The sequence below is a fragment of the Campylobacter sp. CH186 genome, assembly GCF_004378925.1.
GTDB lineage: Bacteria > Campylobacterota > Campylobacteria > Campylobacterales > Campylobacteraceae > Campylobacter_D > Campylobacter_D jejuni.
On the sequence record NZ_RYYB01000010.1, the window covers coordinates 1 to 45,491 of the forward strand.

Consider the following 45,491-nt stretch of genomic DNA (forward strand, 5'->3'; position numbering starts at 1 on the left):
GAATAGTGTAAAATAAAGATTTACTGTGTGCTTAGGGTTATATTAGAGAATAGGGTGTTTTTAGGGGTTTGGAAGGTAATAGAGGATAAAATTTAAAATTTTCTAAGTTAAAATTACATAGAATATATTAGCAATATTTTTGAAAAGATGTCGAAAATTTGAAGGCATCAAAATGGATTTTATAAAATTTCTTAATCATTTTCAACCCATATCTAAATCTTCTCAGCAAGCTAGTGTATATAAATCTTTTAAGTTGAATTTAAAACCAAAGATTCTTAATGAAAAAGACGAAAATTCCTCTTCATTTCAAGATCAAAAAACAGATGTAGCTCAAACTATGCTTCAAAGATTAGAAGATGAAAAAGTTTTCAATCAAAAGGTAAGTGATAAAGTGAAAAAAGCTGAAAGAGGTATGACTACTATATATTTTAGAGATCCTATTACAAATAAACTCGTTCGTAGTGCTTTAAGTTCAACAGCTATCAATAAAATGGGGATTGAATTTGATAAAGAAGATATGACTAAAAGACTTGATGGATCATATATATTAAGTGGAAAAGCTGAAAATTTCGTGGCTGGATGGTATGCTGATATAGCATATACTAGAGCTTATATGGTTAGCGATAGAAATAATGATGGATATTTAGAAGATTACGAGCTTGAAGATACGAAAAGTGGTTTTGTAGCACAGGAAACAAATTTAGGACTTTTTGTGCAATCTTATACACAATTAAATGGTAGTGTAGATACTCTATTTGGTTTTGAAAAAGATTTTAGAGAAATGCGTCCAGATGATACCAAAGATACAGATTATGCTGGTAGAACTATAGGTTTAGAGCTTGATAAAATGATAAGAAAAGATGGAGATTTTGATGGAGAGCTTAGTTTTAGCGAAACTGGCATGCAAGCAGTAAAAACCAAAGCTCCAAATTCTAGATGGACTGAAAGTGTAGGTATATTAACTTTAACTAAATTTGATCAAACTAATACAATGGAAATTAAAGATATCTTGGATAAATTAGGTAAAGGTGTAAAATATGATGATTTAAGTGAAGATGAAAAATCTCTACTTAAAATGCAATTATCTGATAAAATTTTTGATGAAGTTGAAGATAAAGAAACTGGTAATAAAAAACTTGTTTTTAATCTGGATAAATTTAAAATTTTCTATGAAGCTTTTGTGGATTTATTCAAACAAAGAAGTGCAAAAATGCTAGGTTTAAAACCTGAAGATGCAACTAAACTTAATTATGACAATCTTGGTGAAATTGTCAACGAAATGAAGCAAACTTATTTTGATACAAATTCTACAAGTTATGGAAAAATAGCTGATTTAATTAAAATTTGGGCTTAGTTTTTATAATTATCTTGTAAAGTGTATTGTTATTTTTATTTTGATATATTGATATATTGTATTCTTATAAAAAAGTAACTAATAAAAGTTTAGTCATATAGACTAAATAAAATTAAGTATATTTTTTTATATTTATACTTGACAAAATAACACTCAATGTTGTATAATACTTCTAGCAATCAAAAAATAGAGTGCTAAAAATTTAAGGAAAGAGCTATGAAAAGCCGAGATAAAAAGGATTTGATTTTAGATTCTATCATCCAAACTTATCTTTTAGATAATGTTCCTATTGGTTCAAATGAATTGAATTTAAATCTTTGCATCCCTGCTTCAACTATACGCGTCTATCTTAAAAGGCTTAGCGACGAGGGTTTGATCACTCAGCTTCATATAAGTAGTGGTAGAATTCCTACTATTTTGACAATGCAAAATTACTGGCAAAGTTTTTGGAAAAAAGAACAAGATCAAGATATCAATATCAAAAGTGAGAATTTTTTAAAAGAGTTGAGTAAAGAATTTGAAATTTACTGTCTTGTTTATGGTGGTAGAAGCTTAGTGCTTAAAGAAGTGCTTGATCTAAATGCTAAGTTTATAGTGCTTGATTTTAAAGAAGAAGAGCTCGTTTTAAAATATGAAAAAGAAGCATGGAATTTTTTACAAAGTCTTATAGGATTGGATCTTTTTAGTATAGAAAAAATAGCTTTAAGGGTTCATTTTATGGATCTTGTAGAAAAAATAGCTAGCTTAAGGCAAAATTTGATTTGCTATAGAAGCAATGAAGAAAGAGCTTATCAAATTTATCAAAATGATGAATTTGTTAAGCTCTTAGATTGTGGAGTTCATCGTTATTTTAAAGAAAGTCTTGAATTTGAACCTTTATTTAAAGAAGGTTTTATGGGGCTTAAGGTGGATGCGCAGTTTTTGGGCGAAGATGTAAATATTATCTTAGCAGGTAGTGTTTATACGGATTATAAAAAAATATTACAATACATAAAGGAGGCGGCGTGAGCGAGCAAAAGCAAGAATTTGAAAACGAAAACGCAGAAAATTCTGAACATTTGCAAGATGAGAATTTGCAAAATATCGAAGATGTTGAGCAAAACAGATTGCAAAAAGACTATGATGAATTAAAAGACAAATATATGCGTGCAAACGCTGAATTTGAAAATATTAAAAAAAGAATGGAAAAAGAAAAGCTAAGTGCTATGGCTTATGCAAATGAAAGCTTTGCAAAGGATTTGCTTGATGTTTTAGATGCTTTAGAAGCAGCTATCAATGTCGAATGCCATGATGAAATTAGCTTAAAAATCAAAGAAGGAGTGCAAAACACTTTAGATTTGTTTCTTAAAAAACTTGAAAAGCATGGAGTGGCTCTTATTAAAGAAGAAAAAGAGTTCGATCCAAATTTACATGAGGCAATGTTTCATGTAGATAGTGAAAATCATCAAAGTGGTGAAGTGGTTACCGTGCTTCAAAAAGGCTATAAAATAGCCGATCGCGTAATCCGCCCAACTAAAGTTAGTGTAGCAAAATAAATTTTAATAAAAAGGATAAAAAATGAGTAAAGTTATAGGTATAGATTTAGGAACAACCAATTCTTGTGTTGCTGTGTATGAACGCGGCGAAAGTAAAGTAATCCCAAACAAAGAAGGTAAAAATACAACTCCTTCTGTGGTAGCTTTTACAGATAAAGGCGAGGTTTTAGTAGGAGATAGTGCAAAACGCCAAGCGGTAACTAACCCTGAAAAAACTATTTATTCTATTAAAAGAATTATGGGTTTGATGATCAATGAAGACGCGGCTAAAGAAGCTAAAAACAGACTTCCTTATCATATCACTGAAAGAAATGGTGCTTGTGCGATTGAAATCGCAGGTAAAATTTATACTCCGCAAGAAATTTCAGCAAAAGTTTTAATGAAACTAAAAGAAGATGCTGAGGCTTTCTTAGGCGAGAGTGTTGTAGATGCGGTTATTACTGTACCTGCATATTTTAACGATGCACAAAGAAAAGCAACAAAAGAAGCAGGAACGATAGCAGGACTTAATGTATTAAGAATTATCAATGAACCTACTTCAGCAGCTCTAGCTTATGGACTTGATAAAAAAGATAGTGAAAAAATCGTGGTTTATGATTTAGGTGGGGGAACTTTTGACGTTACCGTGCTTGAAACCGGCGATAATGTAGTAGAAGTTTTAGCAACAGGTGGTAATGCTTTCTTAGGGGGTGATGATTTTGATAATAAACTTATAGATTTTCTAGCTAATGAATTTAAAGATGAAACAGGCATAGATCTTAAAAATGATGTTATGGCTTTACAACGCTTGAAAGAAGCAGCAGAAAACGCTAAAAAAGAATTAAGTTCAGCTAATGAAACTGAAATTAATTTACCATTTATCACAGCAGATGCAAGTGGGCCAAAACATTTGGTTAAAAAACTTACTAGAGCTAAATTTGAAGGTATGATTGATTCTTTAGTAGCTGAAACCATCACTAAAATCAATGAAGTAGTAAGCGATGCAGGGCTTAAAAAAGATGAGATCAAAGAAATTGTTATGGTAGGGGGTTCTACTCGTGTTCCTTTAGTGCAAGAAGAAGTGAAAAAAGCTTTTAATAAAGATCTTAATAAGTCTGTAAATCCTGATGAAGTTGTGGCTATTGGTGCGGCGATTCAAGGTGCGGTTATAAAAGGTGATGTAAAAGATGTGCTTTTACTTGATGTTACTCCGCTCTCTTTGGGTATAGAAACTCTAGGCGGGGTAATGACTAAGATTATCGAAAAAGGCACAACTATCCCAACTAAAAAAGAGCAAGTTTTCTCAACCGCTGAAGATAATCAAAGTGCTGTAACTATCAATGTTTTACAAGGGGAAAGAGAATTTAGTCGTGATAATAAATCTTTAGGAAATTTCAATCTTGAAGGAATTCCACCAGCACCACGCGGTATGCCACAAATCGAAGTTACTTTTGATATCGATGCAAATGGTATTTTAACTGTTAGCGCAAAAGATAAAGCAACAGGTAAGGCTCAAGAGATCAAAATCACAGGTTCAAGCGGACTTAGCGAAGAAGAAATTAACAACATGGTAAAAGATGCTGAACTTCACAAAGAAGAAGATAAAAAACGCAAAGAAGCTGTAGATGCTAGAAATGCAGCTGATAGCTTGGCACATCAAGTAGAAAAATCTTTAAGTGAGTTGGGTGAAAAAGTTGCCACTGCTGATAAAGAAAACATCCAAAAAGCTCTTGATGATTTGCGCGAGACTTTGAAAAATCAAAATGCAAGCAAAGAAGAGATTGAAAGCAAAATGAAAGCTTTAAGCGAAGTTTCTCATAAATTAGCTGAAAACATGTATAAAAAAGATGAGCCAAATGCAGCGAACGATAAAAAGAAAAAAGATGACGATGTAATCGACGCTGAAGTTGAGTAATCTTCCAAAATCTCCATTCAAGCCTTTTTAAAAGGCTTGAACTCAATTCTATTTTATCTTATTTAATTTTTAAAAATTTTTTAGTAGTGATTTTATATAATATATTATTAATAAAAATATAAGGAACACATCATGGAACAAAGCCAATTCCAGCCCATTGTCAACTTTATATGGAGTGTGGCAGATGATTTGCTTCGTGATGTTTATGTAAAGGGCAAATACCGCGATGTTATCTTACCCATGACAATCATAAGAAGAATTGATGCGGTTTTAGAGCCTACAAAAGATAAAGTTCTTAAAACCTACAATACCTATAAAGATGAATTTGAAAATTTAGAATCTTTGCTAGGTGGAAAACAAGGGAATAAACTAGGCTTTTTTAATTATTCTAAATTTAACCTACAAACCCTTCTAAACGATCCAAAAAACATAAGAATAAATTTTGAAAATTATCTTGATTGTTTTAGTGAAAATATCAAAGATATCATTTTAAAATTTAAATTCAAAAACCAACTCGATACCCTAGAAGAATCCAATATACTTTTTGGTGTTATAGAAAGATTTTGCTCGCCTAAGGTAAATTTCGGTATAGAAGATATTTTAGATGAAAAAGGTAATGTTATCCATAAAGGCTTGAGTAATCTTGGCATGGGGTATGTTTTTGAAGAGCTTATCCGTAAATTTAACGAAGAAAATAATGAAGAAGCCGGAGAGCACTTTACCCCAAGAGAGATTATAGAGCTTATGACTCATCTTGTATTTTTGCCTGTAAAAGAGCAGATCAAGCAAGGAACATGGCTTATTTATGATAATGCTTGTGGAAGTGGTGGTATGCTCACAGAATCAAAAGAATTCATCACAGATCCTGAAGGACTTATACAGTCAAAAGCAAATATTTATCTTTACGGGCAAGAAATCAACCCTGAAACTTATGCTATATGCAAAGCAGATATGCTGATAAAAGGCGAAGATCCAGATCATATAAAATTTGGCTCTACTTTAAGCAATGATCAACAAAACTTACAATTTGATTTCATGCTTAGCAATCCACCCTATGGTAAGTCTTGGGAAAATGATCAAAAAATTTTAGGCGTAGAAAAGAAAGGCTCAAATTCAACTTGCAATGACCCAAGATTTAGCGTAGGTATCACAAGCAAAAGCGATGGGCAAATGATGTTTTTACTCAATATGCTTAGCAAGATGAAGTTTGACACCCCTTTGGGTTCTCGTATCGCAAGCGTGCATAATGGAAGCTCACTTTTTAACTCAGATAGCGGTATGGTAGCTATAAGAAAGCATATCATAGAAAACGACTATCTTGAAGCTATAGTCGCCCTACCTACTAATATGTTTTATAACACCGGCATTCCCACTTTTATATGGATTATCACCAACAAAAAGCCAGAACACAAAAAAGGCAAAGTCCAGCTTATAAACGCTACAAATGAAGAGTATTTTTCAAAAATGAAAAAGTCTTTAGGCTCTAAACAAAATGAAATGACTAAAGAACATATAGAAAAAATCACTAAATTATTTTTAGAAAATGCAAGTAATAAAGATTGCAAAATTTTGGATAATGAAGACTTTGGCTATACTAAAATCATCATAGAAAAACCAAAAAGCATAGAAGCTTTAAAAGATGATGAAAAATTTGCAAAACTAAAAGACAAAGATAAAATTTTAGAAAAATTACAAGAATTAGAACAAAATCCACAAGACTTTAAAAACAGAGAAGAATTTATCAAATTTTTAGGTGTAAAGCTTAAAAAAAGCGAAGAAAATCTCATCATTGATAGCGATAAAACTAACAATACTGAAAAAATTCCACTCAAAACAGACATACAAAACTACTATGACACAGAAGTAAAGCCTTATGTAGCAAACTCTTGGATAGCGTGGGAGAGTGCAAGTGTGGGCTATGAAATACTTTTTAACAAATACTTTTATATCTATACTCCACCAAGAAAACTAGAAGAAATAAACAGCGAATTAGAAAAGCTAGAAAAAGAAGTGCAAGATCTTTTAAAAGAGATCATGCAATGAAAAATTTCAAAGAGAGTGGCATAGAATGGCTTGGAGAAATTCCAGAGCATTGGGAAGTAGTAACGCTGAAATATCTTGTAGAAAAAATTATTGGAGGAGGTACACCTGATACCTCAAATTTAGATTATTGGACAAATAATAAAAAAGATGGGTATTTATGGGTATCTATTGAAGATATAACAAAATCAAGTTTTATAACAGATACCAAAAGATATATTACACAAGATGGTTTAGAATCTTCATCTGCAAAATTAATTCCACCATTTTCTATTCTTTATTCTATTTATGCATCTTTAGGAAAAATTGCTTATTCCGATCAAATATTGACAACAAATCAAGCAATTTTAGGTATTCAATCAAATCATAAATTAGTATTTTATAAGTTTTTATTTTATTGTTTATGTAATACCACAAATTATGTAACAATCCTTTCTAGTATGACTACTCAAAACAATATTAGCTTATCAGTGGTAGCAAATCTTAAAATCCCTGTCCCACCACTAAAAGAGCAAGAGCAAATTGCAAATTTTTTAGATGAAAAATGCGAGCAGATAGCAAATTTCATAGAGAAAAAAGAAAAACTCATCACACTTTTAAAAGAGCAAAAACAAGCCTTGATAAATGAAACCATCACAAAAGGACTTGATAAAAATGTAAATTTTAAAGATAGTGGCATAGAATGGCTTGGAGAAATTCCACAGCATTGGGAAATAAAAAAGCTTAAAATGCTTTTTATACTTGGCAACGGATTAAATATAACTAAAGCAGATTTTGTTTCTTATGGAATACCTTGTGTTAGTTATGGCGAAATTCATTCTAAATACCCTTGTCGTCTTAATACTACTATCCATACATTGCCATTTGTAAGCAAAACATATCTTGCAGATAAACCACAATCACTTTTGCAAAAAGGAGATTTTGTCTTTGCAGATACTTCTGAAGATATAGAAGGTTCAGGAAATTTTACAAGCATTCAATCCGATACACCGATTTTTGCAGGATATCACACAATAATTTTGAAATATAAAGGCAAGATCAATTCTTTGTATTTTTCATTTTTATTTGATTCTATATTTACAAGAAATCAAATAAGAAAAGAAGTTTGTGGAGTAAAGGTTTTTAGTATCACAAAATCTATTTTAAAAGAAGTGCAGTGTCTTATCCCTTCATTAAAAGAACAAGAACAAATCGCAAATTTTTTAGATGAAAAATGCGGAAAAATAGATTTATTAATAGAAAAAACCGAAAAACAAATAAAACTCATAAAAGAATACAAAACCACACTCATAAACCAAGCCGTTTGTGGTAGGATTAATAATTAATGAAATTCAAATTGTGTTTTATATTTAAGATGTTCCAATTTAACATATGTGAGCATTTTTTATAAAATGATTTATCGAGTTTAAATCTATCCAACATTGGTTGCTTATAAAAGTTAATTAAAATATTTTTTTCTTCACTTTTTAAATTATTCCACCATGAAAGTTGGAAATATAAATTTTCAACAGAAGAAAAAAACCAATGTAAAATGGCACCGGATTTTTCATCATTTGGTATTTTATTTAAGCTAGAAATAAATTTCATGCAATATTGTTCGTTATAGAAATCTTTTAGCCAAGAAAAAATAATCAAACTCTTGTTATCTATATTAATAATAGAAGCTGAAATAGGATTAAATATTTCTTCTATATTTTCCAAGTCAGCTAATTTTGTATTATCAAAATCAACGATTGGAAACCATGTGCAACTTCCTATGAATTGAGATATAGAACTAATCTCTATTGAATAATATCTAATGCAATCGAATTCTCTATTAGTTAAAAATGAATCAAATTTTTCTTTCAAAAGTTTTAAATCCCTAATTCCAACATTTAATGCATCATCGTAAAATTTAAAGTGTGCTTGTATTGATAATTGTTCTACTATTGGTTTTCCTCTATCAAAGCATCTTCTTTCTTTACTAGTGTCTAATATGCTTTCTTTAAGATAGAGCTCATAACATAAATTACGGTATGCAAGCATAAAAATTTGGATATTTTCAAATTCAAAGTTTTTATTTTCTAAGACAGAAAATAATTCTACATCATGTTTGGAGCAAAATATTTGATATGTAGAAGCTTTATTTATTCCTATAATTGATAATTCACATATTGGATTTTCTGCCTTTTCAATATTTAAATTAGAAAGTTTTAAAGTTGCTAAATTGTTTTTTTCATCCGCAATACTTTTTAGGTTACAATTTTTAGAAATAGTATGCGCTTTAATAATTTTTTTTGAGCAATCACATTTAATTTCTTCTGGAGCCATGCATATTTTTTTATTTTTTACTTTTTTATTAATCTCAATAAAATCCGATTGTCTTATAGGACTTTGATTTTCTCTATCTATATGACATTTTTTAAATTTTTTACCACTTCCACACCAACATAATTTGTTTCTATCTTTTCCCTTCATAAAAAACCTTTTTATAAAAATAAGATTATATTTAGCTTTCTTGGATTTTAAAAATAAAAATTATATAATACTTTTATTTTTTTAGGAAGCTAACAATGACTAACTACAAAGAAAAAGATTTAGAAAATTTCATAGAATCATATTTATTAGAAAATAATGACTATATCAAAAGGACAAATGAAAATTACGATAAAAATTTATGTTTAGATGTAGAGCTTTTTGAGAATTTTTTACAAGCTACGCAAAGTGTAGCATTAGAAGAGCTTAAAAAGCGTTGTGGACAAAACTATAAAAAAGAACTTTTTGATCGTATTTTCTCGCAGATCAAAACTAAAGGTATAGTCAAAGCTTTGCAAGGCTATGTAGAGATCAAAGGCGTCAAAATTTACCTAGCCTTTGCCAAGCCAAATACCAATGCAAACGAAGAAAGTGTGAAAAAATACGAGCAAAACACCCTTTCTATCATACGCCAGCTTCACTATAGTATGCAAAATAAAAACTCCCTTGATATGGTGATCTTTTTAAATGGCTTGCCTCTTATCACCATAGAGCTTAAAAACCATTTCACCGGACAAAATGTCTTTCATGCTATAGAGCAATACAAAAAAGATAGAAACCCAAAAGAAGCTATATTTAACTATACGATAGTGCATTTTGCACTAGATCATGACCTTTGTTACATGAGTACGAAATTAGATCAAGATGCGACTATATTTTTACCTTTTAATCTTGGTTTAAACAATGGTAGTGGCAAAATAGGCTTAGCAAATGGAGCAGGTAATCCGCCAAGTGATGGTATAAAAACAGCTTATTTGTGGGAGAAAATCTTTAAAAAAGATACTTTGCTAAATTTATTTTTTAATTTTGTGCAAGTTGTAAAAAAGAAAAATGAAGAAATCATCATATTTCCTAGATACCATCAATTCGATGTAGTAGAAAAGCTACTCGCCCATGCAAAAGAAAACGGCACAGGGCAACGCTACTTGATCCAGCATAGTGCAGGAAGTGGCAAGAGTAATTCTATATCTTGGCTTGCGCATAATCTCGTAAGCTTGCATAGACTTGAAAAAAATATCTTTGATTCTATCATCGTAGTAACCGATAGAAAAGTGCTTGATAGCCAAATAAGAGAAAATGTAAAATCCTTTTCACAGACAAAAAATTTAGTAGAAGCCATCACTCATGGAAGCAAACAGCTTAAAAACGCTTTAGAAGAAGGTAAGAAAATCATCATCACAACCATACAAAAATTTCCTTTCATTTTAGATGAGATCAAAACTTTAAAAAGCAAAACTTTTGCTATCATCATCGATGAAGCACACTCTAGCCAAAACGGAAGCAATGCTCAAAAAATGGCAGAAGCCATAAGGGATAAAAGCGGCGATGAAAGTCAAAATTTAGATGATGAAATTTTAGAAATCATAAAAAATAAAAAACTCCAAAGCAATGCTTCTTATTTTGCATTTACCGCTACGCCTAAGCCAAAAACCTTAGAAATGTTTGGTATGCCTTGTGATGTTAATGGAGAACAAATGTTTATCCCTTTTCATCTTTACTCGATGAAACAAGCCATAGAAGAAGGATTTATACTTGATGTATTAAAAGGCTATACAACCTATAAAAGTTACTATAAAATCATATCTTGTACAAATGATAATCCAAAATACGATAAAAAAAGAGCAAGTGTAAAACTAAAAGCCTATGTCCAAAACAATATCAAAACAATCGAACAAAAATCACAAATCATGTGTGAGCATTTTTTCCAAAATAGCTTTAAAAAGATAAATGGTAAAGCAAAAGCTATGATTGTAACAAGCTCAAGAGAAAATGCTGTAAAGTATTATCTTGTTTTTAGGGAATATTTAAGAAAAAATTATCCACATTTTAAAGCCATTGTAGCTTTTTCAGGTGAAGTAAATTTAGAAGGTGAAATTTATAGCGAAAGTGGTTTAAATGGTTTTGCGGAAAATGTTTTAAAAGATGAGTTTAAAAAAGATGAGTATCGTTTTTTAATCGTTGCGGAAAAATACCAAACCGGATTTGATGAGCCATTATTACATACTATGTATGTGGATAAAGCATTAAGTGGGGTAAGTGCAGTACAAACTCTATCAAGACTAAACCGAACTTGCAAAAACAAAGAAAACACTTTTGTGCTAGATTTTGTAAATACTCATGAAGATATAGCAAAATCTTTTAGTGTGTTTTATGAGCAAACTTATTTAAGTGAAGCCACAGATGATAATAGAATTTTTGATTTAAAGGCAAATCTAAATGAGTATGAAATTTATACCCAAGAAGAAATAGATGATTTTGCAAATGCTATTTTAAGAAAAGAAAAAGAAAATATCATTCATGCAAAATTGGACATAATGCTAGATAGATTTAATCAAAAAAGTGATGATGAAAAATTAGATTTTTATAATAAAGCAAAAACTTATCTTAAAGAGTATTCTTTTCTTGCACAAATATTGCCTTATGAAGACATAGAGCTTGAAAAACTCTATATATTGCTTAAAAAACTTGCTAGTAAGATCATCTTGCCTAAATCAGAGGATTTAGCTAAAGGAATTTTAGATAATGTGGATTTTGATAGTTATCGCTTACAACTTGATAAAACACAAGACATCGTTTTACAAGGAAATGGAGAGCTAAAGCCTTCGTTCGCAGATGGTTCGAGCAAAAGTGTTGAAGCTGAATTAGAAGAACTTTCAAACATCATCAAAGATTTTAATAACAAATACGCAAATATAGACTTTAATGAAAGCGATAAAATCGCTAAAATCTTATACGATATAAAAGATGATATAGCAAAAAATGAAAGAATACGTGAAACTTTTAGCAAATCCGATATACAAAATTCTCGTATCGAGTTTGATGCGCTTTTAAAAGATAAAATTCAAGATATCTTGGAGTTAAATTTAGAACTTTTTAAACAATTTAATCAAAATATAGAATTTAAAGACAAGATAGCAAATACCATGTTTAATATGGTTTGTAATGATTTTTAAAGTATAAAATTGTCAAAAAAGGATAAATGTTTGTGAGTGTAGATTTTTTTAAAACCTTTGATATTTCAAATAGTGAAAGATTAAAAGCTAAAAAAGTGCAGGGTAAAAAATATGAAATTTTTCTTAATGAAAATGAGCAAAGTCTTATAACTCCTAAAGTGTCTTTTAAAGAAATTTTGAGGTATTATTATCTTTATCCAAAAAATGCCATTCCTTCTTTTAAATTACCTTTTTTCAAGCCTGATTTGAGTGATTTTAATACTCCGCATATTACTTGGCTTGGACATTCTTCGCTTTTTATAAGTTTTAAAGAATATAAAATTTTGATTGATCCTGTTTTTAACACTCATGCTTCGCCCATTTCTTTTATCAACAAGGCTTTTAAAAATGCTCCTGTTTATAATATAAATGATTTTAATGAAATTTTTGCTGTGATTATCACGCATTCGCATTTTGATCATTTAGATGCTAAGAGTATAAAAGCTTTAAAAGAAAAAGCACGATTTTTTATCACACCTTTAAAAGTGGGAAATTATCTAAAAAGCTATGGGGTGAGTGAGAAAAAAATCATAGAGCTTGATTGGTGGAGTGGAGTAGAATTTGATGATTTAAAAATCATTGCAACACCTGCACAGCACAGTTCAAGTAGGGGAGATGGTAAAAACAAAACCCTTTGGGCTTCTTTTGTGATGGAATTTTTAAGTGTAGATAAGAGAGTGTTTTTTAGTGCAGATGGAGGATATTTTACACATTTTAAAAAAATAGGTGAATATTTTGGAAGTTTTGATCTAGCTTGTCTTGAAAGCGGACAGTTTAATATCGCTTGGCCATATTCACATTCTTTTCCTGAACAAATTTTAAAAGAAACAAAGGATCTTAATGCAAAAGCTGTCATGCCTATACATTGGGGGAGATTTTTAGCAGGAACTCATGCGTGGAATGAGGTAGTAAAATTTCTTTATGAAAATTTAGATTTACCCCTTATCACACCAAAAATGGGCGAGGCTTATGAAATAGGGGCTAAATTTAAACAGGATTTTTGGTGGAAAGAAGGATAAATTAACACAAGTTTATAATTTATATTTTGGTTTTTGCTATAGTTTTATAAAACTAAAAAAGGAGATTTTGTGAAAATCATTCAATGGAGTAGGGCGGAATTTAGCCCAAAAGAAGTGAAAATCAATGTTTTAATTGACAATGAAAAAGGTAAAGAAATTCAAATTTTATTAGCTAAAGATAGTGTGATGAAAGAGCATAAAGCTCCTTTTGCTATACATATTCAAGTTTTAAGCGGTAAAATTTGGTTTGAAGTGGAAAAGGAAAAATTTGAATTAAATGCTTTAGATATGATAAGCCTAGAGGCAAATGTAGCGCATTCTTTAGGTGGATTAGAAAATTCTATAATAAGATTGAGTTTAAATAAATCAGATAGTATTCAAAGAGTAAATGCTGTGCTTAAAAAGCCTTGATTTTATAAGGTTTTAATTTGCCTAAATAATTCTAGGCTTTAACCTAGAATTATTTATAGTTTTTAATGAAATTTGCTATTCTTTCTAAACCTTTTTTGATAAGCTCATCGCTTGTGGCATAAGAAAGTCTGAAGTATCCATCCATTCCAAAACCTATACCTGGGACAACGGCAACTTTTTCTTGTTCAAGCAATTTTTGGCAAAATTTCATAGAATCTTTTTCTATTTTTTGTATATTTACAAAAAGATAAAAAGCACCTTCTGGTTTATAAACACTGATATTTGGGATTTGTTTAAGCATATCTAAGGCTAAGTTACGGCGTTTTTCAAAGGCTTGACGCATTTTTTCTATATCTTTATCACATTCTCCATTTAAAGCAGGAATGGCCGCATGTTGAGTAATGGAGCAAATATTTGAAGTGCTTTGTCCTTGAAGTCTTTTAACGGCTGAAATTAGGGCTTTATTTTTGCTTGCCATATAGCCAAAACGCCATCCTGGCATAGCTCCACATTTGCTAAGTCCGTTAATGGTCGTAGTGCGTTTTAAAGCATCTTCGCTTACACTTGCAAAAGCTACAAAATCAAAACCATCATAGCGAAGTTTTTCATACATTTCATCACTTAAAACAGTGATTTGCGTTCCTTCTAAAACTTTAGCAATTTGAGTTAATTCTTCTTTGGAATAAATCGATCCCACGGGATTTGAAGGAGAATTTAACATCAAAACCTTGGTTTTAGCTGTGATAGCTTTTTTTAATTGTTCAGCGGTAATTTTAAAGCCATTTTCTTCTAAGCCTTCTACAAATACAGGTTTTCCACCTGCAAATTTTGCCATTTCAGGGTAGCTTACCCAGTAAGGACTAGGGATAATCACTTCATCATCTTTTTCTACTAAACATTCTATACATTCAAAAAGAGAGTGTTTTGCGCCTACATTGGTGATAATTTCGCTTGTTTCATAATCAAGATTATTATCTTTTTTAAATTTGATTTGAATAGCTTTTAATACTTCAGGAATTCCCGCAACGGCAGTGTATTTTCCACATCCTTTTTCAATAGCACTTATAGCGGCATTTTTGATAGTTTGTGGTGTGTCAAAATCAGGTTCGCCTGCTGAAAAACTAATGATATCTTCGCCTTTGGCTTTAAGTTCATTGGCAAGTGCAGTGATGGCTAAAGTGATAGATTCTTCTAAAACTTGAGATCTTTTTGTAAGCATTTTTCAATCCTTAATAATTTTTGTTTAATTTTAGCAGAAAATTGCATTTTTACAATAAATTTAATTTAAAAATGAGTTATAAATTTCAATAAATGTGAAAATTTGTATTAATTTTTAGGAAAAATTAATACGCATAATAATACATATAATTTTATGTATTATAAAAAATTATTATTTTTGTGATTCAGGTTGTTTTAATATAAGATTTTCAAGTTCTAAAATTTTCTTTTCTAACTTTTCTAGTTTGTCATCGCAATTTGCATCTATGGCTCTAATGTTTTTATTTTTACGCTCTTCGATAATATAAGCAGGAATTCCAACGGCAGTTAAATTTGCACCTACATCTTTAACCACTACAGCATTTGAGCCTATTTTGGCATTTTCTCCTATGGTGATATTGCCAAGTACTTTTGCGCCTGAGCCTATGATCACTCCTTTTTTTATGGTTGGATGGCGTTTAGTACCTTTTTCTAGGCTTGTTCCACCTAAAGTAACGCCTTGATAAATTAAAACATCATCTTCTATGATCGCTGTTTGACCTATAACTACTCCATTGGCATGATCTATAAAAATACGTCTTCCAAGTTCTGCTCCAGGGTGTAAATCTACCCCAGTTAAGAATTGTGAAATTCCACTAATCATTCTTGCAATACGTTTAAAATTTCTTATATAAAAAAAATGTGCAAAGCGGTAATTTACTACAGCCCACACTCCAGGGTAATTAAAAAAAAGTTCTATACAAGAATTAAAAGCTGGATCTTGTGCCTTTGGCTGAGAAAAATCTTCTTTTATAATACCCCAAAAATTCATCTAAACTCCTATGCTTTTTAAATAACCATTATCATTTAAGAAAAGATAAAGTTCCCCTAAAATATGCTTTTTTTGCTTGTCATTTACAAGCTTAGAATTACTTATGCGTTCATTAAGTATATCCATGATAGCGTGTATATCATAGTCTAAATCTTCTAAGGCATCAAGTATGGATTGTGCTTCTATAACCCCCTCAACTTCATAGCCTTTTTCATTGATACTTATAATAGCTTCAGTAGGATGAGTAAAAAGATTGTGTTTCATTCCAAGTACTTCTTGATAGGCACCTACAAGAAAAAACCCTAGAAAATAATTTTCTTTTTCTACATCTACATCGTGTAAAAATAAAGGTTTATCTTTAGAGTATGAAATTTCTCCATCACTATCGCAGGTTATATCCCAAATACTTGCACTTCGAGTCGGTTCTTCATCTAAGCGATCAAGTGGCATAATGGGGAAATTTTGTTCTAAGCCCCAAAAATCGGGTATGCTTTGAAAGAGTGAAAAATTTACCAAATACCTTTCTTGTACTTCATCTTGTATAGCAAGCAAATCCGCAGGATTTTGCTTATCACCTAAAAGCAAGATGGCTTTTTTTGTAATCAAATGAGTTAAAATTTCAGCATTGGAACGATCTTGTAAATCCACATAGCCCAAATCAAAAAGAGTTAAAATACTCTCTAAATGATCTATGCTATCATGCAAGTATTCTAAAGCATTGGAAGGTTTTATGCTTTTATAAAGATCGTAAAGCTCATCGATAAGTTTTGGATTTTGTTTTTTAAGTATGAGTTTGTTTTCTGCGTATTCTTGAGAAAAAAGTTCTAATACAGGAGCAATTAAAACAGCGTGATTAGCTGCTACAAAACGTCCACTTTCTATGAAAATATCAGGCTCTAAATCTTTTTTTTGTTCAGCTATATTTTTTAGGATAAAAACTACATCGTTAGCGTATTCTCTTAAGGTATAATTTCTACTTTTTTCATTTTTAAATTGTGAGTATTCCACAGCTAAACCGCCACCAAGATTGATAGCTTTTAGATTTTTAGCTCCCATTTTTCTAAGTTCTGTGTAAATATTTCCTGCTTCATTTAAGGCTTTTTTCAAGGGATGAATTTCGGTAATTTGTGAGCCTAGATGAAAGTGAATCATGGTAAATTGTTCTAAAAGTTTGTTTTCTTTGAGTAAATTTACCGCTTCTATGAGTTCAGTGGATGTAAGTCCAAATTTAGAATTAATCCCACCACTTTTTGCCCAAATTCCAACTCCAGCAGAATGCAAACGCACGCGTAAGCCTATATTTGGTTTAGGTTTAAAGCGTTCTTTGGCTATGTCTATGATAGCTTCAAGTTCATTAAGTCCTTCTATGGTTAAAGTGATATTATGTCCCATTTCAGCTGCGATAAAGCCTATATTGATAAGTTCTCTATCTTTAAAGCCGTTTACTGTAATAGGTGCGCCTTCATTATTATAAGCCATAGCGAGTAAAAGCTCTGCCTTAGAACCTGCTTCAAGTCCGTAGTTATAGTCTTTTCCAAGCTTTACAAGATTTTTTACAAAACCAGGGTATTGATTGACCTTTAAAGGATAAACAGCGTTAAATCCTCCTTTATAGCCAAATTCTTTTCTTGCTTTATTGAAATTTCCGTAAATATTTTCAATTTGTTTTTGAATAAGATGAGGAAATCTTAAAAGTAAAGGCCCCTTGTATCCATCATCTCTTAATTCTTTAACTATATCAATAATAGCAGGTTTTTTCTCATGATTGATACAAACTTTACCATTTTTGATAATAAAATTTTCATTTCCCCAAATATCAATACCATAATCCATCATAAAACCTTCTTTAAGTCTGAAATTTTAATCATTTTTTCTTCTTTTTTTGCTAAATTTTTATAAAACAAACTTTCATTTTGTGCTTCATTTTCTCCCATACAAAGAAAAATTTCAGCATTATTTTTATCCGCGTTTTCGAGATGTTTAGCTAGTTTTCTTGCCTCATAGCTTAAAAACACTTTATATTCTTTTCTTAAATTTGTAGCGATATGCAAAAGTTTTTGGATATAAATTTCATCCATAGCGCAAAGATAAATTCCTTCTCTTTGAACCTTTTCTTCTTTTTGTTCTAAAATGGCTATAATTCTTTCTATACCCATGGCAAAACCTACGCCAAAACCACTTTTTCCATCAAGGTATTCAATGAGTCTATCATATCTTCCGCCCCCAGCAATAGCAGCTTTTGCACCAATTTCATCGCTAATGAATTCAAAAGCCGTTTTAGAGTAGTAATCAAGCCCTCTAACAAGTTTAGAATCTACTTCAAAATCCACTCCATTTTCTTTTAAAACGCTTTGTAAAATTTCAAAATCTTTTTGACAAGATGAGCATAAATTTTGATTTAAAAGTGGAGCATCGTTAAGTAAGCTTTGGCAATGCTCATTTTTACAGTCTAAAACACGAATGGGATTTAAGTTTTTTCTACGCAAACAATCCTCGCAAAAACCTTTTTTGCTATCTAAAAAATGTATTAAATTTTCACGATATTTTGGCATACATTCTAAACAACCTAAAGAGTTAATCAGTAGTTTAAATTTAATATCTAAGCGTGAAAAAATTTCTACTAACATTAAAATAATACTTGCATCTTCATAAACGCTTGCGTTTCCAAAACTTTCAACGCCAAATTGATGAAATTCTCTTAAGCGTCCTTTTTGGGGTCTTTCATAGCGGAACATAGAGCCATGATAAAACCATCTTTTCACACTAGTGTTTTTATCGAGTTTTTTTTCTATATAGGCACGCACTACCCCAGCAGTTCCTTCAGGACGCATGCAAACATGATTTTCGCCTTTATCGATAAATTCATACATTTCTTTACCTACTATATCAGAACTTTCTCCTACGCTTCTTTTAAAAAGGGTGCAAAGTTCTAAATGCGGTGTATTGATAAAAGTAAAGCCATAGTTTTTAGCTACTTCTTCGCAGGTTTTAATCACTTTTTCATAATAATATGCATCTTTATCTAATAAATCTTTCATTCCTTTTAAAGCGTTAATCATTGTAAAAATTCCTTTATTTGTTGGTGTAATTTTTCTTTACTTTCTTTTGCGTCAAGTGTTAAAATTTCTACAGAAATTTTTTCTTTTAAAAAATGAAGCACTTTTTCGAGTTTATCTTGCACACTTAAAAAATACTCAATGCCACGTTTTTCTATGCTATCTAGTTCTTTTTGACTGAGGCGTTCTTGGATAAGGCTTGCATCTCCTTTTAAAAAGATAATTTTTTGTGGAAAAAAATCTTCTAAAGCAAAACTATTTAAAGCAAAAAGTAAATCGTTTTCAAAATCTTTGGCATAAGCCATGCCTGAAATAAAACTTCTATCGCTAATAATGAGTTTGTTTTGATTGGTTTTTAAGATTTCTTCAAAATGTTGAGCACGATCAGCTAAAAAAAGCAAGAGTTCAGCTCTTTTGCTAATAGGATGAGTTTTATTAAGTAAAATTTCTCTTAAATGTTTTCCAAGTTCTGTTCCGCCAGGTTCGAGTGTAAAAATGGCGTCTTTGTAAATTTCTTTTAAAAGTGAAATTTGCGTACTTTTTCCTACGCAGTCAATACCTTCAAAAACTACATACAAGATTGATCCTTTAAAAAAGGTAGAATTTCTTTTGGAACAAGAGAACTTACATCGCCCCCATGTGCTACTATAGAGCGAACAATAGAACTTGAAATAAAAGCATGTTTTAGACTTGGCATAAGATAAATGGTTTCCATATCTTCCCAAAGTGCGTGATTTGCATAGCCAATTTGCAATTCGTATTCAAAATCACTCACCGCTCTAAGTCCACGGATTATAGTATTAACTTTTAATTCTTTGGCTAAATCTACAAGCAAATTATCAAAAGCAATGATTTTAACATTTTTTAAATTTTGTGTTGCGAGCAGGGCTAGTTCTTTGCGTTTTTCTAAATCATAGCAAGGTTTTTTATGTTCACTTTTTGCTATGGCAACGATGACTTCATCAAAAATTTTTAAAGCCCGTTTTATAACATCTAAATGCCCGTTGGTAATAGGATCAAAAGTCCCAGGATATAAACAAGTCATTTTTGCTCCAATTTTTTTTAAAAATATAACAAATTTAAACTAAAAATTTTGCCATTTTTCATATAAATTGTGTTTTATTTCTAAAAGATCTAACCATTTACCTACGATAAAATTTTCCATTTGCTCTAGATTGTTTGCTCTAGAATAACTTGCGATAATAGGAGGTGCGATGATAGCTCCCATTTGGCTAAGTTTTAACATATGTTCTAAATTTAAAGTAGAAAAAGGCATTTCGCGTACACCTAAGATGAGTTTTTTTCTTTCTTTTAAGGCTACTGCTGCAGCACGCATTAAAAGAGTGTCTGCAAAACCAGCGTGAATTTTTGCTAAACTTGAAATCGAACAAGGAGCAATGATAGTTTTTTCTATTCCAAAAGATCCACTTGCTACACTTAGACTTAAATTTTTATCATCTAAAAAATGAGTGTATTTAAAATTTTCTTGACAAATTTCTTCTAAATTTGCTCGATTTTCAGCTTTGAAGCTAAGTTTAGCACCTTGGGTTAAAATGCAATAAAGTTCGCATTGATTTTCTAAATTTTTTAATAATTTTAAGCCTAAATTGACACTGCTTGAACCAGAAATTCCTAATAAAACCTTCATTGTATAATCATCCTATTTTTACCCACTACGATGCCTTGCATAACTTTACCTTCTTTGTTTTTTGCACGAATCCTTTCGCCCATATTTGCACTTTGCAAAGCCACAAGTTCGATTAAAACATCAACATTTGCTTCGCTTAAAACCCCGATTATAGGATCATTTCGGCGTATTAAAGCTGTGGTTTTAAACATATTTGCCCTTAAAATGGCGTTTTTGTTAATATTGCTTTTAGCTACAAGATTATCCACATCATCTAAGGTTAAGGCATTTAAAGGAACTTTATCAAAATCAATCAATACGCTTTTATAGTCAAAAGCTCCAAGTTTATCTCCTCTTTTTATAGCGCGTTCGCTTTTTAAAACTTCTAAATTTGCTTGAATGAAATATCTAAAAAATACATTTTTTTGTATATTTTGCGGAGTTTTAAATTCAGCCCTTAAAAAGCCTTGTGCTTGATTAAAACGCCCATTAGCGATTCTTAGAAATTCATATTGATCAAAATCTTTAGGCAGTGATGTTATTTTTAAATCAATTTGAGAAATTATAATTTTAGGGAAATTATTTCTAAATTCTTTAGCTAGTGCTGTTTTGATTTCTTCTAAACTAGCTGCTTGGATATAATTTATCACAATAAAAAAAGTTAAAAAAATAATTTTCATTTTTATCCTAAGAATTATAATGCAATAAATAGTATTTTAGCTTTTATAAGTTTAACAAAGCCTTTAGAAGGCTTTGTATAGAGTTAAAAAGTAGGGATAACAGAGCCTTTGTATTTTTCTATGATGAAATTTTTAATTTTATCGCTTGTTAAAATTTCTTTAATAACAAGACTTTTTTGACTTGTTTCTTCACCTTTTCTTGTAGCTAAAACAATAGCATATAAACTATCTTTATCTTCCATAAAAATACCATCTTTTAAAGGGTTTAAACCTGCTCCAAGAGCATAGTTTGTGGTAATAATAGCCAAATCAGTATCATTTAGGGCTCTTGGAAGTTGTGCGGCTTTAAGCTCTATAAATTTAAGATTTTTTGGATTTTTACTTATGTCAATAGGGGTTTTAAGGGTGTTTTGACTTTTAAATTCTATTAAATTTGCTTTAGCTAGTAAATCAAGGGCTCTGCTTTCATTGGTAGCATCATTAGGTATAGCGATTTTAGCACCATTAGGAATATCTTTTATATCTTTTATGGAATTAGAATATATAGCCATAGGAACTAAAACAATAGCATCTAAAGAACTTAAATTTGTTCCTTTGTGGGTATTAAAATCATCTAAAAAAGGTTTATGCTGATATAAATTTGCATCTAAATCTTTTTCATTTAAAGCGATGTTAGGTATATTATAGTCATTAAATTCCTTAATTATTAACTTCCAACCTTTTTCTTGAAATAAGGGTTTGGAGAAATTTAAAATTTCAGCATAAGGCGTTGGTGTTGCACCTATGATTATGGTTTTATCTGCTCCAAAACCAAGGCTAATTGTAAATAAAACACTTAAAAATATTTTTTTAATATTCATGCTATACTCCTAAAAAGCTGGGATTAATATATCTTTATAATGTTCATTAATGATGGCTTTAAATTTATCGCTTCTTAAAATTTCATCAATTACTTTGGTTTTTTCGCTATCTTTATCTTCTGAGCGTACCACAACATAATTTACATAAGGGCTATTTTTATCTTCCCTAAAAATAGTATCTTTACTTGGATTCAGACCGGCTCCAAGTGCGAAATTAGAATTAATTATAGCAATATCAACATCATCTAAAGCTCTTGGAAGTTGTGCGGCTTTAAGCTCTATAAATTTAAGTTTTTTTGGATTTTTGTTTATGTCCAATGGGGTTTTTAGAGTATTTTTGTTAAGCTCTATTAATTTTGCTTTCTCTAAAAGCTCTAAAGCTCTACTTTCATTGGTGGCATCATTAGGTATAGCAACTCTAGCACCTTCTTTAAGATTTTCTAAATTTTTGATTTTTTTACTATAAACTCCTACTGGAGCTATAAGTACAGGCGTTGTTGCAATTAAATTTGAACCTTTCTTTAGGTTGTATTCTTCTAAAAAAGGTTTGTGTTGATATAAATTTGCATCAAGTTCTTTTTCCTCTAATGCACGATTGGGCAAAATATAGTCTGAAAATTCTACTATTTTAAGCTCATACCCTTTGTTTTTAAAATCATCTTTCATTAGTTCTAGTAAGCTACCAAAAGGATTTGGAGTGGCTCCTATAGTAATGTTTTGTGCAAATAGACTAGATAAATTTAGAATGCAAGCGAGTATAATAATTTTAAATAAATTCATAAAAACTCCTTTGTATTTAAGAAAAAAGTCCCTAGGTAAGGGACAAAATTAAAAAGCAGGTAAAACAGATCCGTTGTATTTTTCTATGATAAATTGTTTGATTTTATCACTTTGTAGAGCTTGGGTTAAGGCTTTGATTTTTGGATCGTTTTCATGTCCCACTCTTACAACAAGAATGTTTGCATACGGACTTTCTTTATCTTCGATAAATACGCTATCTTTTGCAGGATTTAGATTTGCAGAGAGAGCGTAGTTGGAATTAATTACAGCAAAATCAACATCATCTAAAGCTCTTGGAAGTTGTGCAGGCTTTAATTCTACAAATTTAATTTTTTTAGGATTGTCTATAATATCAAGAGGTGTTTTTAAAGCCTTATCTTTAAATTTTACCAAACCTTTTTTTGCAATAATATCTAAAGCTCTACTTTCATTGGTTGGATCATTTGGAATGGCGATTTTAACCCCTTCTTTAATATCATCTAGACTTTTGTATTTTTTGGAGTAAACAGCCATAGGTTCTATGTGTATGGCAGCTACTTTGATAAGTTTGGTGCCTTTGTTTTTATTAAATTCTTCCAAATAAGGAGTATGTTGGAAAAAATTTGCATCGGCTTCTCCGTTATCAACAGCTAGATTAGGTAAAACATAATCCGTAAATTCTTTGATTTCAAGTTTATAGCCTTGTTTTTCTAAATCAGGTTTTACTTGCTCTAGGATTTCAGCATGAGGGACGGGAGTTGCTGCAACTGTGATGGTTTCTAATGCATTTGCATTAAGACTTAATGTTAAAATACTTGCTATAAATAAAGATTTGATTTTCATTTTTTTCCTTTTTAGTCATTTTGTGCTTGCTTTAATCTTAATAAATTCACTCTGACTATCAGGAAGAAGCATATAAAAACTTGTTGATAGTCAGATTAGCGCATCTGATACATCATTCTATTTCCTTTAATTTTTTGTTTAAATTCTACTTAAAAAAACTTATATTTATCTTAAAAGGAGATATAATCTCCTTATTTTTTGAAACCTTTATAAAGCAAACTTCCTAAAAATAAGATAAAAACAATTACTTGCCAAAAGAAATTTTCATCATTGTTTATATTGATGACTATGCTAACTCCAAGTAAAATCAATAGAGTGGCAATAATATATGTAGTTTTACTATTTTTAGCCCAAGTATAAAATAAATTACCTAGAATTTGAACTAACTGAACTAATATAAGTAAAATAACTACAGTTTGAATCATAACTTCTTTGTTAAATCTTTCATAACCATAGCGAATAGCTACATCTCCTAATCCTCCACCACCGACAGTTCCAGCAAGAGCAGAAAAACCAATGGTAAAGATCAAAGTTAGGGTAATTCCGCTAATTATAGCAGGAAGGGCTTCACTAAAGATAACCTTGAAGATAATTTGAATATTGCTAGCACCATAACTTTTTGCTGCTTCTATGATTCCTTTGTCTATTTCTTTAAAAGCACTTTCAAGCATCTTTGCCAAATAAGGAGCTATTCCGATAGCTAAAGGAACTATGGCAGCATTTGTACCTATGCTTGTGCCTACTATGATTTTAGAAAGTGGTAAAAGAACAACTATAAGAATTAAAAATGGAAAGGCGCGCAGTATATTTGTAATAAAATCTAAAATGCTATAAGCGATTTTATTTTCTTTAATTCCATTTTTATCCCAAATAGCAAGTAAAATTCCAGGAATAATAGCCAATAAAAATCCAAATAGTACAGCCATTAAACTCATATAAATTGTTTCATTAAGTGCAGGTTTTAAAATGTTTTCATAATTTTCACTGAAACTTGTGATAGAACTTAAACTCACTTCTTTAATATCCTGCCAAGAAAATTCATTAAAAAATTGAGAAATTCTACTAAAAAAAGCACTGATGATAGAGATGTTTTCTTCATTCATGATGCCACCTCCCATAATACTCCACTTTTTTCTATGTAATCAAGAACCTTGTCTTTATCCTTTTCATTTATATTTATAACTAAATTTCCCAAGGCTTTTCCATTAAGTTTTTCTATTTTACCCCAAACTATGTTAAAGTCTATATTTAGAGTTCTTGCCATATGAGTGATGACACTATTTTGGGCAACTTCTTTTGGAAAGTAAAGTTTGATATTAAGTCCGTGCTCAGGTAAGAAGTCGCTTTCTCCTAAAAATTCTTTCATTTTAGCATTAGGCCTTAAAAAAAGCTCATCAATTGCTCCACTTCCTATGATTTGTCCATGTTCAAGTAATAAAGCTTTTTGAGCTATGTCTTTTACCACATCCATTTCGTGAGTTACTAAAACAACAGTAATCCCAAATTCAGCATTGATTTTAGATATAAGCTCTAAAATATTTTTTGTAGTGTTTGGATCAAGAGCCGAAGTAGCTTCATCGCTAAGTAAAATTTTTGGGTTTAAAGCTAAGGCTCTAGCAATAGCAACGCGTTGTTTTTGCCCCCCACTCAGTTCTCTTGGGTAGGATTTGTTTTTATGATCAAGTCCTACGATTTCAAGTAAAGAATTGACTTTTTGGGCAATTTCTTTTTCGCTCATGTATTCTTTATTAAAAAGCTTGGCATGAAATTTACACTGAGTATAGTGTGTTCTTAAGGGCATAGCAACATTTTCAAATACATTTTTGCGCTCCATTAGGGCAAAATTTTGAAAAATCATCCCTATATCTTTTCTAAGCATTCTCAGCTCTTTTGATTTTTTTTGACTTAAATCTTTAATTTCTTGATCAAAGACTTTTAAGCTTCCTTCTTGATAATTCTCAAGTCCATTAATACATCTTAAAAGAGTGGATTTTCCAGCTCCACTATGACCTACTATGGCGTAAATTTCGCCCTTTTTAATCTCCAAAGAAACATCGTTTATCACGAGTTCTTTGTCATAATATTTTTTTAAATTTTTTATTTTTATCAAATTTTTAACCTCTTAGATTTTGAAGTTCAACTGATATTTTTTCAAGTTGAATTTTTAAATTTTCTAGAGCTTCTTTATTTTGCTCCACCACCTCTTTAGGTGCGTTAGCAATGAATTTTTCATTTGAAAGCATGGAGTTAAGCTTGAAGCTTTCTTTTTCAAGCTTATTTTTTTGATTTTCAAGTCTTGTTAAAATACCACTTAAATCAACATTTTCAAGCGTAATGAAAATTTCTAAATTCTCGCTAACATCACATATTGCCTTTGGTAATTTTTCTTCACTAAATTCTATTTGCTCGCACTTTGCGAGCATCATGATAAAATTCATATAAGCTTTGATTTCATTTTTGATTTTTTTATCGTTAAATTTGATATAAGCTTTTTCTATTTTAGAATTTCCAAGATCGATTAAGCTTTTAGCACGACGGATGCCAACTATGCTTTCTATGAGTAAAGAAAAGATTTTTTCTATATTTTTATCTTGTTCTTTAAATTTTGGATATTTGCTTATCATAATAGAAGGGCTTGTTTTAAGTTCTGTATCACTTAGTTTGTGGTATAAATACTCGCTGATAAAAGGCATGAAAGGATTTAAAAGTTTTAAAGCTTCTTTGAAAATACTACCAAGTTCTTTAACGCTTGATTTTTCGGCTTTACTAAGTTCTATACCCCAATCGCAAAAATCATCCCAAAAGAATTTATATAGGGTATTAGCTGCATCATTAAAGCGATAATTGTCTAAATTTTCTCTTACATCTTTAACACAAGTTTGAAATTTGGCATAGATATATTTTGCTAATTCTGAATGAAGTGTAATATTTTCTAAATCTTCAAATTTACTTTCATTTAAAAGCAGATAATTTGTAGCATTATAAATTTTATTTGTAAAATTTCTAACTTGCAAAAGTTTATCATTACTAAGCTTGATATCACGTCCTTGTATAGCAAGAAGTGCTAAAGTAAAGCGTAAAATATCAGCACTATATTCTTTAATGCTTTCATTTGGATCGATAACATTTCCAAGGCTTTTGCTCATCTTTCTACCTTGTTCATCTTTTACGAGAGCGTGTAAATAAATATCTTTAAAAGGAAGTTGATGTAAGGCATTAGTGCTTTGAAACATCATTCTAGCCACCCAGAAAAATAAAATATCAAAACCTGTAATGAGTAAAGAATTGGGATAAAAATCTTTTAAATCCTTTTCAGACCAAATTTTATCTTTACCCCAATTTTCATTCCCCCAACCTAAAGTACTCATAGCCCAAAGCCCCGAAGAAAACCAAGTATCAAGCACATCTTCATCTTGTTTGAAATTTTGACTTTGGCATTTCGGACAAGTTTTAGGCGTATGTTGGCTTGCCCATTCATGAGAGCATTCACAATAATAGACAGGAATTTGATGTCCCCACCAAAGTTGTCTTGAAATACACCAATCTCTTAAATCTTTCATCCAGGCATTAAAGCTATTTATCCAGTGATTTGGGTAAAATTTACTTTCTCCAAGCGCAACTTTTTCTATACTTTCTTGGGCGATTTCTTTTTTTACAAACCATTGTTTGGAGATATAAGGTTCAACTATATTGTTGCAACGATAACAATATCCTACTTGATTGTTATACTCTTCTATTTTTTCTATAAAACCAAGACTTTCAAGTTTGGTTACGATTTTTTCTCTTGCTTCTAAGCGTTCTAAACCTTGAAACTCTAAACAATGTTCGTTTAAAATTCCTTTTTCATTAAAAACACTTATAAATTCTAAATTATGCTTAAGTCCTACTTCATAATCATTCATGTCATGTGCGGGAGTAACTTTTACAACTCCTGTTCCAAATTCTTTTTCTACATGTTCATCAGCTATGATTTTAATGGCTTTTTTGCTTATAGGCAAAATCACTTCTTTACCCACAAATTTAGTATAGCGTTCATCATCAGGATGCACCATAACTGCAGTATCGCCAAAAAAAGTTTCAGGACGCGTTGTGGCTACTACTAAAAATTCATCGCTATCTTTTAAAAAGTATTTAATATGATAAAGTTTTCCTTTGTTTTCTTTGTATTCAACTTCTATATCACTTAAAGCGCCATCGTGAGTGCACCAATTTATCATGTAGTTTCCACGTACAATAAGTCTTTTATCATAAAGTTCCACAAAGGCTTTTTTTACGGCATTAACCAAACCTTCATCCATAGTAAAACGCAAGCGACTCCATGCAGGAGTGATGCCTAGTGTTCTCATTTGGTCTAAAATTTTTCCACCGCTTTGCTCTTTCCACTCCCAGACTTTTTCTATAAATTTCTCTCTACCTAGTTCTTCTTTTTTAATGCCTTGAGCAAGGAGTTGTTTTTCTACAACATTTTGAGTGGCAATACCTGCGTGATCAAGTCCTGGTTGATAAAGAACCTTATAACCGTCCATTCTTTTATAACGCGTCATAATATCTTGCAGAGTAAAAGTTAAAGCATGTCCTATGTGTAAAACTCCAGTGACATTAGGAGGAGGCATCATAATGCAGAAATTTTTATCTTTTTCTTGTATGGTTTTATTGCCATCGATCTCAAAATATCCGCGTTCTTCGCAAATTTGATAATACTCTTTTTCTAAATTTTTATCATACATTATTTGCCTTTATTGTTTTAGCTTATTTAATAGAGCTAATTTCTATAATTTCACAAAACGGGAAGAAATATTGTGCTGTATTAAGTCCAGTTTTCAAACTTTTGATATGTTTAGAAAAATCACTTCCTTTGCCATCTTTTTTAATTTGAAGTTTAAGTCTTTCTAAAATTTCTTCACGTGCTACATGTTCATTTAATTCTTTTGGATTGTTTAAATATGGGCTTAATCTATCTAGACTAATATATTTATAAGCTTTTTTCATATCTGAAAAGATAATTTCTTTGTTATAGATAGTTAATTTCATTTCCCCTTTTGGTAGCATTTTAACAAAAATACTTAGATAATAATCTTTTGCATTATCTTGTATAACGCTTAGCATATCTTTTAACAGATTGATTCTGTATTGGCTTAAAAATTTTCCATCTAAAACATAAACTTTCATATTTTCTGTGCTAAGTTCAGGTTCTAAACGACTGTTTTTTCCTATGCTTAGATACTCTCTAGCGGTATTTAGATATTTATTTTTGTTTGATTTGTTTGATTGAAGTTCTTTTTTTACAGCTCTTTCTCTTTCTAAGATCTTTTGTTGTTTGCTGATTTCTTTTTTAAGAGCTTCTATTTTGGCTTGTTTATTTTCTTGTTTTAATTTTTCTTTATCCGTATCTAAAATTTGCTTATTTTCATTTGTATTAATATTATTACTTGTATTGGTGTCATTATTTAAGCTTTGATTGTTTTCGCTTATTGATGTATTAAATGTATTGTTATTTAAGCTTTGATTTTCATCTAATGGGTTTGTTTCTTGCTTTTGGATGGTATTGTTATTAATATTTATATCTGATGAACTATTGTTGGTTTGGATCGAAGGTGAATAGGAATTATCGTAGTTATTGGTATACGATTTTTGTTCGGTGTAAGTGTTGGTATTTAAGGTGTAATTCTTTGGTTTTGAATATTCAAAAAGATAATAATATGTTCCACCTAATATCACAATAACAGCAATTAATATGCCAACAATAATAGAAAAAATTTTCAAATTCATTTGCTATCCCTTAAAAACAGAAAGTTAAATAATTTTAGCATTGTACTATAATCTAATATAAAGTAATTTTAAATTTCTATATTTTTAAGTAATTTTTTTTTATAATTTTAACTTTTATAAGGAAAATAATGCCACTTTCAAAATTAAATAATGAACAATATCTTGCTGCTACTGCTGATTTTGGACACAATCTTGTTATTGCAAGTGCAGGGACGGGAAAAACTTCTACTATTGTTGCAAGAATTTCTTATCTTTTAAGCAAGGGAGTGGCACCTCAAAAAATCATGCTTTTAACTTTCACAAACAAAGCCAGCAAAGAAATGATAGGGCGTTTAGGGAAATTTTTTGATAAAAATATTACCAGTAAAATACTTGCAGGAACTTTTCATAGTACGGCTTATACCTTACTTAGAAATGCGGATAAAAATATAGCCTTAAAGCAAGCAAGCGAGTTAAAAACTCTACTTAAAAGTGTCTATGAAAAAAGAACTTTTAGGCATTTAAGTGATATAAAACCTTATCAATCAAGTTATTTATATGATCTTTATTCTTTGTTTCAAAACAAAGCACACAATCAAGATTTTTATACTTGGTTTTGTCAAAACTACGAAGATCAAAGTATTTATGCTGAAATTTATGAAGATATTTTAAAAGAATATGATAATGAAAAAAAGCGTTTTAATTATGTAGATTTTAATGACTTACTTATCGATCTAAAAGAGCTTTTAAAAGAAGAAAAATATGAATTTGATGAAATTTTAGTAGATGAATATCAAGACACAAACACTTTGCAAAGTTCCTTAATAGAGGCTTTTCATAGTAAAAGTTTGTTTTGCGTAGGGGATTATGATCAAAGTATTTATGCTTTTAATGGAGCGGATATTAATATCATAGGTGGGTTTAAAGATCGTTTTAAAGATGCAAAAATTTTTTCTTTAAATAAAAACTACCGTTCATCAAGAAGTATTTTAGCTTTGGCTAATAAAGTGATTTTAAATAATGAAAGATTATATCCAAAAGAACTTATTGTTACAAGAAATGATGAGTTTAAAGCCCCATCTTTGCTTACTTTTGAAGAATTATTTGATCAGTATCAAAATATAGCCAAAATGATACTTACAAGCGGAGTAAGTTTGGAAGAAATTGCCGTGATTTTTCGCAACAACTCAAGTGCTGATGGGGTTGAAGTAGCTTTAAGGGAGCAGGGTATTGCAAGTGTGAGAAAGGGAAGTGGAAGTTTTTTTGAAAGTTTGGAAGTTAAAGCTTTTAGCTCCATGCTTGCGCTTGTGGTAAATCCTAAAGATATCATGGCTTTTATTCATTTGGTTCAATATACCAAGGGTGTGGGTGGAGTTTTAGCAAAAGAAATTTTTGACGCACTTTTAAAATTAGGGCATGGAAATTTAATAAAAGGTTTTTTAGATCCTGATAAAAATGTAAATTTGCAAAATCATCAAAAAAGAAATTATCAACTTGGGCTTTTTGCAGATTTGGAAGAATTAGCCAGCGAAACTCGTTTTAAATTTGAGAGTGAATTTGATGCACATCCTATTTTAAGACTTTCAAAAATCAATGATTTGTGCGCTAGAAATTTGGAAAAAATCTATCTTTTTTTAAAAAAAGCTATGGAAATAAAACATTCTTTGACTTTAGTCAATTTAATTTGTGAAAATTCTTTTTATAGAGAAATTTGCGAAGAACTTGCAACCAAAAGAGCGACAAATAAAGCAGGGCAGGTGGATTTATTAAGAAAGAGTGAAAATTTAGAAAAAATAGAAACAAAATTCAATGTCTTAAAAGAGCTTACAAAAAATTATAGCGATATTTACAAGTATTATAATTTTCTAACTTTAGGTGCAAGCGAAATGAGTAGTGGCAAAGGAGTTAATTTGCTTAGCGTGCATGCGAGTAAAGGCTTGGAATTTGATCTTGTTTTTGTGATTGATCTTGCGCAAGGTCGCTTTCCTAATCAAAAGCTTATGGGAATGGGTGGAAGCTTAGAAGAAGAAAGAAGACTTTTTTATGTTGCGGTAACTAGGGCAAAAAATATACTTTATTTAAGTTATGCTAAATATGATAAAAACAAAAAAACTTCTTTTGCTCCTTCTCGTTTTCTTATAGAAGCAGGGCTTTGCAAGGGAGAGTTAACTATAGATTGATAAAATTTCCTTTCAAGTAAGTTATATTATAAAGAAAGGTTTATTTTATGAAAAAAATATTAATTTTAAGTTTAGTAGCAGCAAGTTTTTTAAATGCTGAAATTTTAGTTTATGGTCCAGGTGGTCCTGCTTCTGTGCTAAAAGAGCTTGCTTTAAAATTTGAGGAAAAAACAAAAGAAAAGGTGATTGTAACCGCAGGTCCAACTCCAGCTTGGATAGATAAAGCAAAAGAAAATGCAGATTTGATTTTTTCAGGCAATACTTCAATGATGGATGATTTTGCTAAAAAAATTCCAAGTTTAAGTTTGGAAAATTTAAGCGTTTTAAATGTGCGTCCATCAGGTATTATCGTGCGTCCAAATAATCCAAAAAATATTAAAAATTTTGAAGACATTTTAAAAGATGGCGTAAATGTTATGGTGGTTGATGGTGCAGGACAAGTTGGACTTTATGAAGATATGGCTTTAAAAAGTGCAAAAAGAGAAAATTTGGTAAAATTACGTAAAAATATAAAAATTTATGCTAAAAATTCCAAAGCTGCTGTAGATGAGTGGAATAACAATCCAAATATTGATGTTTTAATCATTTGGTCTCATTGGGCAAAGGCTTTAGGCGATGATAAAGCTTTATTTATCAAAGATAAAAATGCAGTGATTTATCGTGCAGCTGAAATAGCTCCTACAAAAAAAGGTTTAGAAAATAAAAAAGCTTTAGAATTTGTAGATTTTATTAAGAGTAAGGAAGCTCAAAAAGTGTGGAAAAAATATACTTGGAAAGAAATAAAATAATTTTCAGTGAAATTAAAAATAATTAATATTTATAGGATATAATTACTCCTAAAACATTAATTGTAATAATGTTTAAAATATCAAAAAAGGAAATTAAATGAGTACAGTAAATTTTAAAGGAAATCCTGTAAAACTTAAAGGAAATTCAGTAGAAGTTGGAGCAGATGCTCCTAAGGTAAATCTTAAAGCTAAAGATTTAAGCGTGATTGAAATCGGTGCAGCGGGTAAAACTCAAATCATTTTAAGTGTTCCAAGCTTAGATACACCAGTTTGTGCTACAGAGGCTAGAGAATTTAATAAAAAAGTAGCCAGTTACAATGGTGCTGAAGTGATTGTAGTAAGTATGGATTTACCTTTTGCTATGGGAAGATTTTGCAGTACAGAAGGTATTGAAAATTTAAGTGTCGCAAGTGATTTTGTGGCAAAAGAATTTGGTGAAAAATATGGTGTTTTGATAAATGAAGGTGCTTTAGAAGGGCTTTTAGCTCGTGCTGTATTTGTGATTAAAGAGGGTAAAGTGGCATATAAAGAACTTGTAAATGAAATCACAGAAATGCCAGATATTGTAAAACTTGATGCATTTTTTGGTGGTTCTAGCTGCTGCGGTGGTTGTGGTTGCCATTAATTTTGATTAAGCCCATTCTTAGGGCTTAATTTTTACATCTTCATTTTTTTTATTATTTTAAGTTGATTATTTTTTAATTGTTAAGTTGATTATTTTTAATATTTATTTTGTGTAAGAAAAATATAAAAAGGACAATAAAACTCCTATAAAATAGAGCTTTAAAATTATTATTTTTATTAAAATTTCAAGAGATTTTTATACTCCATTTTTTATAATAAGATGATTTTTTTATTTTGGAGGAATAAGGATGAATAGAAGGGATTTTATTAAAAATACCGCTATTGCAAGTGCTGCTAGTGTTGCAGGACTTAGTGTTCCAAGCTCTATGCTTGGCGCGCAAGAAGAAGATTGGAAATGGGATAAGGCTGTTTGTAGATTTTGTGGAACTGGCTGTGGAATTATGATAGCCAGAAAAGATGGCAAAATCGTAGCAACAAAAGGTGATCCTGCAGCACCCGTAAATCGCGGACTTAATTGTATCAAAGGTTATTTTAATGCTAAGATCATGTATGGTGAAGATCGTCTTGTTATGCCTTTACTTCGCATGAATGAAAAAGGCGAATTTGATAAAAAAGGCAAATTTCAACAAGTTTCTTGGCAAAGAGCCTTTGATGAAATGGAAAAACAATTTAAAAAAGCCTACAATGAACTCGGCGTTACAGGTATAGGGATTTTTGGTAGTGGGCAATACACCATCCAAGAAGGTTATGCTGCTTTAAAACTTGCAAAAGCGGGCTTTAGAACAAATAATATCGATCCAAATGCAAGACATTGTATGGCCTCTGCAGTGGTTGGTTTTATGCAAACTTTTGGTGTAGATGAGCCATCAGGCTGTTATGATGATATAGAGCTTACAGATACTATTATCACTTGGGGGGCTAATATGGCTGAAATGCACCCAATCCTTTGGTCAAGAGTAAGCGATAGAAAACTAAGCAATCTTGATAAGGTCAAAGTTGTTAATCTAAGTACTTTTTCTAACCGTACTTCAAATATTGCTGATATTGAAATTATTTTTAAACCAAATACAGATTTGGCTATTTGGAACTACATAGCAAGAGAGATTGTTTATAATCATCCAGAGGCTATGGATATGAAATTTATCAAAGATCACTGCGTATTTGCAACTGGTTATGCTGATATTGGTTATGGTATGAGAAATAATCCAAATCATCCAAAATTTAAAGAAAGTGAAAAAGATACAGTTGAAAAAGAAAATGTAATCACTCTAGACGATGAAGAGGCTACTTCTTTATCTTATCTTGGCGTTAAAGCGGGTGATAAATTTGAAATGAAACATCAAGGTGTGGCTGATAAAAACTGGGAAATTTCTTTTGAAGAATTTAAAAAAGGTTTAGCCCCTTATACTTTGGAATACACTGCAAAAGTAGCCAAAGGTGATGATAATGAGTCTTTGGAAGATTTTAAGAAAAAACTTCAAGAATTAGCTAATCTTTACATAGAGAAAAATCGCAAAGTCGTAAGTTTTTGGACTATGGGCTTTAATCAACACACAAGAGGTTCTTGGGTAAATGAACAAGCTTATATGGTGCATTTTTTACTAGGAAAGCAAGCTAAACCAGGTAGTGGAGCCTTTTCTTTAACAGGACAGCCAAGTGCCTGTGGAACAGCTAGGGAAGTAGGAACTTTCTCGCATCGTTTGCCTGCAGATATGGTTGTAGCCAATCCAAAACACAGAGAAATTTCTGAAAAAATTTGGAAAGTTCCTGCAAAGACCATCAACCCAAAACCAGGCTCTCCTTATCTTAATATCATGAGAGATTTAGAAGATGGAAAAATTAAATTTGCATGGGTGCAAGTGAATAATCCATGGCAAAACACTGCAAATGCAAATCACTGGATCGCAGCAGCAAGAGAAATGGATAATTTTATTGTTGTAAGTGATTGTTATCCTGGAATTTCAGCAAAAGTAGCTGATCTTATTTTACCAAGTGCTATGATTTATGAAAAATGGGGTGCTTATGGTAATGCTGAAAGAAGAACTCAACATTGGAAACAACAAGTTTTACCTGTAGGTGCTGCCATGAGTGATACTTGGCAAATTTTAGAATTTGCAAAACGCTTTAAGCTTAAAGAAGTTTGGAAAGAGCAAAAAGTGGATAATAAGCTTACCTTGCCAAGTGTTTTAGAAGAGGCAAAAGCTATGGGTTATAGTGAAGATGATACACTTTTTGATGTGCTATTTGCCAATAAAGAAGCAAAAAGCTTTAATCCAAACGATGCTATCGCAAAAGGCTTTGATAATACTGATGTTAAAGGCGATGAGAGAAAAATTCAAGGCAGTGATGGAAAAGAATTTACAGGTTATGGCTTTTTCGTTCAAAAATACCTTTGGGAAGAATATCGTAAATTTGGCTTAGGACACGGACATGATTTAGCGGATTTTGATACCTATCATAAAGTAAGGGGTTTAAGATGGCCTGTGGTTAATGGCAAGGAAACACAATGGAGATTTAATACTAAATTTGATTATTATGCTAAAAAAGCGGCTCCAAATTCAGATTTTGCTTTTTATGGTGATTTTAACAAAATGCTTACAAATGGGGATTTAATAGCTCCTAAAGATGAAAAAGAGCACAGTATTAAAAATAAGGCTAAAATTTTCTTTAGGCCATTTATGAAAGCACCTGAAAGACCAAGTAAAGAGTATCCATTCTGGCTTGCAACAGGAAGGGTTTTAGAGCATTGGCATAGTGGAACTATGACTATGCGTGTGCCTGAGCTTTACCGCGCTGTGCCTGAAGCACTTTGCTATATGAGTGAGAAAGATGGAGAGAAATTAGGCTTAAATCAAGGTGATTTGGTTTGGGTGGAATCTCGTCGTGGTAAAGTAAAAGCAAGAGTAGATATGCGTGGAAGAAACAAACCGCCTGTAGGACTTGTATATGTGCCGTGGTTTGATGAGAATGTATATATCAATAAAGTTACTTTGGATGCGACTTGTCCGCTTTCAAAACAAACTGACTTTAAAAAATGTGCTGTAAAAATTTACAAGGCTTAATTTAGGGTTTTGATTAAATGAAAGGTAGAAGAGAATTTTTCGTTAGTGCCTTTAAGGCTGTATGTTTATGTACAGGAGGCGGATTTTTGGCTAATTTGGCTTTAAAAGCCGATGATAATTATGCTTTGCGTCCTCCTGGGGCTGAAGATGAAGCTAGGTTTTTAAGCAAATGTATTCGTTGTGGGCTTTGTGTAAAAGCCTGTCCTTATGATACTTTAAAGCTTGCTAGCTTGTTAGATAGTCCAAAAAATGGCACACCTTTTTTTAAGGCAAGAGAAATTCCTTGTTATCTTTGTAAGGATATTCCTTGCATTAGAGAATGTCCAACCGATGCTTTAGATAAAAAGCATTTAGAACAGGGTATAGAATCTTTGAAAATGGGTATTGCTATTGTTGATAGTGCTTCTTGTGTGGCACACTGGGGAATTCAATGTGATGCTTGTTATAGAGCTTGTCCTTTGATAGATAGGGCTTTAAAACTTGAGCTTAAACGCAATGAACGCACCGCCAAGCATGCTTTTTTACTACCTAGCGTGGATCATGAAGTGTGTGTAGGTTGTGGGCTTTGTGAACTTGCTTGTATTACTGAAAAACCGGCCATTCGTGTTTTGCCAAGGGAGTATGTATTGGGAAAAGCAGGATCTCATTATGTAAAAGGCTGGGATGAAAAAGATGAAGGTCGTATAAAAAATGCAGTTACTTCAAAACATTTTGATGCTAAAAAAGCAACCAATTATTTAAATAATGGAGAACTGTGATGAAGTATTTAATTGCTAGACGCATCGTTCAGCTTGGAATTTTAGCGCTTTTTAGTTTTAAAGCTACAGATTTTATCTTGCAGGGAAATTTAAGTTCTTCTAGACTTTTTAATACCATACCTTTAAGCGATCCTTTTGCGGTTTTGCAAATCATTTTAGCAAGCTGGAGTATAGATTTAATGGCTTTAATAGGAGCTTTGATTATATTTTTTATCTATGGTTTGCTTTTAGGAAGGGTTTTTTGCTCTTGGGTTTGTCCTGTTAATTTAATCACAGATTTTGCTGCTTTTGTGCGAAATAAATTAACCCTTAATAATAAATTTTTAATTTTGCCTAAAAATTTACGCTATTTTGTATTGGTCTTGGTTTTAGTCCTTTCTTTTGTATTTTCATTGCCCGTGTTTGAAAGTTTTTCTTATATAGGAATGATACATAGAGGGATTATTTTTGCTACAAGTTCTTGGATTTTTGTAGCCTTTATACTTTTTTGTATCGATACTTTTTTAAGCCCTAGGGCAATTTGTTCACACTTTTGTCCACTAGGAGCTTTTTATGCTTTTATTTCTCGTTTTGCTTTGCTTAAAATAAAGCATGATAGTGATAAATGCACTAAATGTTATGAATGTATCCGTATTTGTCCTGAAAAACAGGTTTTGTGGATGGTTGGAAAAGAAAGTACTAGCGTGAAATCAGGAGAGTGTATAAGGTGTGCAAGATGTATAGAAGTTTGTAATGATGATGCTTTGAATTTTAATATTTTTGATTTAAGGAATAAATAATGAAGAAGAAATTGGTTTTATTAGGAAGTGCTGCAGTGGTATTTTTTGCAGCTTGCGCAATGAATAGTGGGGTAAGTTCGGAACAAATTGGACTTAGAAAAGCAAGTTTAGAAAATGAAAATAAAGTAAATTTAGTGGAAGCAAATTTCATAACTTTACAACCTGGGGAATCTACTCGTTTTGAGCGTTCTTATGAAAATGCACCACCATTAATTCCGCATGCTATTGAAGATTTGTTACCTATAACTAAAGATAACAATATGTGTTTAAGCTGCCATGATAAGGCTATAGCAGCAGATGCTGGTGCAACTCCACTTCCTGCTAGTCATTATTATGATTTTAGACACAATAAAACCACAGGAGATATGATTAGCGACAGTCGTTTTAATTGTACTCAGTGTCATGTTCCACAAAGCGATGCAAAACCTTTAGTGGGAAATAGCTTTAAACCTGAATTTAAAAATGAACAATTAAAAAGTCGTTCAAATTTAATTGATGTGATTAATGAGGGTGTAAAGTAGATAAATGAAAAAATTTCTTTTTATTTTGAGTCTTTTTTGTGTTTTGTCTTATGCTTATGAGCTGAAATTAAATGCCAATATAACAGCTTTAAAGCTTGATAAGAAAAACTTATATATAGGCACTGATAAAGGTGAAATTTTACAATATAACATTAAAGATAAAAGTTTAAAAGAACTTTTATCTTTGCCAAAGATTAAAAATTATTATGGCGATGATTTTGCTAAAATTTACAACATTGATGTTTTTAAACATACACTTTTAATACTTAGCGAGGGTGATTTTGGTGCTAAAAATTTAAGTTTTTATAAGGAAAATTTACAAATCAAAAAGCTCGAAGAAAATAGCATAATAAAAGCATTTTTTATCAATGAAAATACTTATCTTTTGATTTCTATTGGTTCTGAAATAGAATTGATTGATAAAAGCTTAAAGAATATAAAAAAATTTAATTTTTCCCATTCTAGTCTTAATGATGCAGTTTTAAATGAAGATAAGAGTAGACTAGTTGCAGGTTTTGAGAGTGGCGAAGTAGAACTTTTTGATTTGAAAAATTGGAAGATGTTAAAAAACTATGATAAAATGCATAAAGATAATATCTATCAAGTAGATTTTAAAAATAATATTATTTTAAGTTGTGGAACGGATAGGCGTATAGGAGTTGTAAAAAATGAAGAGCAAAATTTTTTGCAAAAAGATTTTTTGATATATACTTGTGCTTTAAGTCCTAATGGAGAATTCGCTGTTTATAGCGATAATGAAGCTGGAGTTAGTGAAGTTTTTAGCACAAGTGATTTTAAGCCTGTTAAAACTTTTAATAATGAAAATTTGATGAGTGAGTTTATTATTTTTCTAAACAATAAAGATTTTATCGTTTCAGGCTTTGGTGATAGTATAATGTTTAGGAGTATTGATGAATAATCTTTCTAGTGTTTTGATTTTAGCAAAAGAAGAATATATAAATGATTTAAAAAAGGCTATATCTGAAATTCCTTTTTGTTCTGTAGAACTTTGTGAAAATGAAAAGATTATAGTTGTGATTGAAAGTGAAAATTTAGAAGATGAATTAAACTCTTATAAAATGCTTGAGAAATTGCCAAATATTATCAGTATTAATATGGTTTTTTCTTATCAAGATTTAAATGATGATATCCAAAAAGCAATCAATAGTGGCGCAATAGAAACGATAGAAAAAAATGAAAATGCTGAGAATGTTCGCTACTATGGTAGTGTATTTAATCAATTTTCTTAAAGTGTAAAGATGGTATTTTTAATCCCATTGCTTATTATAATTGGTGTTATTTTTGGAATTGATTATGTGTATTTTAAAAATCAAGATTTAAAAGTGCAAGTTAAAAAAGAACAAAAAGAATTAAATTCTAGTTTAGAGAAAGAAAAAAAAGAATATATAGAAAAATTGTTTAAAACAAAATAGACATTAAAAATCATTTTATTTTCTTAAAGATAAATTAAAAAGCTTTTTGCTAGAATTAAAGAAAAATTTTAGGAAACAGTGATGAAAAATACAGTCACTGAAGCTTCTATCTATGAGGCTCAAGGGTTAAAAGACGAAGCTTTAGAAATTTATAAAAATATCTTAAAAGAAGATCCGGATAACCAAAACGCTATTGATGCGGTTCGTCGTCTTAGTGGTTTTAGATCCAAGCATAAAGACTTAAACACTCAAATGTTGGATTTTTTTATTAATATGAAAAGCGATGAAGAAATTAATGAATTTAAAAGGTGGTTGATAAAAATATGAATTTGGAAGATTTAGCTAAAAAAACCATTAGCGAAGTTAGCTCTATCATGGAAGAGCAAAGAAGACAAAATGAAATTTTAAAAGAACAAGAATTAAATAGAAAAACTGAAATAAAAGATGAATTACCGCCTATGGAGTTTGTATGCGAAGAGCTCGATACTCCGCAAGACTTAGAAGATAAAATTTCTATGGCAAAATTTGAAGAAGAGCAAAAAATACAAAATAATATTGAAATTTCTACTCAGGAAAATAAAGAGTTTAAAAAAGAAGAGCCTTTTTTACAAAGTGAAATTTTAAATCCTAGTGTTATGACAGAGGTTCAAACGCTTAATGAGGATATTTTTTTAAAACATCTTAGAGAGAGAATTTTAGTTCTTTTTGAAGGTTTAAATAGTATAAAAAAAGATGATCTTGAAAATAGGTTAAACTTGACCATAAATTTTTTAGAGTTTTTACTTGCAAATATCGAAGATAAGCTTAAAAAATAATTCCGATTTACAGTTTATTGCTGAGTTTTTAAAGCCTTATACCAAACGAGCGTATTTGGTTGGAGGTAGCGTTAGGGATTTGTTTTTAGGTTTAAAAATTTGTGACTATGATATAGAGCTTTATGATATAAAACTTAAAGATTTTGAAAAGATTATGCAAAAATTGGGTGCACAAGGCTTTGGAAAAAGTTTTTTTGTGTATAAGTTTAAAAATTATGATTTAGCTCTTGCTAGAACTGAAAACAAAATAAGCTATGGACATAAAGGTTTTGAAGTTCAAATTTGCAATGATGAAAAACTTGGCGCCAAAAGACGCGATTTTACCATAAATTCTATGATGATTAATCTTTTTAACGATGAGTTTTTAGATTTTTACGGAGGATTAAAAGATCTAGGAGCAGGCTTTTTAAGGCATATTGACAAACAAAGCTTTCAAGAGGATAGTTTAAGAGTATTAAGAGCGGTAGTATTTGCTTCAAGGTTTAACTTTAAGATAACTAGTGAAAGCTTGAAATTGATGCAAAGTATGGATATAACTGATCTTAGTAAAGATAGGATCAATGCGGAGCTTTATAAATTCTTTAAAAGTCCTAGACTTGATGTTGGCTATAGATATTTGCAAGAACTTGACTTAGAAAAACAGATTTTCGGCTTTGAGAGTATTTTTAAGAGTTTGGAATTTCAAAATTTACTCAGACAAAGTAGAGAATTTGTAAAAAGCGATGCTTTATTCTTGTATTTGTATTTGAATTTTTTTAATTTAGAAAAAGATATATTTTTTAAAAGAACTAAACTTAAAAAAGAATACCTAAAATACGCAAATCAAGCTTTTTATCTTGATGATATAAGTGATTTTGAACTAGCAAAAATTGCTTTTGAAATGCCTTTGAAGGAATGGCTTGGACTTTGGAGTAAAAAGCGTATTGAGCAAGCTAAAAGATTAGGGCTTTATGAGAATAAGTTTGAAAGTAAAATTTTAGCAAAAGATTTCATAAATGCTGGATTTTGTGGTAAAATTCTTGGTTTAAAGCTTCAAGAAGCAAGAGAGAATGAATTAAAAGAATATATAAAAGGTTTAGCTAAATGATTTCTGTATTAAAAATTTGCACCAAAGATCAAAAAGGTTTAATTTATAGAATTTCTGATGTTATTTTTAAATATCATATCAATATAGTAAAAAACGATGAATTTGTAGGCGAAGGAATGTTTTTTTTTCGTGCTCTTTTAGAAGGTGAATTTGATAAAGAAGCTTTTATAGGAACGCTTGAAGCTATGCTTGGACAAGAATCCTTGATAGAACTTTGCGAGAAGAGAAAAAAAGATATTGTTGTTTTTGCTACTAAAGAAAGTCATTGTTTGGGAGATTTGCTAGTAAAGCATTATAGTAACGAACTTGAAGCAAATATCAAAGCTGTGATTTCAAATCACAACTCTTTAAAGGATTTAGTTGAGAAATTTGAAATTCCTTATCATTTTATCAGCGCTGAAAATTTAGATCGAAAAGAGCAAGAAAATCAGATTTTAAAATGTCTTGAACAATATAAATTTGATTATTTGGTTTTGGCAAAATATATGCGAATTTTATCTCCTGATTTTGTTAGGCATTTTGAAGGTAAGATTATAAATATTCACCATTCTTTTTTACCTGCATTTATAGGAGCAAATCCTTATAAACAAGCCTTTGAAAGAGGGGTTAAAATAATTGGAGCTACGGCACATTTTGTAAATAATAATCTTGATGAAGGTCCTATTATCACTCAAGCTGTTTTACCTGTAAACCATGAATTTACTTGGCAAGATATGCAGCAAGCAGGTAGAAATATAGAAAAAGATGTTCTTTCAAAAGCACTTGATTTGGTTTTTGAAGATAGAATTTTTATACATAATAATAAAACTATAATATTTTAATGCGATAATTTTACTATAGTTTTATTTAAAGCATTAAAAAAATAATCAATATCCTCTTTTTCATGCGTATAATGCAAGCTTATTCTTAACCAACCTGGTTTTGTTTTAAGTTTTTGATTATCTTTTAAGCCTAGCAAATCATGACCATAAGGCCCAGCACAAGCACATCCAGCGCGTGTTTCTATGTGGTATTTTTTACTAAGTTCGTAAGCGATATCAAAAGGAGAAATTCCTTTGATATTGAAAGCAAAAATAGGCAATCGGGTTTTTAAATTCTTTGCGTATAAAATTAAATTAGGTATAGTTTTTAGTTTCTCAAAAAAATAATCTTTTAGAATTTCTTCTTTTTTTTCTATATTTTTAATCCCTATAGAATCTTTGATTTTAAAAGCTAAGCTAGCGCGAATGAGTTGTAAAATTCCAGGTGTTCCTCCTTCTTCTAAAGCTTCTTCATTGCAAAGGTAGCATTGTGAAGTGCGAGAAACATAGCCCACAGTTCCACCTGCTGCAAAGCTAGGCTTGTTTCCACAAAGATCTTTTTTGATGGCTAAAAGTCCAGAACCACCAATACCACCGATTAATTTATGAGAACTTATAAACAACGCATCATAGTATTGACAAGATATGTTTTTATAGGGAATAAAACTAGATGCATCAAAAGCAACTATCCCTTTAAATTTACGAACCATTTCAGAAATGCGTTTGTAATCACTTAGTATCCCAGTAACATTTGAAGCTAAAGAAAAGCTAGCGATTATTTTTCTTTTTTTGTTTTTTTGTAAAGTTTTTTCTAGAAAATCAAAATCAATTTCCCCATTTTTATCCAAGGGAATTCTAATACATTCGCACAAGCCTTCTCGAAATGAAAGTTCATTAGAATGATGCTCATAAGGCCCTACGATAACTAAAGGTAAAGTATTTTTATCAATTTGCGTAAAATATCTTTCTTTTACAAGAGGGGGAATGTAAATGCCGATCAATTCTTGAAATTTTTTAATAGCACTGCTTGATCCTGTTCCACAAGCTATAAGGGCAAAATTTTCATCTAATGATAAACTTTTTTTTATATCTTTTCTTGCTTGTTCGTAAATTTGTTGAGTTTTAAAAGAATTTAAAGAGCTATCAGAATGTGTGTTTGCATAGGTTGGGAGAATTTTTGAAATTTCTTTTTCTACACATTTTAGAGCTAAAGCACTTGCTGTGAAGTCAAAATGCAAAATACCTTTTTTTAAGATCAATTCTTTTTTTAAATCTGAAATTTGCAAATACAATCCTTATAAAAATTTGCTAAAATTATACTATAAAAATGCTTTATAAAAGGAAAAATATAAAATTTAAGAACTTTGTAGATTTGCATAAGAATTTGTCTTTAAGTAAGCTTTTTGATTTTTATAGCGTGTTTGAAGGTTTTGAAAAATTAAACATTTTAAATTTTGAAGACGATGTATTTACAAATATAGAGCGAATTTTGCTTGATGACTATCTAAAAATTAAAAGTTATTTCGCCTTGGATGAAACAAGTTCTTACGCTCTTACTTTACTAGCTAAAAACAATCGCAAGCGTTTTTCTATCAATAGAAAAATTCAGCATTTTAAAGCTTTATCTACACTTAAATATCTTTTAGAAACAGGTATAATAAAACTTGAGTATAGTAAGGAAGCTAAAAAAATAAAAGATAAAAGACAAAAAATCAAAAAAGAACTAAGATCTTATGTTGTCCAAGATAAGATTATATTTAGCAACCATTTTACTCGTTTCTTTTTTTATTTTTTAAAGCCCAATGAAAAGCTTATTTTGCAAAATCGTTATAAAGAAGTTTTAGAATGTATTAAGGAAAAATTTGAACTTTATCAAAGTTTTTGTTTTGAACAGCTTTCTAGAGAATTGCTTGAGAAAAAATTCAATATCAATGGAGTGCAAAGTTACTGGGATAAGAATTTAGAACTTGATCTTTATTATCAAGATGAAAATTTGTGTTTTGTCGGAGAGGTTAAATTTAAAAATAAAAAAATTTGTAAAAATATTTTAAATCTTTTAAAATCAAAAGCAAAGTCTTTAAATTTGGCTCCAAATTATTACATTATAATCTCAAAAAATGGTTTTAGCAAGGAATTTGATAAAATATGCGAACAGAATTTGCTTTTACTTGATTTGAATGATTTTAAGATTTTATTAGAGGAATGATAAATGAATGAAAGTATTTTAAAAAGTTTAGACTCAAATGAAAAAGAAACCCTACAAAAAGGCTTAGAAAGTCTTATAGAACAAACTTATGTAATAGAAAATGAATACAAAACTTTAAATGAAAACTATAATTCCTTACGCGCAATGGTTGATGAGATTATAGAGGTATTGCCTAGTGCACTTTGGATTTTAGATAAAGAAAAAAATATTATTTTACAAAATCAAGAAGCCTTGAAAAATCCAAAATTACTTAGTATCATTAGTCTTGATAAAATTCGCGATGAGCTTGAATTTGAAGGTAGGTTTTATGCGGTAAAAATCATAGCACATAATGAAAAAACTATAGTTTCAGCTACAGATATTAGCGATGAAAAACGCAATGAAAGGCTTGCAAGCATGGGCAGTGTGGCGGCTCATTTGGCACATGAGATAAGAAATCCTATTGGATCTATATCTTTACTTACTTCAACCCTTTTTGCTCGTAGTGAGCTTAAAAATAAGCATATAGTTCTTGAAATCCAAAAGGCTATTGCTAGAGTAGAGCGTATCGTAAATTCAACTTTACTTTTTACTAAGGGTGTGCACATCAATGCTTTAAATTTTAATCTTTTAGAGTTAAAAGAAGAGTGTGAAAGTGCCATTAACTCTTATAATTTTACTTCTCAAATAGACTTTGAAATATCTTTTTTGGATAAGCAGATTTGTGCTGATAAAGCTCTTCTTGGTTTGGTTTTGCAAAATTTGATTTATAATGCTATTGATGCGATAGAAGAAAGCGAATGTGAAAAGCCTATGATTAAAATTTTAGCAAGTTGTGATAATGAAAAAATATGCATCAGAGTGTATGATAATGGTTGTGAAATAAAAGATGAGAAATTAGTTTTTGAAGCTTTTAAAACAACAAAACTTAAAGGCAATGGGCTTGGTTTGTCTCTTTCTAAAGAAATCATAAACGCTCATAAGGGAGAGTTAAGTTTTCAAAGCGATCCTAAGAATTTTTATTTTACCTTACCTTTGGTGTGATAAATATTTTCTTTTCACCCCAAAACGGAACAGATTTTGCTTATATTATTTTAATATATTTAGGTTGAAGGCAAAAAAATCTAAATCAAGGA

42 protein-coding genes are annotated in these 45,491 nt (G+C 30.5%); 25 read left to right on the plus strand and 17 right to left on the minus strand.

From position 1 onward, the window contains the following. Positions 1 to 172: 172 nt before the first annotated feature. The 6 genes from ELQ09_RS07730 to ELQ09_RS07755 all read left to right on the plus strand — a co-directional run bounded on the left by ELQ09_RS07730 (position 173) and on the right by ELQ09_RS07755 (position 8,148). The gene (locus ELQ09_RS07730; RefSeq protein ID WP_052785446.1) at positions 173 to 1,354 is read left to right on the plus strand and encodes a hypothetical protein; all 1,182 of its coding nucleotides are present in this window, start codon (positions 173 to 175) and stop codon (positions 1,352 to 1,354) included. A 216-nt stretch (positions 1,355 to 1,570) separates the two neighbouring features. Next, positions 1,571 to 2,362 carry an HrcA family transcriptional regulator gene (locus tag ELQ09_RS07735; RefSeq protein ID WP_002856966.1) on the plus strand — a complete coding sequence of 264 codons (792 nt, stop codon included), beginning with the start codon at positions 1,571 to 1,573 and terminating at the stop codon, positions 2,360 to 2,362. Beyond that, entirely contained in the window at positions 2,359 to 2,889 is a 531-nt protein-coding gene (gene grpE / locus ELQ09_RS07740) for a nucleotide exchange factor GrpE (RefSeq protein ID WP_002893254.1), read from the plus strand. The genes ELQ09_RS07735 and grpE overlap by 4 nt, the downstream gene beginning before the upstream one ends. A gap of 22 nt (positions 2,890 to 2,911) precedes the next feature. Next, positions 2,912 to 4,783 (plus strand): molecular chaperone DnaK, encoded by a 1,872-nt coding sequence (gene dnaK / locus ELQ09_RS07745; protein ID WP_002871433.1) that lies wholly within the window; start codon positions 2,912 to 2,914, stop codon positions 4,781 to 4,783. A 132-nt stretch (positions 4,784 to 4,915) separates the two neighbouring features. After that, entirely contained in the window at positions 4,916 to 6,826 is a 1,911-nt protein-coding gene (locus ELQ09_RS07750; RefSeq protein ID WP_134263879.1) for an N-6 DNA methylase, read from the plus strand. Beyond that, positions 6,823 to 8,148, plus strand: a complete 1,326-nt coding sequence (locus tag ELQ09_RS07755) for a restriction endonuclease subunit S (RefSeq protein ID WP_134263880.1) — start codon at positions 6,823 to 6,825, stop codon at positions 8,146 to 8,148. The genes ELQ09_RS07750 and ELQ09_RS07755 overlap by 4 nt, the downstream gene beginning before the upstream one ends. Here the strand turns inward: ELQ09_RS07755 and ELQ09_RS07760 are convergent. Beyond that, positions 8,138 to 9,280: an SEC-C domain-containing protein gene (locus ELQ09_RS07760; protein WP_134263881.1), complete on the minus strand. Its 1,143-nt coding sequence runs from the start codon at positions 9,278 to 9,280 to the stop codon at positions 8,138 to 8,140. The genes ELQ09_RS07755 and ELQ09_RS07760 overlap by 11 nt on opposite strands. 95 nt (positions 9,281 to 9,375) lie before the next feature. Between ELQ09_RS07760 and ELQ09_RS07765 the strand changes: the two genes are divergently transcribed. From ELQ09_RS07765 to ELQ09_RS07775, 3 genes are all read left to right on the plus strand, one after another. Then, on the plus strand, positions 9,376 to 12,291 hold the full coding sequence (locus ELQ09_RS07765) for a DEAD/DEAH box helicase family protein (RefSeq protein ID WP_134263882.1): 2,916 nt from the start codon (positions 9,376 to 9,378) through the stop codon (positions 12,289 to 12,291). A gap of 26 nt (positions 12,292 to 12,317) precedes the next feature. After that, positions 12,318 to 13,349: an MBL fold metallo-hydrolase gene (locus tag ELQ09_RS07770; RefSeq protein WP_052786004.1), complete on the plus strand. Its 1,032-nt coding sequence runs from the start codon at positions 12,318 to 12,320 to the stop codon at positions 13,347 to 13,349. A gap of 69 nt (positions 13,350 to 13,418) precedes the next feature. After that, positions 13,419 to 13,760 (plus strand): cupin domain-containing protein, encoded by a 342-nt coding sequence (locus ELQ09_RS07775; RefSeq protein ID WP_002857179.1) that lies wholly within the window; start codon positions 13,419 to 13,421, stop codon positions 13,758 to 13,760. Between the two features lie 49 nt (positions 13,761 to 13,809). Here the strand turns inward: ELQ09_RS07775 and ELQ09_RS07780 are convergent, their stop codons facing one another. From ELQ09_RS07780 to ELQ09_RS07850, 15 genes are all read right to left on the minus strand, one after another. Further along, entirely contained in the window at positions 13,810 to 14,979 is a 1,170-nt protein-coding gene (locus ELQ09_RS07780; RefSeq protein WP_134263883.1) for a pyridoxal phosphate-dependent aminotransferase, read from the minus strand. 171 nt (positions 14,980 to 15,150) lie between these two features. Beyond that, positions 15,151 to 15,789 carry a serine O-acetyltransferase gene (cysE, locus tag ELQ09_RS07785; protein ID WP_002860746.1) on the minus strand — a complete coding sequence of 213 codons (639 nt, stop codon included), beginning with the start codon at positions 15,787 to 15,789 and terminating at the stop codon, positions 15,151 to 15,153. Beyond that, on the minus strand, positions 15,790 to 17,625 hold the full coding sequence (gene speA, locus ELQ09_RS07790) for a biosynthetic arginine decarboxylase (protein WP_088303697.1): 1,836 nt from the start codon (positions 17,623 to 17,625) through the stop codon (positions 15,790 to 15,792). It abuts the gene before it with no gap. Next, the gene (hisS, locus tag ELQ09_RS07795) at positions 17,622 to 18,848 is read right to left on the minus strand and encodes a histidine--tRNA ligase (protein WP_052825565.1); all 1,227 of its coding nucleotides are present in this window, start codon (positions 18,846 to 18,848) and stop codon (positions 17,622 to 17,624) included. Before hisS ends, speA begins: the two co-directional genes overlap by 4 nt. Beyond that, positions 18,845 to 19,423 (minus strand): dTMP kinase, encoded by a 579-nt coding sequence (gene tmk, locus ELQ09_RS07800; RefSeq protein WP_070316508.1) that lies wholly within the window; start codon positions 19,421 to 19,423, stop codon positions 18,845 to 18,847. The genes hisS and tmk overlap by 4 nt, the downstream gene beginning before the upstream one ends. Continuing rightward, the gene (coaD, locus tag ELQ09_RS07805) at positions 19,414 to 19,890 is read right to left on the minus strand and encodes a pantetheine-phosphate adenylyltransferase (protein ID WP_002852633.1); all 477 of its coding nucleotides are present in this window, start codon (positions 19,888 to 19,890) and stop codon (positions 19,414 to 19,416) included. Before coaD ends, tmk begins: the two co-directional genes overlap by 10 nt. A gap of 39 nt (positions 19,891 to 19,929) precedes the next feature. Then, positions 19,930 to 20,493: a UbiX family flavin prenyltransferase gene (locus ELQ09_RS07810; RefSeq protein WP_052825567.1), complete on the minus strand. Its 564-nt coding sequence runs from the start codon at positions 20,491 to 20,493 to the stop codon at positions 19,930 to 19,932. Next, positions 20,490 to 21,152, minus strand: coding sequence for a flagellar basal body P-ring formation chaperone FlgA (gene flgA, locus ELQ09_RS07815; protein WP_002852578.1), 663 nt, complete (start codon positions 21,150 to 21,152; stop codon positions 20,490 to 20,492). Before flgA ends, ELQ09_RS07810 begins: the two co-directional genes overlap by 4 nt. 83 nt (positions 21,153 to 21,235) lie before the next feature. Continuing rightward, positions 21,236 to 22,012 (minus strand): MetQ/NlpA family ABC transporter substrate-binding protein, encoded by a 777-nt coding sequence (locus ELQ09_RS07820; RefSeq protein ID WP_070316506.1) that lies wholly within the window; start codon positions 22,010 to 22,012, stop codon positions 21,236 to 21,238. Positions 22,013 to 22,021: 9 nt separating this feature from the next. After that, entirely contained in the window at positions 22,022 to 22,792 is a 771-nt protein-coding gene (locus tag ELQ09_RS07825) for a MetQ/NlpA family ABC transporter substrate-binding protein (RefSeq protein WP_096702887.1), read from the minus strand. 48 nt (positions 22,793 to 22,840) lie between these two features. Further along, positions 22,841 to 23,614, minus strand: a complete 774-nt coding sequence (locus ELQ09_RS07830; RefSeq protein ID WP_044260557.1) for a MetQ/NlpA family ABC transporter substrate-binding protein — start codon at positions 23,612 to 23,614, stop codon at positions 22,841 to 22,843. 191 nt (positions 23,615 to 23,805) lie between these two features. Continuing rightward, complete coding sequence (locus tag ELQ09_RS07835; protein ID WP_002861419.1) at positions 23,806 to 24,717, minus strand: methionine ABC transporter permease; 912 nt, start codon at positions 24,715 to 24,717, stop codon at positions 23,806 to 23,808. Then, a complete protein-coding gene (locus ELQ09_RS07840; protein ID WP_134224965.1) occupies positions 24,714 to 25,724 on the minus strand; it encodes a methionine ABC transporter ATP-binding protein in 1,011 nt (336 codons plus the stop codon). Before ELQ09_RS07840 ends, ELQ09_RS07835 begins: the two co-directional genes overlap by 4 nt. Positions 25,725 to 25,728: 4 nt before the next feature. Beyond that, entirely contained in the window at positions 25,729 to 28,341 is a 2,613-nt protein-coding gene (locus ELQ09_RS07845) for a valine--tRNA ligase (RefSeq protein WP_088303691.1), read from the minus strand. 22 nt (positions 28,342 to 28,363) lie between these two features. Continuing rightward, complete coding sequence (locus ELQ09_RS07850; protein WP_070277349.1) at positions 28,364 to 29,383, minus strand: hypothetical protein; 1,020 nt, start codon at positions 29,381 to 29,383, stop codon at positions 28,364 to 28,366. 128 nt (positions 29,384 to 29,511) lie between these two features. On the opposite strand from ELQ09_RS07850, the gene ELQ09_RS07855 reads away from it, so the two are divergent. From ELQ09_RS07855 to purU, 14 genes are all read left to right on the plus strand, one after another. Next, positions 29,512 to 31,542 (plus strand): ATP-dependent helicase, encoded by a 2,031-nt coding sequence (locus tag ELQ09_RS07855; protein ID WP_134224964.1) that lies wholly within the window; start codon positions 29,512 to 29,514, stop codon positions 31,540 to 31,542. A 47-nt stretch (positions 31,543 to 31,589) separates the two neighbouring features. After that, positions 31,590 to 32,330 (plus strand): AcfC family adhesin PEB2, encoded by a 741-nt coding sequence (gene peb2 / locus ELQ09_RS07860; protein WP_088303689.1) that lies wholly within the window; start codon positions 31,590 to 31,592, stop codon positions 32,328 to 32,330. Positions 32,331 to 32,427: 97 nt separating this feature from the next. Further along, positions 32,428 to 32,955: a thiol peroxidase gene (gene tpx, locus ELQ09_RS07865; RefSeq protein WP_070286046.1), complete on the plus strand. Its 528-nt coding sequence runs from the start codon at positions 32,428 to 32,430 to the stop codon at positions 32,953 to 32,955. A 247-nt stretch (positions 32,956 to 33,202) separates the two neighbouring features. Continuing rightward, positions 33,203 to 35,977, plus strand: a complete 2,775-nt coding sequence (gene napA / locus ELQ09_RS07870) for a periplasmic nitrate reductase subunit alpha (protein WP_002861425.1) — start codon at positions 33,203 to 33,205, stop codon at positions 35,975 to 35,977. A gap of 17 nt (positions 35,978 to 35,994) precedes the next feature. Continuing rightward, positions 35,995 to 36,735: a ferredoxin-type protein NapG gene (napG, locus tag ELQ09_RS07875; RefSeq protein WP_134224963.1), complete on the plus strand. Its 741-nt coding sequence runs from the start codon at positions 35,995 to 35,997 to the stop codon at positions 36,733 to 36,735. Next, entirely contained in the window at positions 36,732 to 37,514 is a 783-nt protein-coding gene (napH, locus tag ELQ09_RS07880; RefSeq protein ID WP_010891886.1) for a quinol dehydrogenase ferredoxin subunit NapH, read from the plus strand. The genes napG and napH overlap by 4 nt, the downstream gene beginning before the upstream one ends. Beyond that, complete coding sequence (locus tag ELQ09_RS07885; RefSeq protein ID WP_134263884.1) at positions 37,511 to 38,035, plus strand: nitrate reductase cytochrome c-type subunit; 525 nt, start codon at positions 37,511 to 37,513, stop codon at positions 38,033 to 38,035. Before napH ends, ELQ09_RS07885 begins: the two co-directional genes overlap by 4 nt. A gap of 4 nt (positions 38,036 to 38,039) precedes the next feature. After that, positions 38,040 to 38,954 carry a WD40 repeat domain-containing protein gene (locus tag ELQ09_RS07890; RefSeq protein ID WP_134224962.1) on the plus strand — a complete coding sequence of 305 codons (915 nt, stop codon included), beginning with the start codon at positions 38,040 to 38,042 and terminating at the stop codon, positions 38,952 to 38,954. Continuing rightward, a complete protein-coding gene (locus tag ELQ09_RS07895) occupies positions 38,947 to 39,285 on the plus strand; it encodes a chaperone NapD (RefSeq protein WP_002852435.1) in 339 nt (112 codons plus the stop codon). Before ELQ09_RS07890 ends, ELQ09_RS07895 begins: the two co-directional genes overlap by 8 nt. Before the next feature lie 9 nt (positions 39,286 to 39,294). After that, positions 39,295 to 39,468 (plus strand): Sec-independent protein translocase subunit TatA2, encoded by a 174-nt coding sequence (gene tatA2 / locus ELQ09_RS07900; RefSeq protein ID WP_002852615.1) that lies wholly within the window; start codon positions 39,295 to 39,297, stop codon positions 39,466 to 39,468. 78 nt (positions 39,469 to 39,546) lie between these two features. Next, positions 39,547 to 39,795, plus strand: coding sequence for a tetratricopeptide repeat protein (locus tag ELQ09_RS07905; RefSeq protein WP_002859818.1), 249 nt, complete (start codon positions 39,547 to 39,549; stop codon positions 39,793 to 39,795). After that, the gene (locus ELQ09_RS07910) at positions 39,792 to 40,283 is read left to right on the plus strand and encodes a hypothetical protein (RefSeq protein WP_002856776.1); all 492 of its coding nucleotides are present in this window, start codon (positions 39,792 to 39,794) and stop codon (positions 40,281 to 40,283) included. The genes ELQ09_RS07905 and ELQ09_RS07910 overlap by 4 nt, the downstream gene beginning before the upstream one ends. Then, complete coding sequence (locus ELQ09_RS07915; protein WP_070316497.1) at positions 40,252 to 41,370, plus strand: CCA tRNA nucleotidyltransferase; 1,119 nt, start codon at positions 40,252 to 40,254, stop codon at positions 41,368 to 41,370. The genes ELQ09_RS07910 and ELQ09_RS07915 overlap by 32 nt, the downstream gene beginning before the upstream one ends. Beyond that, the gene (gene purU / locus ELQ09_RS07920; RefSeq protein ID WP_134263885.1) at positions 41,367 to 42,191 is read left to right on the plus strand and encodes a formyltetrahydrofolate deformylase; all 825 of its coding nucleotides are present in this window, start codon (positions 41,367 to 41,369) and stop codon (positions 42,189 to 42,191) included. The genes ELQ09_RS07915 and purU overlap by 4 nt, the downstream gene beginning before the upstream one ends. Here the strand turns inward: purU and ELQ09_RS07925 are convergent. Continuing rightward, positions 42,188 to 43,462, minus strand: coding sequence for an aminotransferase class V-fold PLP-dependent enzyme (locus tag ELQ09_RS07925; RefSeq protein WP_079747907.1), 1,275 nt, complete (start codon positions 43,460 to 43,462; stop codon positions 42,188 to 42,190). The two genes, purU and ELQ09_RS07925, sit on opposite strands and share 4 nt — an antisense overlap. Before the next feature lie 35 nt (positions 43,463 to 43,497). Between ELQ09_RS07925 and ELQ09_RS07930 the strand changes: the two genes are divergently transcribed. Then, complete coding sequence (locus ELQ09_RS07930) at positions 43,498 to 44,376, plus strand: DUF234 domain-containing protein (RefSeq protein WP_011812736.1); 879 nt, start codon at positions 43,498 to 43,500, stop codon at positions 44,374 to 44,376. Positions 44,377 to 44,379: 3 nt separating this feature from the next. Then, on the plus strand, positions 44,380 to 45,399 hold the full coding sequence (gene flgS, locus ELQ09_RS07935; protein WP_088303683.1) for a fla regulon two-component system sensor histidine kinase FlgS: 1,020 nt from the start codon (positions 44,380 to 44,382) through the stop codon (positions 45,397 to 45,399). Positions 45,400 to 45,491 lie beyond the last annotated feature (92 nt).

Bases quoted from the DNA above. Each gene is read 5' to 3' on its own strand.
- ELQ09_RS07730 (WP_052785446.1), top strand. From the start codon at position 173: ATGGATTTTATAAAATTTCTTAATCATTTTCAACCCATATCTAAATCT.
- ELQ09_RS07735 (WP_002856966.1), top strand. From the start codon at position 1,571: ATGAAAAGCCGAGATAAAAAGGATTTGATTTTAGATTCTATCATCCAA.
- dnaK (WP_002871433.1), top strand. From the start codon at position 2,912: ATGAGTAAAGTTATAGGTATAGATTTAGGAACAACCAATTCTTGTGTT.
- ELQ09_RS07750 (WP_134263879.1), top strand. From the start codon at position 4,916: ATGGAACAAAGCCAATTCCAGCCCATTGTCAACTTTATATGGAGTGTG.
- ELQ09_RS07755 (WP_134263880.1), top strand. From the start codon at position 6,823: ATGAAAAATTTCAAAGAGAGTGGCATAGAATGGCTTGGAGAAATTCCA.
- ELQ09_RS07760 (WP_134263881.1), bottom strand. From the start codon at position 9,280: ATGAAGGGAAAAGATAGAAACAAATTATGTTGGTGTGGAAGTGGTAAA.
- ELQ09_RS07765 (WP_134263882.1), top strand. From the start codon at position 9,376: ATGACTAACTACAAAGAAAAAGATTTAGAAAATTTCATAGAATCATAT.
- ELQ09_RS07770 (WP_052786004.1), top strand. From the start codon at position 12,318: ATGTTTGTGAGTGTAGATTTTTTTAAAACCTTTGATATTTCAAATAGT.
- ELQ09_RS07780 (WP_134263883.1), bottom strand. From the start codon at position 14,979: ATGCTTACAAAAAGATCTCAAGTTTTAGAAGAATCTATCACTTTAGCC.
- cysE (WP_002860746.1), bottom strand. From the start codon at position 15,789: ATGAATTTTTGGGGTATTATAAAAGAAGATTTTTCTCAGCCAAAGGCA.
- speA (WP_088303697.1), bottom strand. From the start codon at position 17,625: ATGATGGATTATGGTATTGATATTTGGGGAAATGAAAATTTTATTATC.
- hisS (WP_052825565.1), bottom strand. From the start codon at position 18,848: ATGATTAACGCTTTAAAAGGAATGAAAGATTTATTAGATAAAGATGCA.
- coaD (WP_002852633.1), bottom strand. From the start codon at position 19,890: ATGACTTGTTTATATCCTGGGACTTTTGATCCTATTACCAACGGGCAT.
- ELQ09_RS07810 (WP_052825567.1), bottom strand. From the start codon at position 20,493: ATGAAGGTTTTATTAGGAATTTCTGGTTCAAGCAGTGTCAATTTAGGC.
- flgA (WP_002852578.1), bottom strand. From the start codon at position 21,152: ATGAAAATTATTTTTTTAACTTTTTTTATTGTGATAAATTATATCCAA.
- ELQ09_RS07820 (WP_070316506.1), bottom strand. From the start codon at position 22,012: ATGAATATTAAAAAAATATTTTTAAGTGTTTTATTTACAATTAGCCTT.
- ELQ09_RS07825 (WP_096702887.1), bottom strand. From the start codon at position 22,792: ATGAATTTATTTAAAATTATTATACTCGCTTGCATTCTAAATTTATCT.
- ELQ09_RS07830 (WP_044260557.1), bottom strand. From the start codon at position 23,614: ATGAAAATCAAATCTTTATTTATAGCAAGTATTTTAACATTAAGTCTT.
- ELQ09_RS07835 (WP_002861419.1), bottom strand. From the start codon at position 24,717: ATGAATGAAGAAAACATCTCTATCATCAGTGCTTTTTTTAGTAGAATT.
- ELQ09_RS07845 (WP_088303691.1), bottom strand. From the start codon at position 28,341: ATGTATGATAAAAATTTAGAAAAAGAGTATTATCAAATTTGCGAAGAA.
- ELQ09_RS07850 (WP_070277349.1), bottom strand. From the start codon at position 29,383: ATGAATTTGAAAATTTTTTCTATTATTGTTGGCATATTAATTGCTGTT.
- ELQ09_RS07855 (WP_134224964.1), top strand. From the start codon at position 29,512: ATGCCACTTTCAAAATTAAATAATGAACAATATCTTGCTGCTACTGCT.
- peb2 (WP_088303689.1), top strand. From the start codon at position 31,590: ATGAAAAAAATATTAATTTTAAGTTTAGTAGCAGCAAGTTTTTTAAAT.
- tpx (WP_070286046.1), top strand. From the start codon at position 32,428: ATGAGTACAGTAAATTTTAAAGGAAATCCTGTAAAACTTAAAGGAAAT.
- napA (WP_002861425.1), top strand. From the start codon at position 33,203: ATGAATAGAAGGGATTTTATTAAAAATACCGCTATTGCAAGTGCTGCT.
- napG (WP_134224963.1), top strand. From the start codon at position 35,995: ATGAAAGGTAGAAGAGAATTTTTCGTTAGTGCCTTTAAGGCTGTATGT.
- ELQ09_RS07890 (WP_134224962.1), top strand. From the start codon at position 38,040: ATGAAAAAATTTCTTTTTATTTTGAGTCTTTTTTGTGTTTTGTCTTAT.
- ELQ09_RS07895 (WP_002852435.1), top strand. From the start codon at position 38,947: ATGAATAATCTTTCTAGTGTTTTGATTTTAGCAAAAGAAGAATATATA.
- tatA2 (WP_002852615.1), top strand. From the start codon at position 39,295: ATGGTATTTTTAATCCCATTGCTTATTATAATTGGTGTTATTTTTGGA.
- ELQ09_RS07910 (WP_002856776.1), top strand. From the start codon at position 39,792: ATGAATTTGGAAGATTTAGCTAAAAAAACCATTAGCGAAGTTAGCTCT.
- purU (WP_134263885.1), top strand. From the start codon at position 41,367: ATGATTTCTGTATTAAAAATTTGCACCAAAGATCAAAAAGGTTTAATT.
- ELQ09_RS07930 (WP_011812736.1), top strand. From the start codon at position 43,498: ATGCTTTATAAAAGGAAAAATATAAAATTTAAGAACTTTGTAGATTTG.
- flgS (WP_088303683.1), top strand. From the start codon at position 44,380: ATGAATGAAAGTATTTTAAAAAGTTTAGACTCAAATGAAAAAGAAACC.